The 49,610-nt window shown below is 71.2% G+C and carries 52 protein-coding genes and 2 tRNA genes (1 of these 54 only partly in view); 21 read left to right on the top strand and 33 right to left on the bottom strand.

Annotated elements, in window-relative coordinates; translation table 11 throughout:
- The coding region (locus ACWEVP_RS08440) for a PQQ-dependent sugar dehydrogenase (protein ID WP_452061930.1) at positions 1-693 on the bottom strand (693 nt) is incomplete at its 3' end.
- Between the two features lie 111 nt (positions 694-804).
- The gene (locus ACWEVP_RS08435) at positions 805-1,440 is read right to left on the bottom strand and encodes a L,D-transpeptidase (protein ID WP_452061929.1); all 636 of its coding nucleotides are present in this window, start codon (positions 1,438-1,440) and stop codon (positions 805-807) included.
- Positions 1,441-1,654: 214 nt separating this feature from the next.
- Here ACWEVP_RS08435 and ACWEVP_RS08430 point away from each other — a divergent pair, with 214 nt between their 5' ends.
- Complete coding sequence (locus ACWEVP_RS08430) at positions 1,655-2,164, top strand: hypothetical protein (protein WP_452061928.1); 510 nt, start codon at positions 1,655-1,657, stop codon at positions 2,162-2,164.
- Here the strand turns inward: ACWEVP_RS08430 and ACWEVP_RS08425 are convergent.
- Both ACWEVP_RS08425 and ACWEVP_RS08420 read right to left on the bottom strand, forming a co-directional pair.
- Positions 2,154-3,044, bottom strand: a complete 891-nt coding sequence (locus ACWEVP_RS08425; RefSeq protein WP_452061927.1) for a serine/threonine-protein kinase — start codon at positions 3,042-3,044, stop codon at positions 2,154-2,156. The genes ACWEVP_RS08430 and ACWEVP_RS08425 overlap by 11 nt on opposite strands.
- A gap of 8 nt (positions 3,045-3,052) precedes the next feature.
- Positions 3,053-4,738 (bottom strand): HsdM family class I SAM-dependent methyltransferase, encoded by a 1,686-nt coding sequence (locus ACWEVP_RS08420; protein ID WP_452061926.1) that lies wholly within the window; start codon positions 4,736-4,738, stop codon positions 3,053-3,055.
- Between the two features lie 78 nt (positions 4,739-4,816).
- Between ACWEVP_RS08420 and ACWEVP_RS08415 the strand changes: the two genes are divergently transcribed.
- The 6 genes from ACWEVP_RS08415 to ACWEVP_RS08390 all read left to right on the top strand — a co-directional run bounded on the left by ACWEVP_RS08415 (position 4,817) and on the right by ACWEVP_RS08390 (position 9,849).
- Positions 4,817-5,560 (top strand): PP2C family protein-serine/threonine phosphatase, encoded by a 744-nt coding sequence (locus ACWEVP_RS08415; protein ID WP_452061925.1) that lies wholly within the window; start codon positions 4,817-4,819, stop codon positions 5,558-5,560.
- A gap of 44 nt (positions 5,561-5,604) precedes the next feature.
- Positions 5,605-5,689: transfer RNA gene (locus ACWEVP_RS08410), tRNA-Ser, on the top strand.
- A 485-nt stretch (positions 5,690-6,174) separates the two neighbouring features.
- A complete protein-coding gene (locus ACWEVP_RS08405) occupies positions 6,175-6,435 on the top strand; it encodes a hypothetical protein (RefSeq protein ID WP_086677306.1) in 261 nt (86 codons plus the stop codon).
- A 4-nt stretch (positions 6,436-6,439) separates the two neighbouring features.
- On the top strand, positions 6,440-6,685 hold the full coding sequence (locus ACWEVP_RS08400; RefSeq protein WP_086677304.1) for a hypothetical protein: 246 nt from the start codon (positions 6,440-6,442) through the stop codon (positions 6,683-6,685).
- A gap of 33 nt (positions 6,686-6,718) precedes the next feature.
- Positions 6,719-9,448, top strand: a complete 2,730-nt coding sequence (locus tag ACWEVP_RS08395; protein WP_452061924.1) for an FtsK/SpoIIIE domain-containing protein — start codon at positions 6,719-6,721, stop codon at positions 9,446-9,448.
- A 23-nt stretch (positions 9,449-9,471) separates the two neighbouring features.
- Positions 9,472-9,849: a hypothetical protein gene (locus tag ACWEVP_RS08390; RefSeq protein WP_452061964.1), complete on the top strand. Its 378-nt coding sequence runs from the start codon at positions 9,472-9,474 to the stop codon at positions 9,847-9,849.
- Here ACWEVP_RS08390 and ACWEVP_RS08385 read toward each other — a convergent pair.
- From ACWEVP_RS08385 to ACWEVP_RS08365, 5 genes are all read right to left on the bottom strand, one after another.
- Positions 9,846-10,160 carry a YbaB/EbfC family nucleoid-associated protein gene (locus tag ACWEVP_RS08385; protein WP_452061923.1) on the bottom strand — a complete coding sequence of 105 codons (315 nt, stop codon included), beginning with the start codon at positions 10,158-10,160 and terminating at the stop codon, positions 9,846-9,848. The two genes, ACWEVP_RS08390 and ACWEVP_RS08385, sit on opposite strands and share 4 nt — an antisense overlap.
- Positions 10,161-10,313: 153 nt before the next feature.
- Complete coding sequence (locus ACWEVP_RS08380) at positions 10,314-10,892, bottom strand: hypothetical protein (RefSeq protein ID WP_452061922.1); 579 nt, start codon at positions 10,890-10,892, stop codon at positions 10,314-10,316.
- Positions 10,892-12,085 (bottom strand): putative T7SS-secreted protein, encoded by a 1,194-nt coding sequence (locus ACWEVP_RS08375; protein ID WP_452061921.1) that lies wholly within the window; start codon positions 12,083-12,085, stop codon positions 10,892-10,894. Before ACWEVP_RS08375 ends, ACWEVP_RS08380 begins: the two co-directional genes overlap by 1 nt.
- Positions 12,082-12,501, bottom strand: coding sequence for a hypothetical protein (locus tag ACWEVP_RS08370; RefSeq protein ID WP_452061920.1), 420 nt, complete (start codon positions 12,499-12,501; stop codon positions 12,082-12,084). Before ACWEVP_RS08370 ends, ACWEVP_RS08375 begins: the two co-directional genes overlap by 4 nt.
- 131 nt (positions 12,502-12,632) lie before the next feature.
- Positions 12,633-15,110, bottom strand: a complete 2,478-nt coding sequence (locus ACWEVP_RS08365; RefSeq protein ID WP_452061919.1) for an endonuclease/exonuclease/phosphatase family protein — start codon at positions 15,108-15,110, stop codon at positions 12,633-12,635.
- A 126-nt stretch (positions 15,111-15,236) separates the two neighbouring features.
- Here ACWEVP_RS08365 and ACWEVP_RS08360 point away from each other — a divergent pair, with 126 nt between their 5' ends.
- Complete coding sequence (locus ACWEVP_RS08360) at positions 15,237-16,175, top strand: CapA family protein (RefSeq protein WP_452061918.1); 939 nt, start codon at positions 15,237-15,239, stop codon at positions 16,173-16,175.
- A 293-nt stretch (positions 16,176-16,468) separates the two neighbouring features.
- On the opposite strand, the gene ACWEVP_RS08355 is transcribed toward ACWEVP_RS08360, so the two are convergent.
- The 3 genes from ACWEVP_RS08355 to ACWEVP_RS08345 are packed head-to-tail and all read right to left on the bottom strand — an operon-like array spanning position 16,469 to position 18,020.
- Positions 16,469-16,915: a limonene-1,2-epoxide hydrolase family protein gene (locus tag ACWEVP_RS08355; RefSeq protein ID WP_452061917.1), complete on the bottom strand. Its 447-nt coding sequence runs from the start codon at positions 16,913-16,915 to the stop codon at positions 16,469-16,471.
- Positions 16,916-16,932: 17 nt separating this feature from the next.
- Positions 16,933-17,850, bottom strand: coding sequence for a TauD/TfdA dioxygenase family protein (locus tag ACWEVP_RS08350; RefSeq protein WP_452061916.1), 918 nt, complete (start codon positions 17,848-17,850; stop codon positions 16,933-16,935).
- 47 nt (positions 17,851-17,897) lie between these two features.
- Entirely contained in the window at positions 17,898-18,020 is a 123-nt protein-coding gene (locus ACWEVP_RS08345; protein ID WP_452061915.1) for a hypothetical protein, read from the bottom strand.
- A 154-nt stretch (positions 18,021-18,174) separates the two neighbouring features.
- On the opposite strand from ACWEVP_RS08345, the gene ACWEVP_RS08340 reads away from it, so the two are divergent.
- Both ACWEVP_RS08340 and ACWEVP_RS08335 read left to right on the top strand, forming a co-directional pair.
- Entirely contained in the window at positions 18,175-18,486 is a 312-nt protein-coding gene (locus tag ACWEVP_RS08340) for a hypothetical protein (RefSeq protein ID WP_452061914.1), read from the top strand.
- Complete coding sequence (locus ACWEVP_RS08335) at positions 18,483-19,055, top strand: hypothetical protein (protein ID WP_452061913.1); 573 nt, start codon at positions 18,483-18,485, stop codon at positions 19,053-19,055. Before ACWEVP_RS08340 ends, ACWEVP_RS08335 begins: the two co-directional genes overlap by 4 nt.
- Here the strand turns inward: ACWEVP_RS08335 and ACWEVP_RS08330 are convergent.
- The 5 genes from ACWEVP_RS08330 to ACWEVP_RS08310 form a co-directional block, all read right to left on the bottom strand.
- Complete coding sequence (locus ACWEVP_RS08330) at positions 19,048-19,815, bottom strand: SDR family oxidoreductase (RefSeq protein WP_452061912.1); 768 nt, start codon at positions 19,813-19,815, stop codon at positions 19,048-19,050. The two genes, ACWEVP_RS08335 and ACWEVP_RS08330, sit on opposite strands and share 8 nt — an antisense overlap.
- A 130-nt stretch (positions 19,816-19,945) precedes the next feature.
- Positions 19,946-20,032: transfer RNA gene (locus ACWEVP_RS08325), tRNA-Ser, on the bottom strand.
- Between the two features lie 33 nt (positions 20,033-20,065).
- A complete protein-coding gene (locus tag ACWEVP_RS08320; RefSeq protein ID WP_452061911.1) occupies positions 20,066-20,281 on the bottom strand; it encodes a CsbD family protein in 216 nt (71 codons plus the stop codon).
- A 20-nt stretch (positions 20,282-20,301) separates the two neighbouring features.
- Positions 20,302-20,730 (bottom strand): nucleoside deaminase, encoded by a 429-nt coding sequence (locus tag ACWEVP_RS08315; RefSeq protein ID WP_452061910.1) that lies wholly within the window; start codon positions 20,728-20,730, stop codon positions 20,302-20,304.
- A 23-nt stretch (positions 20,731-20,753) separates the two neighbouring features.
- The gene (locus tag ACWEVP_RS08310; protein WP_452061909.1) at positions 20,754-21,236 is read right to left on the bottom strand and encodes a tRNA adenosine deaminase-associated protein; all 483 of its coding nucleotides are present in this window, start codon (positions 21,234-21,236) and stop codon (positions 20,754-20,756) included.
- 77 nt (positions 21,237-21,313) lie between these two features.
- On the opposite strand from ACWEVP_RS08310, the gene ACWEVP_RS08305 reads away from it, so the two are divergent.
- On the top strand, positions 21,314-22,543 hold the full coding sequence (locus tag ACWEVP_RS08305) for a M20 metallopeptidase family protein (protein ID WP_452061908.1): 1,230 nt from the start codon (positions 21,314-21,316) through the stop codon (positions 22,541-22,543).
- On the opposite strand, the gene ACWEVP_RS08300 is transcribed toward ACWEVP_RS08305, so the two are convergent.
- Positions 22,540-24,486 carry a phosphocholine-specific phospholipase C gene (locus tag ACWEVP_RS08300; RefSeq protein WP_452061907.1) on the bottom strand — a complete coding sequence of 649 codons (1,947 nt, stop codon included), beginning with the start codon at positions 24,484-24,486 and terminating at the stop codon, positions 22,540-22,542. The genes ACWEVP_RS08305 and ACWEVP_RS08300 overlap by 4 nt on opposite strands.
- Positions 24,487-24,560: 74 nt before the next feature.
- Here ACWEVP_RS08300 and ACWEVP_RS08295 point away from each other — a divergent pair, with 74 nt between their 5' ends.
- From ACWEVP_RS08295 to thrS, 3 genes are all read left to right on the top strand, one after another.
- On the top strand, positions 24,561-24,938 hold the full coding sequence (locus ACWEVP_RS08295) for a VOC family protein (RefSeq protein WP_452061906.1): 378 nt from the start codon (positions 24,561-24,563) through the stop codon (positions 24,936-24,938).
- Between the two features lie 25 nt (positions 24,939-24,963).
- Entirely contained in the window at positions 24,964-25,428 is a 465-nt protein-coding gene (locus ACWEVP_RS08290; protein WP_452061905.1) for a heme-degrading domain-containing protein, read from the top strand.
- Positions 25,429-25,702: 274 nt separating this feature from the next.
- Positions 25,703-26,968, top strand: a complete 1,266-nt coding sequence (gene thrS / locus ACWEVP_RS08285) for a threonine--tRNA ligase (RefSeq protein ID WP_452061904.1) — start codon at positions 25,703-25,705, stop codon at positions 26,966-26,968.
- Here thrS and ACWEVP_RS08280 read toward each other — a convergent pair.
- The 5 genes from ACWEVP_RS08280 to ACWEVP_RS08260 form a co-directional block, all read right to left on the bottom strand.
- On the bottom strand, positions 26,898-27,740 hold the full coding sequence (locus ACWEVP_RS08280; RefSeq protein ID WP_452061903.1) for a MerR family transcriptional regulator: 843 nt from the start codon (positions 27,738-27,740) through the stop codon (positions 26,898-26,900). The two genes, thrS and ACWEVP_RS08280, sit on opposite strands and share 71 nt — an antisense overlap.
- A gap of 113 nt (positions 27,741-27,853) precedes the next feature.
- Complete coding sequence (locus ACWEVP_RS08275) at positions 27,854-28,681, bottom strand: ABC transporter permease (protein ID WP_452061902.1); 828 nt, start codon at positions 28,679-28,681, stop codon at positions 27,854-27,856.
- Entirely contained in the window at positions 28,678-29,571 is an 894-nt protein-coding gene (locus tag ACWEVP_RS08270) for an ABC transporter permease (RefSeq protein ID WP_452061901.1), read from the bottom strand. Before ACWEVP_RS08270 ends, ACWEVP_RS08275 begins: the two co-directional genes overlap by 4 nt.
- Positions 29,568-30,611, bottom strand: coding sequence for an ABC transporter ATP-binding protein (locus ACWEVP_RS08265; RefSeq protein ID WP_452061900.1), 1,044 nt, complete (start codon positions 30,609-30,611; stop codon positions 29,568-29,570). Before ACWEVP_RS08265 ends, ACWEVP_RS08270 begins: the two co-directional genes overlap by 4 nt.
- The gene (locus tag ACWEVP_RS08260) at positions 30,608-31,834 is read right to left on the bottom strand and encodes an extracellular solute-binding protein (protein WP_452061899.1); all 1,227 of its coding nucleotides are present in this window, start codon (positions 31,832-31,834) and stop codon (positions 30,608-30,610) included. Before ACWEVP_RS08260 ends, ACWEVP_RS08265 begins: the two co-directional genes overlap by 4 nt.
- A gap of 62 nt (positions 31,835-31,896) precedes the next feature.
- Between ACWEVP_RS08260 and ACWEVP_RS08255 the strand changes: the two genes are divergently transcribed.
- Complete coding sequence (locus tag ACWEVP_RS08255) at positions 31,897-32,592, top strand: GntR family transcriptional regulator (protein ID WP_452061963.1); 696 nt, start codon at positions 31,897-31,899, stop codon at positions 32,590-32,592.
- On the top strand, positions 32,589-33,494 hold the full coding sequence (locus tag ACWEVP_RS08250) for a dihydrodipicolinate synthase family protein (protein WP_452061898.1): 906 nt from the start codon (positions 32,589-32,591) through the stop codon (positions 33,492-33,494). Before ACWEVP_RS08255 ends, ACWEVP_RS08250 begins: the two co-directional genes overlap by 4 nt.
- Here the strand turns inward: ACWEVP_RS08250 and ACWEVP_RS08245 are convergent.
- On the bottom strand, positions 33,491-33,637 hold the full coding sequence (locus ACWEVP_RS08245) for a hypothetical protein (RefSeq protein WP_452061897.1): 147 nt from the start codon (positions 33,635-33,637) through the stop codon (positions 33,491-33,493). The two genes, ACWEVP_RS08250 and ACWEVP_RS08245, sit on opposite strands and share 4 nt — an antisense overlap.
- 306 nt (positions 33,638-33,943) lie before the next feature.
- On the opposite strand from ACWEVP_RS08245, the gene lysA reads away from it, so the two are divergent.
- Positions 33,944-35,287 (top strand): diaminopimelate decarboxylase, encoded by a 1,344-nt coding sequence (lysA, locus tag ACWEVP_RS08240; protein ID WP_452061896.1) that lies wholly within the window; start codon positions 33,944-33,946, stop codon positions 35,285-35,287.
- Here the strand turns inward: lysA and ACWEVP_RS08235 are convergent.
- On the bottom strand, positions 35,265-35,885 hold the full coding sequence (locus ACWEVP_RS08235; protein WP_452061895.1) for a TetR/AcrR family transcriptional regulator C-terminal domain-containing protein: 621 nt from the start codon (positions 35,883-35,885) through the stop codon (positions 35,265-35,267). The two genes, lysA and ACWEVP_RS08235, sit on opposite strands and share 23 nt — an antisense overlap.
- A gap of 62 nt (positions 35,886-35,947) precedes the next feature.
- On the opposite strand from ACWEVP_RS08235, the gene ACWEVP_RS08230 reads away from it, so the two are divergent.
- Positions 35,948-37,309 (top strand): FAD-dependent monooxygenase, encoded by a 1,362-nt coding sequence (locus ACWEVP_RS08230; RefSeq protein WP_452061894.1) that lies wholly within the window; start codon positions 35,948-35,950, stop codon positions 37,307-37,309.
- Here ACWEVP_RS08230 and ACWEVP_RS08225 read toward each other — a convergent pair.
- A complete protein-coding gene (locus ACWEVP_RS08225; protein ID WP_452061893.1) occupies positions 37,306-38,832 on the bottom strand; it encodes an APC family permease in 1,527 nt (508 codons plus the stop codon). The two genes, ACWEVP_RS08230 and ACWEVP_RS08225, sit on opposite strands and share 4 nt — an antisense overlap.
- A gap of 265 nt (positions 38,833-39,097) precedes the next feature.
- On the opposite strand from ACWEVP_RS08225, the gene ACWEVP_RS08220 reads away from it, so the two are divergent.
- A complete protein-coding gene (locus tag ACWEVP_RS08220; RefSeq protein ID WP_086677247.1) occupies positions 39,098-39,574 on the top strand; it encodes an Lrp/AsnC family transcriptional regulator in 477 nt (158 codons plus the stop codon).
- Positions 39,575-39,627: 53 nt separating this feature from the next.
- On the opposite strand, the gene helR is transcribed toward ACWEVP_RS08220, so the two are convergent.
- Together helR and ACWEVP_RS08210 are read right to left on the bottom strand one after the other, a co-directional pair.
- The gene (helR, locus tag ACWEVP_RS08215) at positions 39,628-41,832 is read right to left on the bottom strand and encodes an RNA polymerase recycling motor ATPase HelR (RefSeq protein WP_452061892.1); all 2,205 of its coding nucleotides are present in this window, start codon (positions 41,830-41,832) and stop codon (positions 39,628-39,630) included.
- 100 nt (positions 41,833-41,932) lie between these two features.
- Positions 41,933-43,750, bottom strand: a complete 1,818-nt coding sequence (locus ACWEVP_RS08210) for a LamG-like jellyroll fold domain-containing protein (protein WP_452061891.1) — start codon at positions 43,748-43,750, stop codon at positions 41,933-41,935.
- A gap of 79 nt (positions 43,751-43,829) precedes the next feature.
- On the opposite strand from ACWEVP_RS08210, the gene ACWEVP_RS08205 reads away from it, so the two are divergent.
- Entirely contained in the window at positions 43,830-44,213 is a 384-nt protein-coding gene (locus tag ACWEVP_RS08205) for a VOC family protein (protein WP_452061890.1), read from the top strand.
- Here the strand turns inward: ACWEVP_RS08205 and ACWEVP_RS08200 are convergent.
- Entirely contained in the window at positions 44,189-44,677 is a 489-nt protein-coding gene (locus tag ACWEVP_RS08200) for a DUF6328 family protein (protein WP_452061889.1), read from the bottom strand. The genes ACWEVP_RS08205 and ACWEVP_RS08200 overlap by 25 nt on opposite strands.
- Positions 44,678-44,706: 29 nt before the next feature.
- Positions 44,707-45,666 carry a helix-turn-helix transcriptional regulator gene (locus ACWEVP_RS08195; protein WP_452061888.1) on the bottom strand — a complete coding sequence of 320 codons (960 nt, stop codon included), beginning with the start codon at positions 45,664-45,666 and terminating at the stop codon, positions 44,707-44,709.
- Positions 45,667-45,722: 56 nt separating this feature from the next.
- Between ACWEVP_RS08195 and ACWEVP_RS08190 the strand changes: the two genes are divergently transcribed.
- A complete protein-coding gene (locus ACWEVP_RS08190) occupies positions 45,723-46,325 on the top strand; it encodes a GNAT family N-acetyltransferase (RefSeq protein WP_452061887.1) in 603 nt (200 codons plus the stop codon).
- Positions 46,326-46,347: 22 nt separating this feature from the next.
- Here ACWEVP_RS08190 and ACWEVP_RS08185 read toward each other — a convergent pair whose 3' ends face one another.
- The 3 genes from ACWEVP_RS08185 to ACWEVP_RS08175 all read right to left on the bottom strand — a co-directional run.
- Complete coding sequence (locus ACWEVP_RS08185) at positions 46,348-46,740, bottom strand: TIGR03667 family PPOX class F420-dependent oxidoreductase (protein ID WP_452061886.1); 393 nt, start codon at positions 46,738-46,740, stop codon at positions 46,348-46,350.
- A gap of 66 nt (positions 46,741-46,806) precedes the next feature.
- Entirely contained in the window at positions 46,807-48,618 is a 1,812-nt protein-coding gene (locus ACWEVP_RS08180) for a DUF2339 domain-containing protein (protein WP_452061885.1), read from the bottom strand.
- 45 nt (positions 48,619-48,663) lie between these two features.
- Positions 48,664-49,610: the 3' portion of a Gfo/Idh/MocA family protein gene (locus tag ACWEVP_RS08175; RefSeq protein ID WP_452061884.1), read on the bottom strand. Its footprint extends 16 nt past the window's final position; 947 of the gene's 963 nt are visible here — the last part of the coding sequence; its start codon lies beyond the right edge, outside the window — the gene reads right to left on this strand; its stop codon occupies positions 48,664-48,666.

The following is a 49,610-nucleotide window of genomic DNA, read 5'->3' as shown; positions in this document are numbered from 1 at the left end:
GGTCGAGCCGGGGTTGGCCGCGTCGTAGTACGGGTTGGCCGGTACGCCCTTGCCGTCGGCGGCCAGGTGGAAGATCTTGCCGTACGGCTGGTTGACGTCCTGGGCCCGCAGCGAGCCGGGGTCGGCCTGCCTGAAGTCGCCGTTGTCGCCGATGGACAGCCAGATCGTGCCGTCGGCGGCGGCCACCACGCCGTCGATGCCGTGGACGTTGAAGATGCCCGGCACTTCGAACAACGTCTGCTCGCCGGTCAGCCCGGCCGGCGCGCCCGCCGCGTCCACGGTGACGGTGAACTTGGCCAGCCGCATGACGAAACCGCTGGTCTGGTTGATCGACCGGGTGAGGTAGATGGTGCGGGACGTCGCGAAGTCCGGCGCCACGGCCAGCCCCACGAGGCCGAGGTCCTCATCGGTCCGCACCGGCAGCGTCGCGATCGTCCGGCCGGCCGTCCCGTCGGCCGGCAGCCAGCGGACCGCGCCGCCCTTGCCGATGACGAACGTCGAGTTGTCCGGCAGGTACGCGAAGTCCGTGAGTGGCTGTGCCCCCAGCCCGGCGTTCGTGTCCCGCAGGACGAACCCCGGCGGGAGCGTGGTCGCTGCTGCCGCCACCCCCGTGGTCACGACGGGCAGCAGCGCCCCTGTCAGCACCGTCGCCACGAAGGCGTGACGTAGTGCTCTGAGCTTTCCCAAGGCCATTTGGCCCCCCTTCCCAAGCGATCACTTATCGCCTGAACAGGGGGGCCAGTTGCACTCGGCCGAGTGATTTTATCTGTTCGTGACCTACTGTCCGTATTCGAACAAACTCGGTTACGGGACAACCTGGACGACGTCACCGATGTGCAAAGTGTTGAAGAACTTCAGGGACGCGCTCGCCGACAGGTGGATGCAGCCGTGCGAGTAGACCGAGAGGCTGCCGGTGTGGAAGGCGTCGCCCGGGTAGAAGAACACCGAGTTCGGCATCGGCGCGTTGTCGAACTCCTTCGACAGGTGCACCTTCTCCTTCGACAGCACGTGGAACGTGCCGGTCGGGGTCGCGTAGCCCTTGCGGCCCGGCAGCATCGGCACCGGCCCGTAGACGACCTTGCCGCCCTGCAGGATCCACGCCTTGTGCGCCGAGATGTCGACGCAGGCCGCGGTGCCCGGCGCGGCCGCCGCGGCGGCGCACGGGACGCCGGGGTCGCTCGCCGGAGCGGCCGGCTTGGGCTTGGGCTTCGGCTTGCTGGTGGTCGGCGCCGGCTTGGTGGTCGACGGCGCCGGCGTCGGGGTGGCGCTGGTCGTCGTGGGGGCCGCGGTGGTGCTCGACGTGGTCGGAGTCCCGCCCCCGGTCCCGGCCGCGGCGACGGCCCCGCCGCCCGCGTTCGGGGTCGCCGCCCCGCCCCCGGAGCAGGCGGCCAGCACGAACGCGGTGGCCAGTGCGGCCGCTCCCGCCAAAAGCCTCTTCACGATCCGTAACCCCCAGCTGTTCGATCCTCGCTTGTGGACACCGGTAAAGACGGCGTTCACCCGGTCGAGGTTCGTCCGCGAAGGTCACGATTCGGTCAGCCGCGCCTCAACCCCTGGGTTGAGCCCGGGATCAACCCCGGCCCGGTCCCCGCGCCGACGAAACCGGGCCGCCGTTCGCCGACGCTGGAGGGACCTCGGAACCAAGGAGCCCGAAATGCCCAGCGCCGCGAACGTCCTGCTCTACGTGGCCATCGCCGCCTACGTGTTCTACCGCGTCGTCTACAAGCAGGTCCGCGGCACGCTGCTCGACCGGCGGACGCTCACGGTCATGCCGCTGGTCCTGGTCGCCGTCGGGGCGTACCTCGCCGCGAAAGCGCTGCCCGGCGCGTCGGCCGCCGAACTGGGCCTGCTGGCCGCGGACCTCGTCGTCCTCGCCGGGCTCGGGGTCCTGCGCAGCACCACCACCACGCTCACCGAGCGCGACGGCACGACCTTCCAGAAGGGGTCGGCCGTCACCATCGGGTTGTGGGTGCTGACGATCGCCGTGCGCGTCGGCCTGGTCGCGCTCGGCACGGCGCTCGGCGTCGCCGGCCCGCTGACCTCGGCGTCGGTCGCGCTCACCCTCGGCGTCAGCATCGCGGTGCAGAACGCCACGACGTACCGCCGCATCCAGCGGCGTGGCCTGCCGCTCGCCGACCGGCGGCAGGCGGCGCTCAGCCGCTGACGCGCCCCAGCATCCGCGCGTACATCCGGCCCGGGCTGGGCACCGACGGCGGCACCAGGAAGCCGGGCAGCGGCGGCAGCGCGCCGACGAACGCGCCCAGCCGCTCGTACAGCACGGCCGCACCGGGCGGCCGGGCTTCGGGGTCCTTCGCCAGCATCTCGGCGAGCAACGCGTTGAGCGGCTTCGGCACCCCCGGCACCGGCGGCGGCAGCTCCTTGACCTGCCGCTCGAACACGGCGTAGGCGGTGGGCCCGTCGAAGAGCCGCCGCCCGGTGAGCATCTCGTGCAGCACGCAGCCCAGCGCGTAGAGGTCGCTGCGCGGTTCGGCGCCGCCGCGCTGGATCTGCTCGGGCGCCATGTACGACGGCGTACCCAGCAGCTGCCCGGCCCGGGTGAACTGCGCGGCGTCCGCCTCTCGCAGCACCGCGAGCCCGAAGTCCATCACCTTGACCCCGCCGTCCGGGCCCAGCATCAGGTTGGACGGCTTGAGGTCCCGGTGGCACACCGCGAGCGCGTGGGCGGCGGCCAGCACCGCGCACGCCTGCGCCGCGATCGCCGCGGCCCACGGCACCGGCAGCGGCCCGTGCTCGGCGAGCAGGTCGGCCACCGTCACGCCGTCGACGAACTGCATGACCTGGAACAACCGGTCGTCGTGGGTGCCGTAGTCGTACAGCGTCGGCACGCCGGGGTGGTCGAGCGTCGCCAGGATCCGCGCCTCGCGGGCGAAACGGGCTTCGAGCTCTTCGTCGCGGCCCGGCAGCCTGAGCAGCTTGATCGCCACGCGCCGGCCCAGCCTGCGGTCGTGCCCGCCGTGCACCGCGCCCATCCCGCCGCGGCCGAGCGGCAGCTCGTCGAGCTCGTAGCGGTCGGCGATCAGCATCCGTTCCCCTATCGGCCCGGGCGGAGCCGTCCTTCGACAAGTCCTGCGAAGCCTAGCCGCACCAGCTCGCGGCCCGTTTCCGCCGTCTGACGCAGGACGGTGTCGAACTCGGCCAGGCGCCGGAAGACCTCGCCGTACTCGCGCTGGACCTCGATCGCCACCCGCGGGATCCGCACGCGCCTGCCGTCGATCCGCGTCGAGGCCGACGCGGCGGGCAGGTCGGCCGCGCGCAGGCAGCCGGCCAGGAAGTCCGCGTCCAGCCGGTCCGGGTCGACGCGGTACACGGTCAGCCCGGCACCGACCGGCGCGGGCGGTCCACTGTGGACGTACGCGATCCCGGTCACGGACGCGACGACGTTCCCCTCTTCGGCGATCGGGTGCTCGCCGTCGGTGCGCGCGGCGTGCTTGACCTCGACCACCCCCGCCTTGACCAGCTCGCCGATGGTCGTGAACGCCGGTTCGCCGTCGACGGCTTCGAGCGCCGGCAGCCGCGGTGTCAGCTCGGCGAACCGGCCTTGCACGACCTGGAAAGCCCGGCCGAGGTCTTCGTCGCGGCCGCGCCGCCGGGCCGGGGTGAGGTCGACGTCGTCGTCGAGCAGGTCGATGATCCGGACGCCGGATTCGGGGTGTGCACGGAACTCCCGCCACATCTCGTCTACTGTGGACAGTTCGTCGCCCGCCTCGGCGAGAAGCACGGTGGACGGCGGGCGCTCGCCGGGCACCGGCCGCCGCAGGAGCCAGAGGTCGGAGCCGGTCAGGGTGATCACCGCGCGGACCGCGCCCGCGCGCAACAGGTTGCCGCGGATGCGTTTGCCGCTGCGCCGGCCGGCCGCCGCACCCGGCATCAGGATCGCGACCGTGCCGCCGGGTTCGACGTGCGCGAGGCAGTGCTGCACCCAGGCGAGCTCCGGTTCGCCGCGCGGTGGCAGGCCGTACTCCCAGCGCGCGTCGCCGACCAGTTCGTCGTGCCCCCAGGCCCGTTCGTTGAACGGCGGATCGCACAGGACGGCTTCGGCGGTCCGGCCGGCGAAGGCGTCTTCACGCAGGGCGTCGACCGCGCGGACGTCGGCTTCGATGCCGCGCAACCGCAGCCGCAGCGTCGCGATCGAAGCCGTCGCCGGATCACTGTCCTGGGCCAGCACGGTTTTCGCGCCGCTCGCCAGCGCGAGCGCGCCGAAGCCGCAGGCGGGGTCGAGGATCGTGGCCACCGGGCCAGCGAGCCGGGCCATCAGCTCGGCGACCGGCTCCGGCGTCGCCGACAGCCGCCGCGAATGCGCCTCGAAGTACCGGTGGCACAACAACTCGAAGGATTCGAGCGGGCCTGCCTGGTGCGTCATCTCGCCGAGCAGGGTGATCAGCTCGGGGTCGTCGAGCCCGCTGCCGAAGGTGTCGAAGATCCCGGCCTGGACGCCGAAGAAGACGCCGGCGCGGCTCACCCGCTCGGCGAGGTCGAGGTCGTCGCCCAGCGCGCGCAGGCGCTGCCACGCGCGTTCGCCCGCGGACAGCTCGAACTTCTTGCCGCGGGCGCGGAACCAGCCGGCGACGGCGGACAGGCCGAACAACGGGCTGGACGCCGTGCCACCGACCGGCGGCGGGAAGTCCGGGTAGCGACGGCGCCAGTTGCTCACCGCGGCCCGGCCGACCCCGGCGAGCCGCGCGATGTCGGCCGCGCTGACCGTGGCGTCGTCGTCCATGGCGGGCACTCTATCGGAGAGTACTCCAATCAGCCGAGTTGCTTGTGAACTCAGTCAACCAATGCTTTCATGAGTGGCATGACACACGATCGGTACGTCCTCCGGTACGCCGCGGGGTCGGACGTCGGCAGGCGCCGCACGGTCAACGAGGACTCGCTGTACGCGAGTTCCCGCCTGCTCGCCGTCGCCGACGGCATCGGCGGTCAGCCGCACGGCGAGGTCGCCAGCGCGACCGCGGTCGACGTGCTGCGCGAGCTCGACGTCGACCTCCGGAGAATGGACCTCGCGGGCGTCGACCTGGCGGCGACGCTGACCGGCGTGGTCAAGTCGATCGGCGAGCGGCTGGCCGAAGTCGCGTCGAACGAGCCGACGACCGAAGGCATGGGCACGACGCTGACGGTGCTGATGTTCGACGGCGCCGAGTTCGCGGCGGCCCACATCGGCGACTCCCGCGGCTACCTGTTGCGGGGCGGCGACCTGCGCCGGCTGACCCGCGACCACACGTTGGTGCAGGCGCTGGTCGAGGACGGCCGGGTCGCGGCCGAGGACGCGGCGACCCACCCGCGCCGGTCGCTGCTGATGAAGGCGCTGCAGACGACCGGCTCCGGCGACCCCGACATCTGGACGTTCAAGGCGAAGCCGGGCGACCGGTACCTGCTGTGTTCGGACGGCCTGAGCGGCCCGGTCACCGAAGCGACCCTGCGCGACGTGCTCGACTCCGGCGGCGAGCCGGCGGACGTGATCCCCGAGCTGATCCGCCTCGCCAACGAAGGCGGCGGCCCGGACAACATCACCTGCGTGGTGGCCGACGTCACGAGCTGACCCACCCGCACACTCCGGGACGGCCATCCGGTATCGTCTCCCGCGGAGGATTGGCCGAGCGGCCTAAGGCGCACGCTTGGAAAGCGTGTTGGGTTCACGCCCTCGCAGGTTCGAATCCTGTATCCTCCGCACGTTGATCGAACGAGACGCCGGGCCCCGTGCCCGGCGTTTCGTCGTTCGCGGCCCGGAGGCGGTGGCGCGACCCGCCCGGACTCGGCCGATTGTCCCAATGTGAAAGCTTCTCGAACCGCCGCGCGGAAATTTCGGGGTACACACACGGAGTTACGTATGGGGCTGGACGCAGGCCGCTGCTCCAGTCGCGCTAGTCTTTCCGCGAACCCAGCCCACCGCTTCCAGAAAGGCCAGCAGTGGCACGAAAACCGCTCTGACCTGCACTAGCGCTGGCCAACGACGTTTCGCGCGCGGTCTTGGTGCCGGGCCACCCCCAGCACACACCGTGATCGGTCTGGCCCCGGACGTTCCCACGTCCGGGGCCTTGCTGATTTCGCGGTCGCGATCACTCCGCACAATCAGATGATCACGCTCAGTCGTTGGATCTGTTTCAATAGAAGTCCCCCTCTCAACCACCCCGATTCCGAGGAGTATGAGGCCCGATGGCCGGAGTCGAAGAGATCCGCGCTGGCATCGCACTCGCCAACGAAAAGGCGTCCGCGAGCATCGCCGCCCTGCAACAGGCAGCGCAGTCTCTCGAAGAAGCGCAGCAGTCGCTGTCGCAGGCGACCCAAGGCAGCAGCCAGCACGAAGTGAGCCAGGCCCACGGTCTGCTCGCGGAAGCCCTGCAGGGCATCAACGGTCTGCAGAGCACAGTCCAAGCGAGCATTTCCTCCGCGGACTCCTACTCGGCGCGTCTCTAGCGGGATGACGCTAGCCGAACTCCACCAGCTGCTCACCGCTGTCGTCACCGGGCTCGCCGACGCGCGAGCCCACTCCGAGCGCGCCACCAGCCTGCTCGGAGAAGCTCGACAGGCTCTCGTGGACGCCCAGGCCAAGGCCGATCCCTGGCTCCCTTCGCAGTACGCACAGGCCGGCGAGGGGCTGGACCAGCTCCTCGGCCGCCTGGCCTCCGCGGAAGATCTGGTGAGCGGATACCGGTCGCGTTTGTAATCCTTGCAGGGGACACCGTTTTTGGGGACGCCGATGGCCAACAGGGCAGCCGAACAACGCAACCGCGTCGAAACCGCGCTCGACCGGGTACGCCACCAGATCGGACTGGTGCTGGGCGCGGCGGCCGGTGCGCGCCAAGCCGCCGAGGCCGACCTCGCCAAGCTCGAGCTGGAGCGGGCCATCGTCGAGGTCGGCATGAACCACGCCACCGCCGAGCAGCAGAACGAATGGTCCAAACACCCCGCCGCGCACGAAGTGTTCGCTGCGCTCGGCAGTGCGCGAAGCGCTTTCTACACCGACTGGAGCCAAGGTCCGTCGATGCTGCGCGAGCTGGTCGCGCAGAACGCGCCCGGCGCGGCCGGGCTGCCGGCAGGCGATTGGCTCGGGCGCGTCGGCCACAACGCCGGCCTCACCTCGCCAGGCCTGTGGCGCGTCGGCTCCGCGACGGCCGCCGGCGGTGACCCGACCCGGAACTTCGACGTCGCCGTGCCCCTGCTCGACGAGTCGCACCTGGCGATCACGTCGGCGCCGAAGACGCGGCCCGTGATCGACGGCATCGTCCAGAACCTGCTGCTCCGCGTGCTTTCGACGTTCGAACCCGGCGCGGTGCGCGTGCACCTGTGGGACATCGGGCAGCTGACCGCGATCCTGCCCGACCTCTACCCGCTGAGCCGCACGAGCGCGCTTTCGCTCTACGACCCGGGCCGGCTCGAGGACCTCCTCGACGAGCTGGCCGGGCACATCCGCCGCATCCACGCCAGCTGCATGTCCGCGGGATACACGTCGCTGCGGGAGATGCGGCAGAAGACCGGACAGCGGAGCGAACCCTTCCGCGTCGTCGTGCTGTACGGCAACGGCGAAACCCTCGAACCCGAACGCGCCCGCGACCTCAAGCGCGTCGCGAGCGGTGCGCTGGCCGCCGGGATCTGCCTGATCATGGTCGACGTGCCGACGGCGGTGAGCGCGCCCGTCGAGACGCTGAGCCTCATCGACGACCGGCACGCGATCAGCAGCATGACCGGGACCGACCTGACCGTCGCCCTCGACCCGCCGTTGCCGTCGGGGCAGGTCATCCGCGCCGTCGCCAAGATCGCCGAAGCGCTGATCGCCAAGCAGGGCGGGCCGCGCTCGTTCGACGACCTGCTGCCCGCCGAACTCGGCCACGAAAGCTCCGCGCGGGAACTGCGCGCGCCGGTCGGGTTCTTCGAAGGCGAACCGGTCGAGGTCGTCATCGGCGACGCGAGCCCGCACGCCCTGATCGGCGGACCGTCCGGTTCGGGCAAGACGAACTTCCTGTACGCGCTGCTCGGCAGTCTCGCGGCGCGGTACACCCCGGACGAGCTGGCGCTGTACCTGCTGGACTTCAAGGAAGGCGTCTCGTTCGCCGGGCTGGCGCCGGGGCGCAAGGACGCGAGCTGGCTGCCGCACGCGCGGCTCGTCGGCGTCAACGTCAACACCGACCGCGAATTCGGCCTGGCGCTGCTGCGGTTCCTGGCCGACGAGCTGCGGCGCCGGTCCGCGGCCGCGAAGGAGCACGAGGTCACCAACCTCGCCGACCTGCGCGAAGCCGACCCGGGCGGGCACTGGCCGCGGATCGTGGCGGTGATCGACGAGTTCCAGTACCTGTTCGCGGGCCGCGACCAGGTGACGGCGGCGGCGACCCAGCTGCTGGAGGACATCGCGCGACGCGGCCGGTCCCAGGGCATCCACCTGGTGCTGGCCAGTCAGGACGTCGCCGGTATCGAAGCGTTCTGGGGCAAGCCCGCGGTGTTCGAGCAGTGCACGCTGCGCATCGCGATGCCGAAGGCGCGGCGGGTGCTGGCCGAGACGAACAACGCGGCGGTGTCGGCGCCGAAGTGGCACACGGTGATCAACCACGACTCCGGCGTCGCGCACGGCAACCAGCTGGCGCACATCCCGGACGCGAGCAGCAAGAACGTGTTCGTCCGGTTGCAGCACCGGCTGTGGGAGGCGTACGCGGGCTACTTCCCGCGGCCGCGCCTGTTCGACGGCGCGCATTCGCCGGTCCTGGAACAGTTCCCGGCCTACCTCGACCTCAAGACCACCTCGAAGCCGCGGGCGCTGCTCGGGCAGTCGATCGACGTGACCGAAACGGCGTGCGGGGTGGACCTGCCGCGGGCGCCGGGCCGCAACGTGGCGGTGCTCGGGTCGGCGACGGCCGAGGCACTGTCCATCATGGACTCGGCGGCGCGGTCGCTGTCCCGCCAGTACGAACCCGGCGAAGTCGAGTTCGTGCTGAGCTGCCCGATCGAGGCGTGCGCCCCGGCGGCGCTGGAGCTGACCGAGCGGCTGCGCACGGACGGCCACGCGGCGACGCTGGTGGACGACCTGACCGGCGTGCTGGAGTCGATGACCGGCGGCATGGCGGGCGGCGCGAAGATCCTGTTGCTCTACGGGGTCGACGCGGCGCTGCCGACGTTGGAGGCGAAGGCGGTCGGCCAGCTGAAGAGCGGCCTCGACCACCTGCGGGTGGTGCTGAAGCAGGGGCCGGGCCACGGCATCCACACGATCGGCTGGTGGCGCAGCATCGCGAGGTTGAAGGACACGCTGGGCTTCGCCGGCACCGACGACATCGGCACGTGGGCGGCGCTCGACGTCCAAGGCAACGAGCTGGCACCGTTCGCGGCCGGCCAGGTGGTGCACTGGTCCCCGCGCCCGGGCCGCGCGTTGTTCTTCGACCGCACGACCCACGGCGCCCCCGAAGTGATCATCCCGTTCCAGCGCCCGGAGAACGTCCAGTGACCGAAGACGGCGCCACCGCGGCCATGCGGTACAAGGAAATCATCGCCCTGTCCCGCGGCTCGGCGGAGAACCTGCGCGGCTGGGAGCTCCAGCGCGCGGAGGCGCTGGAAGCGGAGATCGAGGAAGCCCGGACCGCGATCGACGCGGCGGCCGAACGCGAGAGGAAAGCCGCGGAGCGAGCGACGCGCTGGTGGCGGATGGCGCTGCACAACATCCAGGGCTTGCTGTGGCTGGACCCGGGCGACGAACCCCACCCGGTGACGACGGCGCGGCCGGCGTACCTGGAGCGGTACCTCGAGGAGGTCAAGCCCAGTTACCAGGAGCTGGTGCAGGCGGTGCTGTCGCTGGGCTGGCGCGCCAAGCGGGCGGCGCCGAAGCGCGGGGACCAGCCGCCGGCCTAGAGGTCGTAAACGGTGTCGTAGGGCTCGTCTTCGTCGACGGGTACCGGCTTGCGCCGGGTCGGCGTGGCAGCGCGTCCGGTGACGGCCTCCCGGATGGCGGCGGTGACGGTCCGGCTGAGCGTGTCGGCGTCGAGTTGCATGGCCTCCGGCGCGAGCCGCACCTCGCTGACGACCCCGCCGGGTCCGGCGACCACGGTGACCACCCGGGTGGTGTGCTCGCTCGCCGTGAGGAGGCGCTGGTTTTCGGCCTTGCGCTCCTCGATCTGCTTGAGCTGCCAACGCATTTCCTCGATGAGCTGCGCGTTGTTCATGGCCTCCCCTGGTGCCGGGTGAAGACGAACTCGTAGTACCGGCCGAACCGGCGGTCGATCATGGAGTAGCCCTCCGGATCGTGACGCGGCTCCGGCCGTCGAGCCGGGCAGCCAGGCAGAGCCAGGGTCCGGCCGCGTTGCTCAGCTCGGTGGTCACCGCATCGCCTCGCTGCCGCGGAGACTCCACGCGACCTTCGCCGTCGCGTCGGCGATGGCCGGCCACGCGTCTTCCGACTCCGCGACCACCGACAGGATCACCACGGACCGGCCGTCGGGCAACGGGATCTGGTACTCCGCCTTGATCTGCGTGCGGGCACCCCGTTCGGGCAGGTGGAACTCACCTCCGCTGATCGCGACGACGGCCGGGCCGATCGGGAGCCGCACCGGCTGCACCACCGCGCGCCGATGGCGGCTGCGATACTGCTCGGCCAGGGCCGTCACCACGGCGTCACGGCTGCCGGGCGCGGTTTCCGGCCACTGCACGACGCCCAGCGTCAGGGTCGCGACGTCACCCTGGCGCGGGCCCACCGCGAACTTGCCGAACACGCGGATGCCGTTGGCCTGCATGGCCGGCACCAGCGACATCAGGTAGGTACCGAACTCTTCGACCGACTTCCCGGCACCGGCCGCGACGTTTTCGGCCACGGTCCACGCGTATCCGCGGTTCATCCTGTCGTCGGCGCCGACCGGCATTCCCGCGAACCCGGGCGGCAGGTCCATCTGCAGAGGCATCAGTTCCACACCTCGTCTTCCGCCCGCGCACGCCGGCGCTCCGGCGCGTTGTCGGCCTGTGCCCCGGCCTCAGCGGCATTCCAGTAGGCCACGCCTGCCGGAAAAACGAACGAAGCGGCGGCCTGGCTCACGTCTTTGGGCACCCAGTAGTTCACGAAGTCACCGATCGGTCCTTCGAAATCCGCCCCCAGCGCTCGTGCGCCCGCGTCGAGTTCGAGCTGGGCGTCGAACGCGGCGTAGCCGATGCCCTTCATCGCGGCCTCGACACCCGGTGGAGCGAAGGTGCCGACCAGCGAAGTCGCCGCGCCGACCAGATCGAAGGTGAGGGTCTCCGGCGCGACTTCCGCACCAGCGAGCTTGGCCGTGGCGTGGCCGGCGAGCGCTCCCACACCGAATCCGGTCGCCACCGCGCCCACGACCTCCTTCGCCGGATCGGGGAAGAACTCGCTGACGAGCCCGAGGGCGTTCCCGATGTCGCCCGACACGTCCGAGATCTTGCTGATCACCTCGGCGTGGTCCTCGACGAAGTCCCAAGCCTGATCCACCCCATCGGCGAGAGTGTTCGACAAGTCGACAAGTGCCCCACCCACGGCGTCGCTCAGCTTGTCGAGGACGTCCGGCTCCTGCGGCGCCAGCTCCTGCGCCTTCCGCAGCGCCTCCGCGACCCGGCCCGCGGCCTCCGTGTGCTCCTGCTGGAGCGCCTTTGCCGCGTCTTGGACGTTCTGACAGCCGTCGATCGCGGTCTGGAGCTGTTGACCGGCGTTGTCCAGCAAGCGTTGGGCTATCCGCAGCGACTGCTGGTCCGGGAACGTCCGGTTCGCCAGCGCGAGGTCCGGGTTCGCCCGCGCCGCTTCGGCCGCCTTCGCCGCCGCCTCGGCTCGGGCCTCCAGGTCCGCCGCCCGTTTCTGCAGGTCACCGAGGTCCTGGGACCACTTTTCCAGGGCGTCGGCCGCCGAGCCCATCGACCGCGCCGCGCCCTCGAGGTACTGCGGCAGCGGGCCGATGCGGCGGGCGAACGCCTCGCTCGCCTCGCCCTGCCAGATGCCCTGCTTGCGGACGATCTGCCGCAGCGCGTCGTCGGACGACGTGAGGTCGGTGCTCACCTCGCGGTACTTGCCCGCCAGGTCCGTGATGCCGTCCAAGTCGCCCGGCGCCGGGTCGAAGCCCAGGGCCGGGAAGTCGCGGGTGCTCATCGGTCCAGTCCGTCGAGGATGCCCGTGATGCCACCCGTCGCGCCGCCGCCGACCATGCCGTCGTCGCCGAGCACGTCGCCGATCGGCTGCCCGCCCTCGACCGGACCGTCTCCCAGCACCGCCGAGCCGAACTTCGACAACCCCTCGCCGAACTCGGCCTCGATCTGCTCGTACTTGCGTTTCGCCTGCTTCAGCCGCTCGGTGATGTCCGAGGCAGCGTCGCCGAGGCGCCCGATGCCGTAGCCCCAGGCCTCCTCGAACCCGGCGCCCGCCTTGCCCAGCTCCGCCGTCCCCAGCGAGCCGAACGCTCCGCCGCCGCCCAGCTTCCTGGTGGCGTCGGCCATCCGGCCCGCCGCCGTGTCGAGGTCGCCGATGAGCTTGCCCAGCTCGTCGGCCTTCACCGCATACCCGTCCACGCCACCCTCCCCTGTGGTCCGTCCGGAAGTACGACGGCCCTCCACGTTGCGTGGTTCCATCGTCACCCATTGGAGCGGGCACGGAAAAGGCCACCATCGGGGCAACCCGATGGTGGCCTGTTCGCAAGGGCTTACGGGAAGTACTTGCCCAGCAGCTGCTCCAGGTAGTCGAGCAGGTCGTTGAGCCCGTCCTCGAGCGCGTTGCCCGCACCCGGCCGGAACCGGATCACCTGCGGGTCGTGGTCGCTGGCCTGGTCGGCGAACTCCGCGTTGATGTGGACGACGTCGTAGTCCACCCCGCGCGGCGCCTTCGACGCCAGGATGTGGTCCAGCACCTGCGACTGGCCCTCGAACACGTAGCTGTACCGCTCGGCTTCCGGCACGGACGCGATCAGGTCCTTCAGCGCGCCACCGGCGGTGAGCGTCTGGACCGCCGGCGAGAACGGGTAGTCATTCAGGTCACCCGCCACCACGATGTTCGCGTTGCGGTCCGACGCCAGGAGGGAGTCGACGAACCCGCGCAGCACCGTCGCCTGCTTCGCCCGCTGCACCTCGGAACTGCGCACCGGCGGCTGGAAGCGGCCGTGCGTCGGCTGGTCGCCGCCCTTGGAGTTGAAGTGGTTGGCGATGACGAACACCGTGCGGCCCTTGAAGACGAACTCGCCCGCCAGCGGCTTGCGGCTCGTCGTCCAGGCTTCGTTCGTCGGGTCGACGCGGCCGGGTGACGCCGTCAGGTGCGTCTTCCCGTGGTCGCGGACGACGCCGACCGCCGAAGTCGACGTGCCACCCGGACGGTCCACGAAGGACACCCGCGCCGGGTTGAACAGGAACGCCACGCGGATGTTGCCGCCCGGCTGGCCGCCGTCCTGGTCGTTGACCGGATCGATCGAACGCCACTGGTAGCGCGGGCCGCCCTTGGCGACGATGGCGTCGGTGAACTTCTGCAGCGTCTGGTCCGCCGCGACGGTTCCGTCGTCGGTCGCGCCCGTGTTGTCCTGGATCTCTTCCAGGTTCACGATGTCCGGCGTCGCGAGGTGCGTCACGATCGCCTCGCCGAGCCGGTCGTACTTCGCCTGCGGGTCGCTCGGCGCCAGGTTCTCGACGTTGTACGTCGCGACGGCCAGCTCGCCGGACCGCTGCTTGCGCGTGGTCTCGGCCTGCAGCCCGTTGTCCTTTTCGGTGCCGAGCACGCTGGCGAACAGCGTGTAGCCGCCGAAGTTGCTGTACTCGACGGGACCCGAGGTGGTGCCGGTCAGCACGTCGCCGACGTTGAGCTTCGGGAACGGCCGCTGGTCGAACGGGATCAGCGACGACACCTTCATGACGCCGCTGTTGAGCTGGTCGTAGCCCAGGTAGACGCTGCCGCCGCGCACGGACTCGTGCTGGTCCGGCTTGGACGTCACGTACAGCTCGTTGAACGAGTTCGACGGGCCGACGACCCGCGCGTCGGTGACCGAGACGATCTCGCTCTCGTGCGACTCCCAGAAGTCCAGCGCGTACTTGGTGGGCTCCAGCGTGAGCGGCTCGATGTTCCCGCCAGGCGACGGCGCGTAGGTCGTCGGCACGGTGTCGGGGTTCAGCACCGTCGGCGCGGGCAGGGCGTTGCCGTGCGAGCCGACCGTCCACTGTGCACTGCTCAGCTCGGTCAGGGACTGGTAGTTCGACGTCGCCGGCGCGTCCGGGTAGAACTCGCGGACGGTGCCCGCCGCCGTCACCGCGTCGCCGACCGCGACGGCCGGGCTGGTCGATCCCGTGTAGACGAACAGGCCCTCGCTGGTGCGCGGGTCGCTGTCCGGGTTCGGGTCGGTGAGCCAGAAGCCGCGCGAGGAGCCGAAGGTCCGGGTCGCCGTCACGACGCCGGTGACGTCGCTGACCTTCTGGTCCTTGAACGGCGAAATGCGCGTGGTGCCCTGGATTTCGTGGATCTTCGCCGGGGTCCCCGGGTCGCCGGGGGTGCCGCCGCCGGTCGTCTCGCCCTTGGTGTTCGTCGGGGTCGGGTCGCCGACGGCGAAGTCGGTGGCGTTGTCGTCGGTGTCGGCCAGCGACGCGGCGCGCGCGACGGACGTCGTGTTGGACGGCGTGGCCGTCGGGGCGCCTTCGCGCACGGTCGCCGTGCCGAAGCCGACGAGGTCCTTGATCCGGCTGTCGGCGGCGCAGTCCGCGGCGGTCTTGCAGGTCAGCGCGGTGGTGCCGGAGACGAGGGCGATCGTGCCCGCGGTCGCGGACATCGCGATCGCGCCGGTCGCGTCCGGGGTGGGCAGCGCGACCGTGCCGCCGCTGCCCTTGCCCTCGGCGACGAGGTAGCGCCCGCCGGGCGCGACGCTGCCGGCCAGCTGCGTCACCTGCCACGTGCTGGACGCGCTCGGCGAACCGGGCAGGTACTGGACGCTGAACCCGTCCACGCTCGCGGCCGCAGTACCGTGGTTGGCGAGCTCGACGAAGTCGTTGGTCAACGTGGCGCCGGAGTTGCCGCCACCGCCGTAGACCTCGGCGATGACCGCGTCGGCGCTCGGCGCGGCGAGCGCGGCCGGTGCGGCCACGCCACCGAGTACGAGGCCCGACGCGACGGCCGCGGTGAGCACGGCCTTGCCTCTGTGGGTCTTGGTCACCCTGAGTCCCCTTTGTGCTTGAACAGTCGTGGCATAGTCCCCCGGGCAAGTGAGGTGGAGGAAGACAAAGATGCAACGATTCGTAACAACTACTTTCGTCGTCACTCGTTCGGCAGAGCAGGTTTCGTGATCACGCTGGTACTCGGCGGAGACGTCAATGTTCAGGGGCGCGCGACGCCGTCGGCGGCGTTCGAACGCCTGGAACCGCTGCTCAAGGGCGCCGATGTCCGGTTCGCGAACCTCGAAGGCCCCTTGGACGCGGGGATGGCCGAAGCGCTGACGTCGGCCGGCATCGACGTCGTCTCGTGCGCCAACGACCTCACCGTGCCGGCGACCCTCCCGGTCCTCGACCAGGCCGGGATCGCGCACTGCGGCGCCGGCGCGAACCTCGACGCCGCGCACGCGCCGGCGGTGCTGGAACGGGCCGGGCAGAAGGTCGCGTTCCTCGCGTACACGTCACTTCGCCCCTACGGCGCGCCGCTGGACTTTCCGGGCGTCGCGCAAGCGTTTGCCACCACGGCTTACCAGCCCGACCCGCGCGTCGCGGAGATCCCGGGCCGCCCGCCGCTGGTGCGCACGTTCCCGGTGCCCGACCACCTCGGCCGGCTCGTCGCCGACGTCGAACGGGCCAAGGCCGCCCACGACCACGTCGTCGTCTCGATGCACTGGGGCCTGCCGGGGTCCGAGCTGGCCGAGTACCAGGTCACCTACGGGCGCACGGCGATCGACGCCGGTGCCGACCTGGTCGCCGGGCACGGGCCGCACACCATCCAGGCCGTCGAGGTGTACCGGGGCCGGCCGATCCTCTACAGCCTCGGCAACCTCGTCTTCGACTGGCCGGCGATGCGCGGGCGGCACGTCGACGGGCTGCTGGCCGGCTGCATGTTCGGCGACGAACCCCGCCTCGAGCTGATCCCGGTGCGCCGCGACGCCGACAACGAGTGCGTACCGCTCGCCGGGGACGAAGCGGGCAAGGTGCTGCAGTACGTCGCCGACCTTTCGGCACGGCGCTCGACGAGCGTCACCATCCGGGACGGCATCGCATCGGTAAGCGTTGGCACATAACTGATCGCGCGCGAGCTGTTACAGGACGCGGTGCGCCTGTCACCCATCCGGCGCATCTGCCTTAAATGCTCCCTAAGACCGGGAACAACCCGCGTGAAGCGGCGGTACGGTCTGCGTGAGCCGCCGGAAAAGTGGCACAGACCACTCCTCGACAGCTCTCGACCAGCACGAACACGTGGGGGAGGGAGAACCATCATGTGGGGGCTGATTGTTCTCAGTTGCGTGTTCGTGCTGGTCCTGGGGATAGCCGCGGTCGTGGACCTCCGGGACCACGACCGCGGCGAACACCGCGTCTAGCGCACGGCCTGCTTCGCCTTGTAGCGGCCGAGAAGCGACCGCGCGCCGGCGAGCGCGACCCGCCCGGCGCCCTTCGCGCTCGCGGCCAGGACCGTCGTCCAGTCGAAGTAGTCGCGCCACAGCACGATCCGGCCCGCTTCGACCTCGAACGTGCCGCACACCCAGAACTCCGCTTCCCACGCGCCGCGGCGCAGCACGTCGGTGCGTTCGGTGAGCACGACGTTGCCGTCCGCGGCGATGTGGTGGGTCCGCGCCTCGAACCCGGAGCCGTACTTGGCCATGAGGCGCAGCTGCTTCTCGACCGCGGCGAGTCCGCGGGCGGGCGGCAACGGCACGTTCTGGTACACGATGTCGCTCGCCGCGAACGTCAGCGCGCGGTCCACGTCGAGGTCTTCCAGGGCCTTCAGGAAACCGGTCACCACTGCCTGGGGTTCTTCGGTCATGTTCCCCAGGCTAAGGCTCAGTACGGCCGGTCGCCCGCGATGGCGACGCGCTCCGCGATCCGGACGTGCGGGTGGTAGTCGTTGACCGCGTAGTGCTGCGTCGCGCGGTTGTCCCAGAACGCCACCGAGTTCGGCCGCCAGCGGAACCGGACCTGGAACTCCGGGGTGTGGGCCTGCAGGAACAGGTACCGCAGCAGCCGGTCGCTCTCGTCGCGGTTCATCCCGGCGATGTGCGTCGTGAACGCCTGGTTGACGAACAGGGTGCGCCGGCCGGTCTCCGGGTGCGTCCGGACCACCGGGTGCTCGACCGGCGGGAACTCCTCCTGCCACCGCGCGAGCAGCTCCGGATCGGCGAACCGGTCGAAGCCCGGGAGGTAGTCGTGGACGGCGGTGAGCCCGTCGATGCGGGCTCGGACGTCTTCGGGCAGGTTGTCGTAGGCAGCGGCCATGTCGGCCCACATCGTGTCGCCGCCGACGGGCGGCACCTCGATCAGCCGCAGCACCGAGCCGAGGGCCGGGTTGGGCCGCCAGGTGACGTCGACGTGCCAGATGTTCTCGTAGCCGGGCATGGCGGCGGTGCGCTCGAAGCGCGTGACGGCGTCGTCGTCGCCCTTCGGGATGAACGGGTTGGTCTCCAGCTCACCCCAGTTCGCGGCGAACGCGCGCTGCTGGGCCGAGGTGATCTCCTGGTCGCGGAAGAAGAGCACCTTCCACTCGAGCAGGGCGCGGTTGAGCTCTTCGCGCAGCTCGGCGGTGAGCGGTTCGCGCAGGTCGACGCCGTCGACTTCGGCGCCGATCACCCGGCTGAGCGGGCGGATCCGGAAGAGTTCGTACGTTTCCCGCGGCTCGCGCAGGACGCGCGGGCCTTCGACGATGCCATCGGCGGGTGTGCGGGCTTCGCGCAGCGGAATCCGGGCAGGGACGTCTACGGACATGGTTGTGCTCCAGGGGTTTCGGGAGGGGGTCGGACGCCGGGCTCGCGTCAGGCAGGGGGCGAGCCCAGGCGGCCGCGGCGCAGCAGGAGCTCCACGGTGCCTTCCCCGACCGACCGCTTGGAGGCGCGGCCGTGCCACCGGACCAGCGTGCTTTCCGAGGTGGCGGGCATGCGTCAATGGTCGCGTTCTTCCCGGCACGCGGTCAAGACGTCCACTTGGTGGAACAGTGTTCAACGCCGCAGGTCACCGCGGTGCGGGGCGGCTCGGGGCCATGAGGCAAGATCTTCCACGATCGGGTGAGCGCCCTTGACGACGGAGGTCCCCATGCCGGAAGGCAGAGGCTCGCGGATCGAGAGTGACCGGCTGCGCGCCGCCGCCGACCTGCTGGACCAGGCGACGGCCGCGGACGACAAGGCGGCGGGGAGGTTCGCCGAGGCCCGCGTCGACTCGACGCCGTTCGGCATCTCGGCGCAGGCCCGCGAGCTGGCGGCCCGCTGGGCGGCGGCACTGGCCGCCCGCGAAGCCGACGCGCGGGTCCTCGGCGACGCGACGTCCGACTTGGCCGGCCGCCTGCGCATGACGGCGGAGAGCACCCGCAGCACCGGCTTCCGCGGCCGCCTCGCGGTGGCGCCGTGACGTCTCCGGTGTTCGAGCACCCGGCGCTGACGTCGGCGGCGGAGTCGCTGGCGCCGTTGCGTGCGGCGGCCGGCCGCATCGGCGCCCCGGACCCGGTCGCGGCCCTGCGTCGCCTGGACTGCGCACCGACGTCGGTCAGCACGTCCGCGGCGACGGTCGACGCGGGCGCGCTGCTGGTGACGTCGGCGTCGGCGGAGTTCCGCGCGGGGGTGGAGCACGCGGAAACGGGCGGCAGCGCGGAGACGTTCGGCATCTGGGCGGACACAGTGGACGGTCAGTACGCGGCAGCGGCCCGCGCGGCGGCCGAGACGGCGGCGTTGGGCGCTCGGATCGCGTCCGAACTGGACACGTTGGCGGTTTCGGCGGCGACGGAGGTGTGCGAGCTGGCCTCGGCGGCCACCGCCTCGGTGTCGGCGGTCCTGGCGGGCGACCGTTCGGCCGAGGTGGTGAGCACGGTGAGTTCGACGTGCACGGCGGTGGTCCGGACGGTCTCGGCCAAGGTGGCATCGCTGTCTTCGCTGGCGGCGGAGCTGGAACCGCTGACGGCGCCGGTGGTCGAGCTCAGCTGAACCGTTCCCGCGCCCATTCCTCGAAGGACCGCGCGGGGTGGCCGGTGACCTCGGGGACGTCGAGCGAGACGGGCTCCGGGTCGTCGACGAGCGAGGCCCAGTAAGGAAGGGCGCTCTTCGCGAATTCCTCGCCGAGGTGCGCTATCGCTTCTTGCTCGGGCTGTTCTTCCCAGCGCGTCGGCGTTCCGAGCGCTTCGCCGATGATTTCCACTTGCCGGGCTTGGGTGAGGGCCTCGGGACCGGTGACGAGGTAGATCTGCTTCCGATGATCGCCGGTGAAGGCTTCGACGGCCATGTCGGCGACGTCTTTCTCGTGCACGAGGGACCGCTTGGCTTGGCCGTACGGGGCTCGCACGGTGCCGGTTTTGGCCTGGGCGACCCAGCCGAGGGTGTTCGTGGCGAGGCCGGTGACGCGGAGAAAGGTCCAGTCATCGGTGACTTCCCGCACGGCGGTCTCGACGTCCGCCCAGAACCCACCCTCCTCCGCGGCGGCTGATGAGACGTAGACGATTTTCTTGCCCTCGAAGGGTTTCAGGGCGGTGTCGATTCCGGCGGAGGAGTAGAAGGGCCAGACGAAGTAGACGGCATCGACTCCTTCGGCGGCTCCTGCGGGGTCTTTGATGTCGCCGAGCACGATTTCGCCTGCGGGTGCTTTGGCGGGGTCGCGAACGAGGGCTCTGGTGTCGACGCCTCGCTCTCGCAGCCCGGCGACGACGTGCCGGCCGGTGTTGCCGGTGGCCCCGGTGACGAGGACCTTCATGATGTGCTCCCTCGGTGATCGGCTGGTGCCGACCACGCTCACACTTCAAGTCCCCTTCAAGTCAAGGCCGGGCCGCCTGAACACGCACGAACCCCCGGCCAGCTGGGCTGACCGGGGGTCCGGGTGAGAGCGGTGGCGGTGGGATTTGAACCCACGGACGGGATTAACCGTCACACGATTTCGAGTCGTGCTCCTTCGGCCGCTCGGACACGCCACCGCCGAGAACAATACCCGAGGGCCCGCCGCGATCTCACGAGGGGTCAGTTCGTCGCCCCGAGCGGAGCCTGACCTGCGCTTCCCGTACCGCATGGCCCGCTCGGACGCGGACGTCGTCGACCGCCGCGCGGAACTGGGCCGAGCGCTTCTGGGCCCGGCCCGATGACTCCAGACGGCGGTTGCCGGTCAGCTCGCCGGCCTTCTCGCGAGCACTGCCCATTGCCTGCTGGATCCGGTGCTTCATCGTCATACCGGAGGAGTACCCAAAAATCAGCGACGCGTAGCGAAGTACGTCTCCAGCAACCCCGCGCACTCGTCCAAGAGCACGCCGCCGTGGACCTCCGGGCGGTGGTTGAGGCGACGGTCACGCACCACGTCCCACAACGACCCCACCGCGCCCGTCTTCGGCTCCCACGCCCCGAACACCAGGCGCTCGATGCGGGCCAGCACCAGCGCGCCCGCGCACATCGTGCACGGCTCCAGCGTCACCGCCAGCGTGCAGCCCTCGAGGCGCCAGCCGTCGCCGGCCACGGCCGCCGCCGCGCGCAGCGCGAGGATCTCCGCGTGCGCCGTCGGGTCGCCCAGCTCGACGCGCGCGTTGCGCGCCGCCGCCAGTGGCTTGCCGTCCGGGCCGAACACGACCGCGCCGATCGGCACGTCCGCGCCCGGAGCCCGCGCTGCTTCCAGCGCGGCCTCCACGGCCTCGGTGTCGGACAGCCGGCTCAGAGCTCGTCCAGGAGCTTGCCGAACTCGCCGCCGAACCCGCAGCGCTGCGCGACCATCTGCAGCTGCTCGTCCGGGTACAGGTCGACCTCGCCGACGATGACCTCCAGCTCCGGCCCGGGCAGCCCGAGATCCGCCAGGATCTCCAGGTCGCCCTCGGGCCAGACGGAGTCGTCCTCCTCGTCCGGTGGGTCGACGCGCAGGACGTCGAGGACGTCGGCCGCGATGTCGTAGTCCAGCGCCGCCGCCGCGTCCGAGAGCAGCAGCGACGGCCCTCGCGGGCTCGGCCGGACGATGACGAAGAACTCGTCGTCGACCGCCAGGAGCCCGAAGGACGCGCCGGTGGAACGTAGTTTGCCCAGTTCAGTGATCGCCGCGTCGAGCTCGGTCAACGCCCCCGGGTCGAGCGCGCTGCACCGCCACCGACCGTCTTCCCGGACCACGGCTACCGCGAAGCCCGTGACCGGTTCATCCACCGCCATGCGCACACCGTATTCCGCCGCTCGACCGAACGCACGCACGGTGCGCCCGAAGCGCCGCATGGGGCACTATCGGGACCATGACCGGCCCCACTGACCTGCCCACCCTGCCCGGCACGCCGTTCGCCGGCCTCCTCGACGACGCGCGGGCGCTGCAGGACCGCACGGTCGCGCTTCGGCGCCTCGTGCACCGCCACCCCGAGCAGGGGCTCCACCTGCCGCGCACCCAGGCGGCGATCAGGGAGGCCCTCGACGGCCTGCCGCTGGAGATCACCGAAGGCAAGGCCACGACGTCGCTGACGGCCGTTCTGCGCGGCGGGAAGCCCGGCCCCGCGGTGCTCCTGCGCGGCGACATGGATGCGCTGCCGCTGACCGAGGAGACCGGCCTCGACTTCGCCTCCGAAGACGAGGAGTCGATGCACGCGTGCGGGCACGACACGCACGTCGCGATGCTCGCGTCGGCGGCCCGGCTGCTCGCCGGGCGCAAGGACAAGCTGGCCGGCTCGGTCGTGTTCATGTTCCAGCCGGGCGAGGAAGGCCACCACGGCGCCCGCTTCATGATCCACGAGGGCGTGCTCGACGCCGCCGGAACACGGGTCGAGCGCGCGTTCGGCGTGCACATCCTCGCCAACCTCCGCAGCGGGCTGCTGTCGGTCCGGCCGGGCCCGCAGATGGCGTCGGCGGACTCGTTCACCGTGCACGTGACCGGCAAGGGCGGTCACGGCTCGGCGCCGCAGCACACGGTCGACCCGGTGCCGGCGGCCGCGGCGATGGTCGGCGCGCTGCACACGATGATCACGCGCCGGGTCAGCGTGTTCGACCCCGCGGTGCTGTCGGTGACGCGGATCCAGGCCGGCACGACGACGAACATCATCCCCGAGACCGCCGAGCTGCAGGGCACCATCCGCACACTGTCGGAGCAGACGCGCGCGCTGGTCCGCGACGAGGTCTACCGGGTGTGCGAGCAGGTCGGCGCGGCCTACGGCTGCCGCGTCGTCGCCGACGTCGAGCCGGGCTACCCGGTGACGGTCAACGACGACCGCGTCGCCGCCGAGGTCCTGACGCTCGGCGAAGCCGTGCTCGGGCCGGAGAACGTCGAACTGATGACGGACCCGCTGATGGGCGCCGAGGACTTTTCCTATGTCCTGCAACGCGTCCAGGGCGCGTACGCGTTCCTCGGCGCGTGCCCGCCCGGCGTCGACCCGGCCGAAGCGGCGGCGAACCACTCCAACCGCGTGCTCTTCGACGAGGACGCGATGCCGAGCGGCGTCGCGATGCTCGCCGCGTTCGCGCTCGACGCCCTGCGCTAAGGCCCGGTCCTCGACGGCCTCCCGTCCTCGAGGTGGCCGGCGAAGCGGCGACGCCACCCCGGCGCCTCCAGGGTCAGGTCGTACCAGCCGTTCTTCGCCGGCACGGGGTAGTCGTGCGAGGTTTTCGGCGCGATCGTGACGTCGTTCAGCGTGACGGGCGCCGGGCCGCTGTTGGTCACCGTGACGCGCAGCGCGGGCGCCGGCGTGAAGGTCACGGAGGCGTCGAGGCCCGCTGCGCCGGAGGCCTCGACGACGAAGCCGTTCGGGCCGTGGATCGCGACGTCGTACGTCTCGGCGTAGGGGACTTCGCCGGTCATCTCGCTCTTCGGGCCGACGTCGAAACGCTGTGACGTGCCGCCCGCGTGGTAGGCGTACGCGGCCAGCTGCAGCGCCTGCGTCCCGTGGTTGGCCAGGTGCAGCTTCAGCGCGCCCGGCCCGGCCGTGACCCAGGCGACCGGTTGGTACGGCAGCGGGCGAGCCTTCGCCGTGCCGGGGTCTTGCACCAGCGCCCCCGGGCCCAGCCCGGGCTTGGGCAGCCGCGGCTGCGTCCGGTCGGCTTCGGCGCGCAACGCGTCCGCGTCCGGCAGCAAAGGGATCGTCGTGTCGTGCGTGCGGAAGTCGAAACAGCTGGTCAGGTCGCCGCAGATCGCGCGGCGCCACGCCGAGATGTTCGGCTCGCGCACCCCCGTCCAGGTCTCGAGGAAGCGCAGCACGGACGTGTGGTCGAAGACCTGCGAGTTCACCCAGCCGCCGCGGCTCCACGGCGAGACGACGGTCATCGGCACGCGCGGTCCCAGCCCGATCGGCAGCGGCGCGCCGGACGCCCCGCCCTTCTCCGGCCGGTTGCCCGGCAGGTATTCGCCCGGGGTCCCGGGCGGTGGCGTCGGCGGGACGACGTGGTCGAAGAAGCCGTCGTTCTCGTCGTAGTTGATGAAGACGACCGTCGACTCCCACAGCGAAGGGTTGTCCCACAACGCTTTCAGCATCCGCTGGATGTAGGCGGCGCCGTCGACCGGCCGGGCGGCGGGGTGCTCGCAGTAGCCGTACGGCGCCACGACCCACGACACTGCGGGCAGCGTGCCGGCGTCGCAGTCGGCGAGGAACTCGGCCAGCACGTGGTCGAGCTCCTTGCCCTTCCCGGAGTCGGGCAGCAGCTTCGTGCGCAGGTTCGCGCGCTCGGCCAGCCGCCGCTTCGCCGGGTCCATCGAGTACAGCGCGTCGTGGAAGTTCTGGAACAGCCACAGCGGGTTGTCGCCGTAGTCGCCGACGAAGTGCTCGGGGACGCCGCGTTCCTCGTCGTTGGCGTAGATCCGCCACGTGATCCCGGCGGACTCGAGCCGTTCGGGGTAGGTCGTCCAGCGGAACGACGGCTCGTAGTCCGGGAAGTTGTGCGTGACCGGGCCGCCCGCGACGCCCTCGGGGTCGATCGTGCCGGTCCAGTGGAACAGCCGGTTCGGCTGCGTCGGGCCCTGGATCGAGCAGAAGTAGTGGTCGCACAAAGTGAACGCGCTGGCCAGCGCGCGCTGGAACGGGATGTCTTCGCGCGTGAAGTACCCCATCGTCATGGGGCTCTTCGCGGCGACCCAGGAGTCGTACGCGCCGCCGTTCCACGCCCGGTGCGTGCTGTTCCAGTCGTGCGGCAGCTCGCCGAGGTCCTGGCCGTCCACAACGGACGTGTCGACCCGGAACGGCAGCACTGGCGCGCCCTTGCCGCGCTGGCGGAAGACGTCCCGCAGCGCCGCGCGGTCGCCGAAGCCGCGTACGCCGGCCATGGTGCCGTAGTAGTGGTCGAAGGACCGGTTCTCCTGCATGAGCACCACGACGTGGCGGACGTCCTCGATCGTCCCCTTGCGCGGTGGAGCGGCGCACGCGGCCGTCAGCGAGCCGGCGACGGTGGCCGCGGCCGCGCCGCCGAGCACTGTGCGCCGCCGGATGCGGCCCATGCCTGCCTCCTCGCACGAGGTTTTCCCACGTCAGCGGACCAGGTAGCTTTCACCGCCGGGAGAGAGGTGAAGCCATGCTCGGCTCAGCGGAACTGGTCGCCTTCGCACCGTCGACCGACCTGGAACGTTCACGTGCCTTCTACACGGACGTCGTCGGGCTCGAGTTCATCGAGCAGACCCCCTTCGCGTGTGTCTTCCGCGGTGGCGCGACCATGCTGCGCGTCACCGCCGTGGCCGAGTTCACGCCCCAGCCGTTCACGGTGCTCGGCTGGGCGGTCGCCGACATCCGGGTCGCGGTGACCGGCCTGCGCGACCGGGGCGTGGAGTTCCTCACGTTCGACACGCTGCCACAGGACACCGACAAAATCTGGACCACGCCCGGTGGGCGGATCGCGTGGTTCCGCGACCCGGACAGCAACGTGCTGTCCCTGACCGAGTTCACTGGCGATTAAACAACAGTGTTGATTTAATGGGTGAATGACCGAAGCCGACCGCCTCGCCCAGCTCGCTGACCAGGAAGAACGTCTCCAGTTCACGAAGTTCGACAACGAGACGGCGCTGACCCTCGGCGCCCAGCTGCTGGCCGCGGCCCGCGAGCGCGGGCTGCCGGTGACGATCTCGGTCCGCCGCGGCGGCCAGCGCCTCTTCCACGCGGCCCTGCCCGGGACGTCCGCGGACAACGACGCGTGGATCGACCGCAAGAGCCGGGTGGTCGACCGCTACGGCCACAGCTCGTTCTACGTGGGGACGCAGTTCCGCGCGACGGGCGGCTCGTTCGAGGCGGACTCACGCCTCGACCCGGACGAGTACGCGGCCCACGGCGGGGTGTTCCCGGTGTTGGTCCGCGGAGTCGGGCCGGTCGGGACGGTGGGCGTGTCCGGCCTCCCGCAGGCCGAGGACCACGCGTTCGTCGTCGAGCAGCTGGAGCTGTTCCTGGCTTAGCCGGCGCGCAGGTTGCCGATCACGGACTCGGCGGTTTTGAGGACGCCGCCCTTGCCTCCATACCCCGCATCGATGACGGAACGTGCCCAGGTTGGACCTTGCTGTGACCGTCCTACAAACAACCGCGCTCCGAAACGAAGCTGGTCGAGATCACATCCCCTGCTAACGTCGGAGACATGCAGCGCGCAGCGAACACGACGACGCCGGAAAGTGTCCCGGCGCGCTGATTCACGCTCACCACAAGCCCGGGGCGGTCGCCCCGGGCTTTCGTCTTGTGGTCCTCCGCCTCGCTGTCCCCGAGGAGTCCACAATGCACGACCACCGCAAGCTCGGCCGCGAACTCGGCCTGTTCGGCACCGACCCACTCATCGGCTCGGGCCTGCCCTACTGGCTACCCGACGGCGCCGTCGTCCGGCACAGCCTCGAGCAGTACGTCCACGACCTCGAACGGCACGCCGGCTACCGGCACGTCCACTCGCCGGTGCTCGGCAAACGGGAGCTGTACGAGATCTCCGGGCACTGGGCGCACTACCGCGACGACATGTACCCGCCCCTGGACGTCGGCGGCGAGCAGCTCGTGCTGCGGCCGAGCCTCTGCCCGCACCACGCGCTGATCTACCGGTCGCGCGGCCACAGCTACCGCGAACTGCCGCTGCGGATCGCCGAGCTCGGCGGGATGTACCGCAGTGAGCTCTCCGGCGTCCTCGGCGGGCTGAACCGGGTGCGCGCGATCCAGCTCAACGATGCCCACATCTTCTGCACCCTCGACCAGGTCGAAGCCGAGGCCGCCGCCGCGCTGGCACTGATTCGGCAGGCCTACGACGCGCTGGGCATCCACCCCGTGCGCTACCGCCTTTCCCTGCCCGGCCCGGGCGGGAAATACGTGCCGGGGAACTGGGACCGCGCCGCGGCGATCCTCCGTTCGGTCCTCGGCAACCTCCCGTATGACGCCGTCGAGGGAGAAGCGGCGTTCTACGGCCCGAAGATCGACGTCCAGGTGGCAGACAGCGCGGGCCGTGAGTCCACCCTGTCCACCGTCCAGGTCGACTTCCACCAGCCGGAACAGTTCGGCCTCGAGTACGTCGGCCCGGACGCCGCGAAACACCGGCCGGTCATGGTGCACCGCAGCATCATCGGCAGCGTCGAACGCGCGGTGGCCCAGCTCGTCGAGGTCCACGGCGGCGCGTTCCCGGCCTGGCTGGCGCCGGTGCAGCTGCGGTTGCTGCCGCTGTCCGACGCGGAGGTGCCCTACGCGCGGTCGCTTTCGGACAGTTGCCCGGACCTGCGGGTCGAGATCGCGTCCGAGGGCAGCCTCGGCGCGCGGATCCGGGACGGCCGGCTCGTGCCGTTCCAGGCCGTGATCGGACCGCAGGAGGTCGCCGCCGGACAGCTTTCCGTCCGGTTGCGCGACGGAAGCCGGGTGGACGCCCACCCCGCAGAGGACGCGCTGGCCTCGATCCTGGAGGCAGTCAGGCCGCCATCGCCTCGGCCAGCCAGTCGAAGGCCGGTGCCAGGCTTTCCGGTGCCGCCCAGCCGTTGATCACCCCCAATAGCTCCATATAGCGCTCGCGGCGCGGATCATTGGCGACGCCGAGCCATTCCCGCAGCTCGCCGGGATCGCGCCCCAATCCGTCGACGATCGCCTTCGCCGCCGGAGACTTCGGCACGATCCCGGCCACGACGGCCGGGGTGACGGCGTCCCGCACCTCGGCCGCCAGGTCACGACGCAACCCGACGACGTGGCGGTCCGCGAACCGGCGCAGGTTCGCGCGGAACTCCGTGTCCCGCATCAGCACAGCCAGCTCGAGCCACGCCTCGGCCTGCTCGGGGCTGGGGTCCTCGGGCAGGTCCGGGGTCAGGGTCCGGGCGATCCCCGCCAGCTCGGGACGATCACCCAACGCGTCGGCGAGGAAGTCGCCGATCAAGCACTGCCGCTCCGCTTCGGACAGAATGGTCCGCTGGTGCTCGAGACTCCCTTCCTTCGAATACGAGTCGCGGTCCGCCACCGCGTTCAGCACTTCCCTTCGCCGGCGCAGCACGCCGATCTGCACCTCCACCGCCGCGGCGTGCTCCGCCGCCACCTCCGCGACGGTGGTCTCGCCGTCGATCACCCGCCGGATCGTGGCGAGGTCGACACCGAGGTCACGCAGGACCCGGATGACGTCGAGCCGGGCGAGCGCGGCGTCGTCGTAACGGCGCTGGCCCGCGGTGTTGCGCCCGGACGGCGGCACGAGGCCGCGATCCGAGTAGAACCGGACAGCCTTGACCGTCAGCCCGGTCCGGTGGGCGAGTTCGCCGATCGAATACCGCATGCCGCAAGCCTGGCAGCTCCCCTCGGGGGAGGCGCAAGACCTGCGAGTTCGCTCGATCGTGTCGATCAGGTGTTCGACATTTCGCGGTAGAGTCGAACGCATGAGCGAACGAGCTAGGTCTCCTCCCGGATCCGGGTCACCAGCTGGGTCGGGTTCACGAACCGCAGCGCAACGAGAAGGAGCACAAGCATGGAGGCGGTGTAGATGGTCGCCATGGCGTCGACCGACTGGTTGGCCCGGATGCCAGCGGCGAACACGGAGTTGTAGAGCGCCACGACGAGGGTCGTCGAATCCGGGCCCGCGGTGAGGAACGTCAGCTCGAACATCCCGACCGTCCGGACCAGCACGAGGATCGAGGCGGCCAGGATCCCCGGCAGCAGCAGCGGGCCCAGGATCCGGGTGAACACCGAGACCGTGCGCGCGCCGGACATGCGCGCGGCGGCTTCGATCTTCGGGTCGATCTGCTCGATGAACGGCGTCATGGTCAGCACGACGAACGGCACCGAGGGCACCAGGTTGGCCAGGATGACGCCGGTGATCGTGCCGGCCAGGTGGAACTTGTAGAGCACGGTGGCCAGCGGGATGCCGTAGGTGATGGGAGGGATCAGGATCGGCAGCACGAACAGCAGCATCACCAGGCGCTTGCCAGGAAACGAGCGGCGGGCCAGCGCGTAGGCGGCCGGGACGCCGACCGCCACCGACACGGCGATCACCACCAGGGCGACGATCACCGTGGTGAGGAGGACGTCGGACAGGCCGAACTCACGCCAGGCGTCGGCGTACCAGTGGGTGGTGAAGCCGTCCGGGAGCCAGGTGCCGAACCACTGCTCGCCGAAGGAGTCGACGACCACCGAGAGCACGACGCCGGCGAGGTTGACGAAGAAGAACGCGACGACGGTCCAGACGACCCAACGTCCGGGACGCGCGACCCAGCCGGTCATCCCTTGCCTCCGGTCGCTCCGCGGTACAGCGTGCCGCGCCACGCCATGACCAGGCCGATCACGATCAGCATGACCACTGCCATGAGCATCGCGACGGCCGAGCCCATCGAGTAGTCGTACTCCTCGAACGCGGCGTGGTAGGCCGCGATCGAGATGACGCGGGTCTCGTTCGCGGGGTCGCCGACGAGCTGCGCGGAGGGGAACACGGAGAACGCCATCACGAACGAAAGGCAGAAGGTGATCGCCAGGCCGGGAGCCAGCAGCGGCAGCGTGATCCGGCGGAAGCGCTGGACCCAGTTCGCGCCCAGCGTCGCCGCCGCCTTCTCCAGGGAGGGGTCGATGCCCGAGAGGTAGGACAACGTCAGCAGAAAGGAGAACGGGAAGCCGGTGATCACCAGGGAGAGCAGCACGCCGGTGTAGTTGTGGATCAGCGGGAGCGGCTGGTCGGTGACGCCGAGGACGGTGAGCACCTTGTTCAGCCAGCCTGCCGGGCCGCCGTACATGATCAGGCCCTGCGCGGTGAGCACCGTGCCGAGCGTGATCGGCACGACAAGGATCGTCGTCAGGAGGCGCTTGCCGCGGACGCGGCCGCGCATCACGTACGCGATCGGGATGCTGGCGAGCACGTTGATGAACGTCGCGGGCAGCGCGATGCCGAGCGTCGTCCAGATGGTGTCGCGCAGATAGGGGTCGCCGAAGAAGCGCGCGTAGTTGGCGAACACGCCGCCCCGGCGCGGGGCGAACGACAACTGGAGGCCGTACAGGAAGGGGTACAGGAACAGGCAGGCCGTAACCAGCAGGCCAGGCACCAGGAGGAGCAGGGTGCGGTCGATGCCGCGCTCGGCCAGGCGGTGGCGCAGTGCCGGGCGGGCGCTCGCGACGGCCGTCATGGCTCGAACACCAGGACGCGCTCGGCCGGGACGCCGATCCGCGTGGTGTCGCCGGGGGCGAGGCGCTTGTCGGTCCGGAAGTAGACCGGCACACCACTCTCGAGCCGGGCCGAGACCGACAGCTCGCGGCCGTGGTACTCGACGATCTCGACCGTGACGTCGAGGGCGTTCTCCGTGCCGTCGCCGACCACGAAGTCCTCCGGGCGGATCGCGACCTTGGCCGGGCCTTGCGCCGGCGAGCCGCGGCCGGTCAGGCGGACTCCCGCGCCCTCCACGGTGACCGAGGAGCCTGCCGTTCCGGTGATCGTCACGTCCAGGAGGTTGCGATACCCCATGAAGGAGGCGACATAGCTGTTCACCGGCTGGGCGTAGACCTCCTCCGGCGTGCCGATCTGCTGCACCGCTCCTTCGCGCAGCACCACCAGGCGGTCGGCCAGTGACAGGGCCTCCTCCTGGTCGTGGGTGACGTAGACCGTGGTGAGGCCGAGCGTCTGGTGGAGACGGCGGATCTCCATCCGCATCTCGAGTCGGAGCTTGGCGTCCAGGTTGGACAGTGGCTCGTCCATCAGGACGACCGCGGGTTCGAGCACCACGGCGCGGGCGATGGCGACGCGCTGTTGCTGTCCGCCGGACAGCTGGGCGGGGAACTTCGCCGCGTGGTCGGTGAGCTGGACCAGGCGCAGAGCTTCGTCCACGCGCCGGCGGGCGTCGGCGCGGCCGACCTTGCGCATCTTGAGGCCGAAGCCGACGTTGGCGCGGACCGACATGTGCGGGAACAGCGCGTAGTTCTGGAAGACCATCCCGAACCCGCGTTGCTCCGGAGGCTGCCCGTCGATGCGGGTGTCGTCGAGCCAGACGCTGCCGCCGGTCAGGGGCAGCAGGCCGGCCAAGCAGTTCAGCGCGGTCGACTTGCCGCAGCCGGACGGGCCGAGCAGGGCCACGAACTCGCCGCGCGCGATGGCGAGGTCGAGGCCGCTCAGGGCGTTCGCGGTGCCGAAGCTGCGCGAGACGCCGTCCAGCCGCAGCTGCCCGAACGTCACTTCTTGCCGACCTTCGAGCCGCCGACCAGCTGGTTCCACTTGTCGAACGCCTTGACCTGCTGCTCGGCCGGCAGCGAGGTCTCCTTGGGGTACTGGGCGATCCACTGCTCGTACTCCGGGCGCCCGAACTGCTTGATCGTGTCCTGGCTCTTCTGCGGCGCCATTTGCAGGGTGACGTCCTTGACCGCCGGGCCGGGGTAGAAGTAGCCGTCGTCGTAGGCGATCGCCTGCTGGTCCGGCTTCAGCATCCACGCGATCAGCTGGAGGATCGCCGACTCCTGGTCGGGCGAGAGGCCCTTCGGGATCAGGGCGTACTGGGCGTCGGTGACCCAGTGCATCGGTTGCATGATCGCGGTCTTGACCGTGTTGGGCACCGTGCCGAGCTTGCGCGGGTTGATGTCCCAGCCGGTCGTCGACATGATCATGTCCACCGAGCCGGACGCGAGGTTCTTCATGGTCTCGGTGGTGCCGGACGGGTAGTACTTCACGTACTTGCCCAGCTCTTGCAGGAACGCCCAGGTCTTGTCCCAGCCCTTGTCCGGGTCCTTCGGGTCCTTGTCGCCGAGCAGGTACGGCAGGCCCATCAGGAACGTGCGGCCCGGGCCGGAGTTGGCCGGCTGTGCGTACTGGAACTTCTCCGGGTGCGCCTTGGCCCAGTCGAGCAGCTCCTGCGGCGACGCGGGCGCGGCCGGAACCGCGGCCGGGTTGAACTCCAGCAGCGGACCGGACGGGTAGTAGACGACCTCGACGCCGTAGCCGTTGGCCAGCTCCTGCATCTTCGCCGCGGGCTCGAGGTAGTTCTGCATGAGGTTCGGGAACCGGCCGGCGAAGTCCGGGAGCACCTTGGCCAGCGTGCCGTTCGCGATGCCGGCGGACAGGCCGTCCGTTCCGCTGAGGACGAGGTGGGTCTGGGCGACACCGCCGTCCTGCTCGGCCTTGAGCTTGCCCGCCATGCTCGGCGCGGGCGCCGTCGAGTACGTGACCTTCGCGAGCACTTCCGGGTGCGCGGCCTTGAAGTTCTCGATCATCTGCTTGGTGAGCTGGAGGTTGCCCGCGACGTCGAGGATGTTCAGGTCGACGGGCTTGCTCGGCTTGTCCGGCACGGCCGAGGGATCCGCCGCCTGGCCGCCGTTCCCGCCGGGCGCGCCGCAGGCCGCCAGGCCGGCGGCGAGGCTCGCCGCCAGCAGCACTCGTCGGAATCGGAAGCCGGTGCGACGCTGCATGGCTGCTCCCTGGGTCCGTGATAATGTTGTATGTCGCATCGTATATCAGATCGGACATGCCAGTGGCGAGCACTTCTTCGGCCAGGAGACCGCCGCCGCCCGTCTCGCGCACGGATTTCGTGCGGGACGCGATCAAGGAAGCGATCTTGAGCGGGGAGTTCGGACCAGGCGAAACGCTCGTCGAGGCCGAGGTGGGCGCGTTGCTCGGGGTGTCGAAGACGCCGGTGCGCGAAGCACTGCGGATCCTGGCCGGTTCCGGTTTGGTCACGATGAGCACGTACAAGGGGGCCGCGGTCCGGGTCATGGACGCCGAAAGCGCTCACGCGGTGTACGACCTGCGGGCGCTTCTCGAGCCCGAAGCAGTCCGTCGCGCTGTCGAGCGCGGCGCGGACTTCGGCGACGCGCGGCAGGTGCTGGCCGGCGTCGAGACCGGCGCGGACGCGGCCGACCGCGCGAAGGCCAGCCTGGCCAACCGGTTGTTCCACCGCGCGCTCTACGCCGGGTGCGGTAACCCGCTGCTGGTCGACGTCCTCGACGGCCTGCGCGACCAGGCCGCGCTGATCACCGTCACCGGTTGGGGCATCAGCCCGACGTGGCAGGGCGAGGCGGCCGAGCACCGGGCGATCCTGGCCGCCGCCGAGAGCGGGAACGCCCGGCAGGCCGAACACCTGCTGCGCAGGCACATCACGGATTTCCTCGACCGGGTCGCGGGCGGCCTGCCGGGTGAGCACAGCACCGAGACGAAGGGGACCCGATGACGTTCGAGCAGCAGAGGCGGCGGCTTTCCGGGGTGGTGGCCATCCCGGTCACGCCGTTCGACGCCGAGGGCGCCGTCGACGGGCAGACGTACGCGAAACTCGTCGACCGGCTGGTCACCGGCGGCGTCGAGGTCGTGACGCCGAACGGGAACACCGGTGAGTTCTACGCGCTGGACGCGGCGGAAGCCCGGCTGTGCCTGGAAGTCACCGTCGAAGCCGTGGCCGGCCGGGCGAGCGTGCTCGCCGGGATCGGCCACGACGTCACCTCGGCGACGCGGGCCGCCGCGCACGCGCGGGACGCCGGCGCCGACATGATCATGATCCACCAGCCCGTGCACCCGTACATCTCGGGCGACGGCTGGGTCGACTACCACGCCGCGATCGCCGCCGCGGTGCCCGAACTCGGTGTCGTGCTCTACGTGCGCAACCCGGCGATCGCGGGCGAACAGCTGCGGGCTCTGGGCGAGGCGGCCCCGAACGTCATCGGCGTGAAGTACGCGGTACCGGACCCGGTGCGGTTCGGCTCGGTCGCCCGGGACGCCGGCTTCGAGCGGTTCGTGTGGATCGCCGGCCTGGCGGAGCTCTCGGCTCCCGGCTACTTCGCCGTCGGCGCGACCGGGTTCACGTCGGGCCTGGTGAACGTCGATCCGGCGGTCTCGCTGGAGATGTTCCGCGCACTGTCCACAGGGGACTACCCGGCCGCGATGGCGGTCTGGGAGCGGATCCGGCCGTTCGAGGAGCTGCGCGCCGCCGACGGGAACGCGAACAACGTCAGCGTGGTGAAGGACGCGCTCGGCCAGCTCGGCCTGTGCCGCCCCGACGTCCGGCCGCCGAGCCGGCTGCTGACGGCGGCCGAACGGGAGCGGCTATTCGGTCTGCTGTCCTCGTGGGGGCTGTCCTAGAGCGTCTCGCGCAGCCCGAACGCCCGGAACTCGCCGTCGTGGCGGAGGTACGTCACTTCGCGCTCTTCGCTGCTCGAAGGCACACGCCGCGAAGGCAGCTGTTCCTTCGACTCCACCCGCGCCCGCTGAAGCGAGCTACTCACCGAAGCGGGTGTTGTCTCCAGCGTTGCCGTGGCGAGAGGAACTGGACGGCCGCGAGGAACGCCAGCTCGACCGTCTCCCGGGAGGTCTCTTCCATCGTGTCGGTAACCATGCCCGGTGTGACGCCGTCCGGCGCGGAGATTCAGCTCTTCGCAGGTCAACTGGGGTGTGGCCGAAGTTACTCACGCGTTAACAGCGCGTCAGCGGCCGGCGGAAACCCGTCAGGACGGCATTCACGAGAGACCACCGGAAGCGTGAAGAGCGGTGTCCTGGCCAAGTCCGATCCGCCGCGATGCCCGGAGGCACCCGTGACGCTCAGCGAGCTTCTTCCCAGCCTCGGCTGCGAAGCCGCCGACCACCTCGAGCCAGGAGTCTGGCCGCGAAGCACCCGACTCGGCGAAGACGGTGAGCTCCTCTTCGCCGGCGCGAAGGTCAGCCACCTCGCCGCCCGCTTCGGGACGCCGTCCTACCTCCTCGACGAGCAGCAGGTCCGCGACACCGCCCGCGAGTACCGCGAAGCGCTGCCGGACGTCGAAGTCGCGTACGCGAGCAAGGCGCTCTGTACGCGGTCCGTGCTGCGTTGGGTCGCCGAAGAGGGGTTGTCGCTCGACACCTGCTCCGCGGGCGAGATCGCCGTCGCGCGCGCTGTCGGCTTCCCCGCCGAGCGCATGTTGCTGCACGGCAACGCGAAGACGCCCGAAGACCTCAAGGCCGCTCTCGAGTACGGCGTCCGGCGGATCGTCGTCGACTCGCTCGACGAGATCGAGCAGCTCGGCTCGCTCGCGCACGGCGCGCAGCAGGTGATGATCCGCGTGACGCCCGGGGTCGCGGCCGGGGCGCACGCTTCGATCAGCACCGGCACCGAAGGCCAGAAGTTCGGCTTCTCCCTGCTCGACGGCGTTCCCGACAACGTCGACGCCGCAACCGCGGCCATAACGGCGCAACCCGGATTGCGGCTCGTTGGCCTGCACTGCCACATCGGCTCCCAGGTGACCAGAGTCGACCGGTACGAGGCCGCCGCGCGGCGGATGGCCGCGGTGCTCGTCCGGATCCGTGACACCCACGGCGTCACGCTGCGGGAGCTCGACCTCGGCGGCGGGCACGCCGTGCCGTACTTCGGCGGCGAGCCCGCGTTCGACCTCGGCGGCTACTCGCGGCGGCTGCGCGTGGCCCTCGCCTACGAGTGCGCGGCACACGGCTTCCCGGTGCCCCGGCTGACCATCGAGCCGGGCCGGGCGATCGTCGGGCCGGCCGGGATCACGGTGTACCGCGTGTGCGCGGTCAAGCGCGGCAGCCGCACGTTCGTCGCGGTCGACGGCGGCATGAGCGACAACGCCCGCCCGTCGCTCTACGGCGCCCGGTACACGACGCGGCTGGTCGGGCGCCGCTCCAGCGAAAAGCGCGTCCCGATGACCGTCGTCGGGCGGCACTGCGAATCCGGCGACGTCCTCGCCGACGGCATCAGCCTGCCCGGCGACCTGCACGCCGGCGACCTCCTGGCCGTCCCGTGCACCGGCGCGTACCACCACTCGCTGGCGTCGAACTACAACCAGGTCGGCCGGCCGCCGCTGGTCGGCGTCAAGGACGGCGTCGCGACGCTGCTCGTGCGCCGCGAGACCGAGGAGGACCTCAGCCGCCGCGACCTCGGTTAGCCGCCGCCAGCCCGGCGAGCAGCACGCCGAGCGCGTACCCGAAGTCGTCCTCGACCGTCGCCCCGGCGCGCTCGCGCAGACCCCGTGCCATCAGCGGGAACGGGAACGCACCGGATTCGATCAGCGCCGCCTCCTCGTCGGGGGACGGCCGCGTCTGGTCCTCGACGGCCCGGCCGAGCACGAAGTGCACCAGCACCCCGGCCGCGCGGGTAGCCTCCCCGAGCGGGAAGCCCGCGTCGTGCAGCACGCCGACCGCGCGCTCGACCAGCTCGCCGAGCGCGCGGGCCACGATCAGGTCCGCGCCCAGCGCGACGCGGGCGCCGTCGCGGTGCGCGAGCAACGCCGTGTGCAGCGCGAATCCCGCGCGTTCGAGCCAGTCGAGCCACGGCCCCGGCGTCGGCAGCCCGGCGACGACCGGCGCGACGATCGCGTCCGTCATGTGGTCGAGCAGCGCGCGCTTGCTGCGGAAGTGCCAGTACAACGCGGGCGCCTTGACGCCCAGCTCGGTGGCCAGCCGCCGGACGGTCAGCTTGTCCAGCCCCTCGGCTTCGAGCAGGCGAAGCGCGACGCGCACCGCGCCGTCGACGTCCAGCGACATGCTCCTCCTTGACGATTTAACTTGTTAAGGCCAGCCTAGTCCTTAACAAGTTAAGGGGGATCATGGACGCCGATGTGATCGTCGTGGGCGCGGGCCCGGTGGGCCTGTTCCTCGCGGCCGAACTCAAGCTGGCCGGTGCCGAACCGCTGGTCCTGGAGCGATTGACCGAGCCGTCCGAAGAGCCGAAAGCCCGCGGTTTGGGCGCGCTGGCGACCGAAGCGCTCTGGCGACGCGGCCTCGGCGACCAACTCGCCGAGGCCGACGTCGAAGGCACGAAGGACCTCGCGCGCGACCACGGCACCACCCGCGGCCACTTCGCGAGCATCTTCAAGATCGAACCCCGGGAAGACCGCCCGCGGACCAACATCTGGCAGCCGGAGCTGGAACGCGTGCTCGCGAAGCACGCCGAAGGCGTCCGGGTGCTGCGCGGGCACGAGGTCACCGCACTGGAGTCCGATGTGGATGGTGTCACCGTGACGGCCGGGAGGACCTGGCGCGCGCGGTACGTCGTCGGCTGCGACGGCGGCCGCAGCGCGGTCCGGAAACTGGCCGGCTTCGCCTTCCCCGGCACGCCCGCGCTGCTGCGCACAGTCGCCGGGCAGGCGCGGTTCGCCGGGGCCGTCCCGCCGACCGGGCGGTACGCCGGGGGCGCTTTCCTGCACGGCGGCAGCATGGTCGGGATCACCGAACCCGCCTCGAGCCCGGAGCCGTTCACCGCGGGCGAGTTCGCCGAGAGCATCCGGCGGATCACCGGCGCGGACGTCGTCGTCGAGGAGTTCCGCGAGCAACGGCGGTTCGGCGACCAAGCCCGGCAGGTCGACGACTACCGCCGCGGGCGCGTCCTCCTCGCCGGCGACGCGGCACACGTGCACTCGCCCAGCGGCGGCCAGGGCCTCAACCTCGGCCTGCTCGACGCACTCAACCTGGGCTGGAAGCTCGGTGCCGTCCTCCGCGGCGACAAGCCCGAAGCGTTCCTCGACACGTACACGCGCGAAAGGCACCCGGCGGGCGAAGCGGTGCTACGCAACACGCGAGCGCAGTCGGCATTGCTGGCGCCCGGCCCGCACGTCGACGCCCTGCGCGAGATCGTCGCCGAAGTCATGGACCTGCCCGAAGCGAACAAGTACTTCGCGGACCTCCTGTCCGGGGTCACCACCCGCTACGACTTCCCTTACCCCGCCGGGAAGCCGGCCGGCGAACACTGCCCGGACGTCGAAATCGTCGATGCGCACGGCCGCACGTCCCGCCTGCACGAGCACACCCGCACCGGCCGCGGTCTCCTGCTCACGACCGAGCCGGTGACCGAACCGCGCGTCGACGTGGTCCGGGTGACCAACACCGGCCCGCTGCTCCTGCGTCCCGACGGCGTCATCGCGTGGGCGGGCGAGGGTTCCCTGGAAACCGCGCTGGACACCTGGTTCTAGACCGGCTCGATGACGTCGCCGCCGCGCCGCACCACCCCGCGCGGCAGGCGGCGGCCGGCGAAGAAGTCACGGCACGCGCGGTGCACCGCGAACATCAGCGGCACGCCGAGCACGATCGACACCACACCGATCACCGCGACCCCGCCGATGCCGAACACCGTCGTCTCGCCCGCGTCCGGCTTCGCGTACTCCACCAGCGCGAACACCAGCACGGCCAGGAAGAACACCCCACCCGCGAACGGCAGCAAGCCGCGCAGCACGAAGTTGCGCACGCTCGCGAAAAGCGTCCGGCGGAACACCCAGACGCAGGCCAGCGCCGTCATCGTGTACTCGATCGCGATGGTCAGCCCGACCGCGTCGACGGAGTCCGCCAGCACGTTGTCGCTGATCAGCGCGAGAAGCACGTACACCGCCAACGACACGAGCCCGAACGTCCAGGTGGCCACCGACGGCGTCCGGAACCTCGGGTGCACCCGGCCGAAAACGCGAGGCAGCGCGCCATGACTGGCCATCGACAACGTCGTGCGCGCCGCGGGCATGATCGTCGCCTGGCTGGTGGCCGCACCGCTGGTGAGCACCGAGACGATCAGCAGCACGCCCAGCACCTCGCCGGTGGCGCCGTCACCGAACACGGCGCCGCCGAGGCCGGCGAGGACGTCGTCCGAGTTGGCCTCGTTCCCCAGGCCGATCCCCTCGGTGCCGACACCGGCGAAGGCGAGCGCGGCGACCGTGACGAGCAGGTAGTTCAGCACCAGCAGCACGGTCGAGAGCACGGCGGCCCGGCCCGGCGCGCGGCGCGGGTCGGCGGACTCCTCGTTGACCGACAGCGAGCTTTCCCAGCCCCAGTAGATGAACACGGCCAGCAGCACCGCCGACACCGCCGTGCCCGCGCCGACCCCGCCCGGCCACAGCCAGTCCAGGCGTGGCACCGACGCCTGCGGCCCGGCCGTGCCGTCGAAGACGCGGACGAGCGCGACGACCGAGAAGAGCACCAGGACGGCGAGTTCGACGCCGAGCAGGATCCACTGCAGCCGCGCGGACACCTCGATGCCGCGGTAGCACAGCCAGCACAGCACCAGCAGCCACGCGGCGCCGATCGCCGTCGTGACCCACCGGTTGTCCGCCGCGCCCGAAGCGCCGAACAGCAGCAGCGTGTACCGGCCGGTCAGCGCGGACTGGCTGCTCATCACCAGCAGCTGGGCGACCGTGACGACCCAGCCGGTGAACCACCCCGCGTGCGCGCCGAACGCGCGGGCCGCCCACGTGAAGTTGGTGCCGCAGTCGGGTTCCGCGGTGTTGAGCTCGCGGAACGCGAACGCCACGAACAGCACCGGGACGAACGACAGCAGCACGAACGCGGCCGCCTTGAAGCCGGCGCCGGCCAGCACGATCAGGCCGAGCGTGGCCGCGATCGAGTACGCCGGCGCCGTCGACGACATCCCGATGACCATCGACGACACCATGCCCAGCGCGCCACCGCGCAGTCCCTTTTCCGGGACGGCGGGAGCGAGTGCCACGGTCATTTCGTCGGTCCTCCTGGGGTTGCGGGAGACGGCAAAGCCGCCAGACGGTACCCGCCGCGGCCCCGTGAGGGGGCCCGGCTGTGCGCGGGCGCACAAAACCGCCTCGGAATGACTCGTGAGTTTCGCCCTCAGCCACCGAATCCTCGGCAAATCCCGATCCTCGCGCCGGATCACGTGAAGCTGGCGCGGGGGTCTCGCTTTCTGGTCAGGTCTCGATACGCTGCGCACTTGACAAATCACATGCCGAAACACAGGGAGGGACGGCATGGGTGACGATTCACGTGCGCGCGGACTGGACAACACGGACAGATCGCTCATCGCCCTGCTGCAGCAGGACGGCCGCGCGTCGTTCACCGCGCTCGCGAAGGCGGTGGGGCTTTCGGAGGGAGCCGTCCGCCAGCGCGTGCAGCGGCTGCTGCGCGACGACCTCATGCAGATCGTGGCGGTGACCGACCCGGTCAACGTCGATCTGACGCGTCAGGCGATGGTCGGGATCAGCGTCGACGGCGCTGATCCGCGCGAGGTGGCGGACAAGCTGTCCGAGCTCGCGCACGTGCACTACGTCGTGCTGTGCGCCGGGCGCTACGACCTGCTGGCCGAGCTCGTCTGCCGGGACGACGACCACATGCTCGAAGTGCTCGGCGAGGAGATCCGCAAGATCGACGGCGTCTCCGGGACCGAGCTGTTCGTCTACCTCAAGCTGGCCAAGCAGAACTACGCCTGGGGCCGGCTCACGGCGTAGCCGCTCGTGAGTGTGAAACAGGGTTAGAACCCTGTTTCACACTCACGAGGCCGCTACAGGAACCGGCGGTGCCCGGCGCGCACGGGCGCGCCCGCTTCGGCGAGCCCGGCCAGCACCGGCGGGAGCGGATCCCGGTGCAGCACACCGAGGCGCTGCGTGGCGCGGGTGAGCGCGACGTACAGCTCGGCCGCGCCCCGCGCGCCTCCGGCCAGGATCCGCTCGGGCTCGACGACGAGGACGGCGTCGAACTCCAGGCCCTTGGCCGCCGACGGCGCGACCGTGCCGGGTACGCCCGGCGGGCCGATGACGACGCTGGTGCCTTCGCGTCCGGCTTCGGCGCGTTCGAAATCGTCGATGGCGGCTTGCAGTTCGCCGTCGGCGATCCGCCGCGACCACGGCCGGATCCCGCACGCGCGCACCGATTCCGGCGGCCGCGTGTCCGGCGCGAACTCCGCGAGGAGCGCACCGGCGACGGTCATGATCTCGGCCGGGGTCCGGTAGTTGACGGTCAGCTCCCGGTACACCCACCGGTCGGCGACGTACGGGGCCAGCACCGGTCCCCACGCCGTCGCCCCGGCCGGGCTGCGCCGCTGCGCCAGGTCGCCGACGATCGTGAACGACCGGCTCGGGCACCGCCGCATCAGCACCCGCCAGTCCATTTCGGACAGTTCCTGTGCCTCGTCGACGACGACGTGACCGTACGTCCAGTCGCGGTCGGCGGCCGCGCGTTCGGCGAGGTCACGCGTGTCGCGCTCGACGAACCGGCCGGCCAGGTCTTCGGCGTAGAGCAGGTCGGTGGCGACCAGGCCGAGGTCTTCGTCCAGTTCCTCGCGGTCGAGCTTGATCAGGTCCATGACGCCTTCGGCGTACTCGGCGTCCTCCCGCGCCCGCCGGCGGGCCGCGGCGCGTTCGGCGGAGTCGTCGTGGCCGAGCAGGTCGACCAGCTCGTCGAGCAACGGCACGTCGGAAACCGTCCACGCGGCGCCGTCCGCGCGCAACAGCGCGGGGTCCGCCCCCGCGGCCTCGAGCCGGCGCGGCGACATGTACAGCGGCGCCAGCAGCGTCTCCGGCGTCAGCTCCGGCCACAGCGCGGAAAGCGCGGCGTCGAGGCCAACGTGGGTGGCCAGCTCGTCGAGGACGTCGGCGCGCAGTTCGGTCCACGCGCCGCGGTCCTCGCTGGTCAGCCAGCCCTCGCCGATGCGCGCGGCGGCCCGCTCGGCGAGTGCCGCCACGACGTGCTCGCGGAAGACCGCGCGGGCCTCGTTGTGCGGCAGCCCCGACCGGCGCGCCTCCAGCCGGGCCTCGCCCGCGATGCCCGCGTCGAGCTCGACGGTGACGTCGGCCAGCTCGACCGGGACCGGTTCGTCGGGCACCTTCTGCCGGTCGGCGACCGCCGCCTCCAGCACGTCGAGGATCTCGAGCGAGCCCTTGAGCCGCGCGGCTTCCGGCGTGTCCTCGGCGGTCACGCGCAGTCCGGGGACGAGGTCGCCGGTGGTGCGGAAGACGACGTCCGACTCGCCGAGCGACGGCAGCACCCGGCCGATGTGGTCCAGGAACAGCGGGCTCGGCCCGACCACCAGCACGCCGCTGCGCGACATCCGCTCGCGCCGCGTGTACAGCAGGTAGGCGACGCGGTGCAGTGCGACGGCGGTCTTGCCGGTGCCCGGCCCGCCCTCCACGACGAGCACGCCCGGGTGGTCGAGCCGGATGATCTCGTCCTGCTCGGCCTGGATCGTGGCGACGATGTCCCGCATGCCCTCGCCGCGCGGCGCGTTGACGGCCGCCAGCAACGCCGCGTCCCCGCGTTCGTGGTCACCGGGCCGGCCGAGCACCTCGTCGGTGAAATCGACGACGTTCCGCCCCACGGTGTGGAACTGGCGGCGGCGCCGCGTGTTTTCCGGCGTCGCCGCGGTGGCGACGTAGAACGGGCGCGCCGCCGGCGCCCGCCAATCCAGCAGAAGCGGTTCGTAGTCGTTTTCGCCGTCGAAGAGCCCGAGCCGGCCGATGTAGCTGGTTTCGCCCGAAAGGGCGTCCAGCCTGCCGAAGCAGAGCCCGTTGTCGGCGACGTTCAGCCGGACCGCTTCGCGCGCCCGGACGCGCACGTCCGCGTCCCGCTCCACCAGCGTGGTGCCCGGTTCCCCCAACGCGGAGCGGTAGCGGGCGCGCGCTTCGTCACGTTCACGGTCGAGGCGCGCGTACAGCCCTTCGACGTACGCGCGCTCCGCCCGCAATTCCTCGTCGTACCCCTGATTTGACAAATTCCCCTCACAGCGGTTAGACTTGCGGAACATTCGATGGGCCTTCTTGTGAATTCGGAAGGCACGTCGATTTTTTATTGTCCACCCGCTGTCAAGGCCCTCAGCCCAGCATGAATTCACGCGGGTTCAGCGGCCGGTCGGCCACCCGCACATCGCCCAGCAAACCGGCGAAGCTCCGGTCCACCTTGCCCTCGTACGACGACGCGCCGACCAGCCACGACCCGCCCGGGTTCGCGAGCCCGATCGCCGGCGTGGCCGGGTTCCGGACCACCGGACAGCCGTCGACGTACACGACCGTGCGCCGCCCGTCGTTGACCACCGCGACGTGCCACCACTTCTCGACCGGCAGCTCGTGGCCCCAGTTCGTCGAGATCCGGTCCTGGTTGAGCGGGAACACCGCCCACTGCAGCTCGCCACCGTCCGAAAGGGACAGTGTGGCCGCCGATTCCTTCGGGTCGTCGCCGGTCTTGCCCGCGGCGGCGCCGCTGCCCTCGCGGGCGAACAGGCCGCACCAGCCGTGGTGGCCGTCCTTGAAGTTCGCCGGCAGCCGGAAGAACGCCTCGACGGTGTAGCCGCGTTCGAACTTCAGCTTGTTCATCGGCGCCGCGTCGACCGTGCGCAGGTACGCGCCCCGGCTCGGGTCGCGGCCGCCGTCGAACCGCAGGCTCGCCCGCGACGGCTGCCGCGGCGAGAACTCGCTCGAGAACTTCAGCGCGTCCGGGCCGCTGCCAGGCGCGGTGACGCGGGTGAGGTCGTTGCCGCGCCCGGTCTGGTCGCGCACGACGACGTCGGCGGGCACCGGCTTGCCGTCCTGGCCGCCTTCGAAGCGCCAGTAGGCGACCGTGCCCGGCACCAGCTGCTGCTTCGCCGGACGTCCCGGCGGCACCGGCACCGGCGCGAAGCCCTTGAAGCGCTCGGCGAAGTCGATCTCCAGGCTGAAGTAGTCGGCGGTGCCGCTGCGTTCGACCTCGACCTGTTGCATCTCGCTGAGGTGGTCCTGCGCGGCGAGCCACGGCGAGAACGTCCGGACGTCGATGACGCCGCGCGCCAGGTCGAACTGGTAGAGCCGGACCATCGCGCTGCCGCCGTAGTAGCGGTCCTGGTAGTTGGCGATGTGGACGTGGACGTCGTGCCCGGCGGCGTTCTTGCGGACCGTGCGCCCGGTCGGCCAGTAGTGGCCGTTCAGCGTCAGGAAGATCTGGTCGTTGCCGTCGACAAGTTCCTTCCAGACCAGCTCGCCGAAGGTGGAGAACTGCGCCTGGGCGTCGTCGTCGGCCCAGACGAGCTCGTGGATGGTGAGGATCGCGGGCAACGCCGGGTGCTGCGCGAGGACCTGCTTCGCCCAGTTCAGCCCGCCGGCCGAGGGCCGCCAGTCCAGCGCCAGCAGCAGCCAGTCGCGGCCCCCGCCGCGGAAGACGTGGAAGGTGTTGTAGCCGTCCTTCGAGGCGCCGCGGAACGTCGGCGAGTTGCGCTGGCGCTGCGGGCCGAACGCGTCCAGGTACGGCGACGGGCCGCGCTGGTCGTCCTTCGAACCGTCGATGTCGTGGTTGCCCGCGAGCGTGCTGTACGGGAACCGGCGGCGGTCGAGGGCCTGGAACGACCTGCTGATGCGGGCGAACTCGTCCACCCGGCCGTTCTGCGTGAGATCTCCGAGGTGAGCGAGGAAGACAACGTTGTCGTCGGCCTCGTCGAGGACGTACCGCAGCGAAGCGTCCAGCGGGGCCGCGTCACCGCGGTCCTCGTCGAACAGGTACTGCGTGTCCGGCATGACCACGAGCGTGAAACGCGGATCTTCGGCGTCGGGGCGGTGCTCGCCCTGAGCTTGGGCGGCCGGCGCGCCGAGGACGCCCGGCAGGGTCGCCGCCGCGGCGACGGCCGGAGCGCCGAGGAGGAAGGTCCGGCGAGAAGTGTCAGTCACGGGCGGGAAGCTACGGGCGCCGCCCGACCGTCCCGGCAACTGCTGCCGAACACGGGATGAACAGCGGTACTGTGCGCGCATGCGGGTCTTCCGGCTGATCCAGCCCGTCGACGACATCGAGGTCGCGGTCGCCTTCTACGCCGCCGTCTTCGGCGATCCCGGCGAGCGGATCGCGGTCAACCGGCACTACTTCACCTGCGGTGGCGTGGTGCTCGCCTGCGTCGAGGCGCCGGTCGAACACCGCGAACCGCGGCCGCGCAAGGATCCGCGGATCGTCTACCTGGCGGTCGACGACGTCGAGGAGACGTTCGGGCGGGTGCGCGCCGCCGGGCCGCGCTGGCTCGACGACGCCATCGAGACGCAGTTCTGGGGTGAACGGTCCTTCTACGCCGACGACCCCTTCGGCAACCCGCTCTGCTTCGTGCAGGAGGACACGCTCTACTTGGGCGGTCCGGTCGGCTGATCGCCGTTCTCCGGGTTCAGCCGCAGCGGCATGACGAACCAGAGGATCCCGAAGATCAGCACGCAGAGCACGCCCATCACGATCATCGCGATCTCGCCGTAGACCACCTTGGCGATCAGCGCGACCGTCGACGTGATCGCCAGGGCCAGGCAGACCAGGCCGACCAGCACCAGGCGGTTGCCGACGGTCAGGATCCGCTCCCGGCTCCCGGTGCGGAACAGCAGGCGGTGCCACGCCGCGGGCGCGGTCAGCAGCGCCGTCGCGGCCACCGCGAGCGCCACCGCGGACAGGTGCAACGACTTTTCGAACCCGCTGGCGTCGTGGAAGCGGTCGGTGAACACGACCGAAAGCAGGAAGCCGAAGAGGATCTGCACGCCGGCCTGCGCGACGCGCAGCTCCTGCAGCAGCTCGCCGATGTTGCGCTGCAGCTTCTCGTTGCGGGTCTCGCCGGTGTGTTCCGCCACGGGAAGACGATACGCGGGTTTTGCGCGGTTCACCGTTCGCCGGCGGCGGCCAGCAGGCGCTGCCCGAGAGCGCGGACGGCCTCCCGGACCTCCGGGCACCGCACGATCCGGAACGGCGCCGGGATCCGGGCGAGCTGCTCGGCGTACCACGCGGGGTTGCTGGTACTGCCGGTCAGCCTGGTCGTCCCGTCGTCGACGCGCTCGAGCCTGCCGACGGCGCGCGGCAGGCACCGGCCCACGCGGTCGAGCGGCGCGTCGATCACGACTTCGACGTCGTACTCCCAGCCGACCGCCAGGTGGTCCTCGACCGCCGTGACGGGGTCGAGGTCCCGAGGCGGCTCGAACGTGTCGTCGCCGATCGCGACGCCGCGCACGCGGTCGATCCGGTACGCCCGCAGCACGCCCTTCGGGTGGGTGCGGCACAGCAGGTACCACCGGCCGTGGCGGACGACGACCGCCCAGGGGTCGACCTCACCGTCCCACTCCTTGCCCGCCTCGGAGCGGTAGCCGAGCCGGACGCGCCGGTGGTCGGCGCACGCGTGAACGAGGGCCGCCGTGGTGCCGGGGTCAGGCCGCGCGGTAGCGGCGTCCGGGGCGGGCGCGGCGGTCCGCCGGACGGCTTCGGCCTGCGCGGCGACCGGCTCCGGGAGGGCCTGCACGATCTTGCCGAGCGCGCCGCCGACCAGGGTGGCGGCGTCCCGGGCGTCGTGGTGCCCGTCGAGCACGGCCATGACCAGGCCGAGCGCCTCGGCCGGGCTGAAGGTCAACGGCGGCAGCCGCAGCCCCCGCCCGACCCGGTAGCCGCCGTACGGCCCGCGGGTGGCGACGACCGGGATCCCGGCCTCGCGCAGGATGCCGACGTAGCGCCGGGCGGCACGTTCGGACACGCCGAGCTTGCCGGCGAGCCGCTCGGCGGTGATGCCCGGACCGGCCTGCAGGAGCTCCAGCGTGCGCAGCGCCCGTGCCGTCGGGCTCGTGTCGTCCGCCATGGCGATTCTCGATTCCGGCAGTGGATCGTCCGGAACCGATCGTAGGCTGCGCGACCATGACCGACACCTGCGCGACGGCCGACGTCAAGGTCATCCCGGCCAACGAAGCGTCCTGGGAGGACCTCGTCGCGATCTTCGGCACCGCCGACTACCCCGCCCGCTGCCAGTGCCAGCGGTTCAAGGTCGCCGGCTGGATCTGGCGCGACTCCACGCAGGAGCAGCGGACCGCCATGCTGCGCGGCCAAGCGGGCTGCGGTGACCGGGACGCCCCCACGAGCGGGCTCGTCGCGTACGTCGACGGCGAGCCGGCCGGCTGGGTCGCCGTCGAGCCGCGGACCGCCTACCCCAAGCTGCGCGGCTCGCGCGTGCCGTGGAGCGGCCGCGCCGAAGACAAGGACGACGACGGCGTCTGGGCCGTGACGTGCTTCGCCGTCCGCAAGGGCTACCGCGGCCGTGGCCTCACCTACCCCCTGGCCGAGGCGACGATCGGGTTCGCCCGCGAACGCGGTGCGCGCGCTCGAGGCGTACCCGATGATCACCCAGCCGGGCAAGGAGATCACGTGGGGCGAACTGCACGTCGGCGCTCGTCAGGTGTTCGCCGACGCCGGGTTCACCGAAGTCAGCCACCCCACGCCGCGACGCGTGGTCATGCGTATTGAGTTGTCTACTGTGGACTGATACTCACCACCCCCAGGTGCGGTCGGGCACCACGCGGATGCGGACGGAGTACTCGGCGTCGAAGGCCTCGGGCGTCTCGAACCCGATGGCGGCGTACGCCGGGCCGTACTTGTCGAGGTAGCCGGGCGCCTCCGACGCCTTCCCCTCTTCGACGCGCGCCTTGCCGTTCACGACGAGGATCGCGCCGCCGCTTTCGTTGCCGTTGAGGTGAAAGCTCACCTCGGGGTTGGCCTCGATGTGCCGCAGCTTCGCGGTGTCCGGCTTGCTGAACACCACGATGTCGTCGCCGTCCAGCACGAACCACACCGGTCGCGGCGCGGGCCGCCCCTTCGGCGTGACGGTGGTCAGCCAGCCGATCCGCTCCGCGGACCGGTCGGCGAGCTTAGGTTGGGTCATCGGTCGATCCCCCTGGTCGTCGGGCTGTGACCCAGGTAACCACAGGGGTACGACAATTCTTCCGCGTCAGCGCGAAGCGACCCGCCGCGCGTACCGCGTCCCGGCCGCGAGCAGCACCAGTCCCGCACCGAGGAACGCGCCGACGCGCGCGAGGCCGTCCAGCGTCGCCAGGTCGAACAGCACCAGCTTCAGCACGGCGGCGCCGACCAGGACCAGCCCGATCACGCGCAGCGCGACGACGTCGATGCCGCGCAGGAGCAGCACCAGCGCCGCGATCGTCCAGGACACCGTGATCAGCGCGTGGCCGAGCAGGAAACCGGTGCGGCCGGGAACCGCCAGCAGCGACCCGCACAGCACGACCCCGGCGGCGCCGTACAGCGCGGAAACCCCGGCGACGAGCCAGATCGGCAGGTCGTCGGCCGGCCCGCGGAAGACCTCGAGGCGCAGGGCCGCCCACGGCAGCGCGACCGAAACCGCGAGCAGCAGCGCGGCGACCGCGAGCGCGCCGGCGACGTCACCGGCCGGCCGGATCCGGTGCACCATCAGCAGAACCGGGGTGACGTCGAAGCAGACGCCGATCACGCCGCCGATCGTGGCGAAGCCGAGCGCGGCGCCCAACGCGACCTTGTTGCGCCCGCCCAGCGCGGCCACCACCAGCAGCAGCGCCTCGCCGAGCAGCACGCCGGCGCGGGCCGGGCCGTCGAACTGCGTGACGGTCGCCTGCAGGATCGCCAGCAGCCCGCCGAGCCCGGCCAGCTGCCCGGCGATACCCGGCCACCAGCGGCGCGCCGCCCACACGCCGAGGAGGACGACCCCGGCACCGGCCGCGACGGGCACCGCCTGGGCCTTCGGCAGCAGCACGGCCGCGACCAGCGCCGGCAGGATCGCCGTCGCCAGCAGGGAAAGCGCGGCGGGGTCGTTTTCGCGGCGGCGCAGGACGATGAGCGCGAGCGTGACGCCGACGAGCCCCGCGCCGAGCGCCGCGCCGGTGTTCGCCCAGCTGCTGTGCACGACCGCGGTGCTGACGACGGAGGCGAACAGCGGCGGCACGCCGGCGGCGAGCGTCAGCGAGGACCAGTCGCGGCGCAGCTGCGCCGGCACCGTCGCGAGCTGGACCATCAGCAGGAACGCGACGAGTTCGGGCGTGAAGCCGCGGGTGATCATCGGCGCGCAGACCGCACAGCCGAGAACGACGACGGAAGCCAGCAGCGGCGACTCCCACCGCACGGCCACGAGCAGCCCGCCGACGGCGACCGCCAGGCCCACGGCGAGCCCGGCGAGGACCGGCAGGAAGTCGTAGAGCGTCGTCGCGGCGACGGCGTCGAGGTAGAGCGTCGCGATGCCGGTCCAGGCGAGGGCGAAGGCCCCGGTGCGGCCGGCGGGCTTGCGGTGCAGCCAGACGCCGGCCCCGGTCAGCGCGAGCCCGAACGCGGCCCCGACGAGCACGCGCGGCAGCGGCCCGAGCCAGCCCCGCTGGACGGCCAGCACGAGCAGCAGGACGACGCCGAGCAGCGTGACGCCACCGCCGACCCAGGCCAGGACGCGGCTGCCGGCGCCTTCCTTGCCGAGCTTTTCCCCCAGCGTCGGGCGCGGCGGAGGCGGCAGGTAGGGCGACGGCGGCGGGACGTACTGCGGCCGGGGCGGCTGCCAAGGGTTCTGCGGCCACGGCGGCGGCATCTGCGGCGGCTGCGGCCAGGGCTGGGGTTGCGGCTGGGGCTGCGGCGGCACGGCCTGCCGCGGCCGCTCAGCCTGCGGTTCGGCGGCTTTCGGCTGCTCGGCACGCACGGAACGGAGTTCGGAGCCCACCACGGCGAGACGACGCCCCAAGTCGTCGATCTCGCCGGCGAGCCGGAGGAGCACATCTGCTTCGGTGGTCATACCGGACAGAGTCGCCCACAACGGCCCACCAGCGGATCCGTAGCACTACTCAACCGCGGTGAGTACCCGGTCCATGGTCGTCATGATCGAGACGGTCTCGGCGAGCGGCATGAGCGGGCTTTCGGTCTCGCCGGCCGCCAGCCGCCGCGCGACCTCGTCGGCCTGGTGCCGCAGGCCACGGCCTTCGTCGACGTACTCGTGGCGGATCCGGTCGCCGTCGCGCGGGACGAGCGTGAAGGACGCGGGTGCGTAGAACGGCCCGTCGACCTCGATGCGCGCGTCCGTGCCGACGATGACCGCGGTGGTCGGCGAAACCGCGCTCAACGTGCAGTTCAGCACCGCCTGCGCCCCGTTCGGGTAGCCGAACAGCATCGACATCTGCGCGTCGACGCCGGTGAAGGCGGGCGTCGCCATGGCGGCGACGCGGTCGGGCGTGCCGAGGACCATCGAGGCGAACGAGACGGGGTAGATCCCCAGGTCGAGCAGGGCGCCACCGCCGAGTTCGGGCGCGAAGAGCCGGAAGGCGGGGTCTTCGGCGAACCACTGCCCGTGGTCGGCGGCGACGGTGACGACGTCGCCGAGGCTCGGCAGCAGCTCCCGGATGCGCCGGACGTGCGGCAGGAAGCGCGTCCACATGGCTTCCATGAGGAAGAGGTTCCGCTCCTTCGCCAGCGCGACGAGGTCCCGCGCCTCTTCGGCGTTCATGGTGAACGGCTTTTCGACGAGCACGGGCTTGCCGGCTTCGAGCGCGAGCCGGGCGTTGCCGTGGTGCATGGGGTGCGGCGTGGCGACGTAGACGACGTCGACGTCCGGGTCGTTCGCGAGGGCTTCGTAGCTGCCGTGCCGGGTGGCGATGCCGCGTTGGCCGGCGAACCGGTCGGCGCTTTCGGCCGTTCGCGACCCGACGGCCGTGACGACGCCGGAGCCGGTCAGCTTCAGGTCTTCCGCGAAGGCCCCGGCGATGCCGCCGGTGCCCATGATTCCCCAGCGCA

The sequence above is a fragment of the Amycolatopsis sp. NPDC003865 genome (genome assembly GCF_053605345.1).
This window is presented reverse-complemented; position numbering and strand designations above follow the sequence as displayed.

What these genes read in the sequence shown, in the direction of transcription:
- ACWEVP_RS08430 (WP_452061928.1), top strand. Translation starts at nt 1,655, where the DNA reads ATGCCCAGCGCCGCGAACGTCCTGCTCTACGTGGCCATCGCCGCCTAC.
- ACWEVP_RS08425 (WP_452061927.1), bottom strand. Translation starts at nt 3,044, where the DNA reads ATGCTGATCGCCGACCGCTACGAGCTCGACGAGCTGCCGCTCGGCCGC.
- ACWEVP_RS08420 (WP_452061926.1), bottom strand. Translation starts at nt 4,738, where the DNA reads ATGGACGACGACGCCACGGTCAGCGCGGCCGACATCGCGCGGCTCGCC.
- ACWEVP_RS08415 (WP_452061925.1), top strand. Translation starts at nt 4,817, where the DNA reads ATGACACACGATCGGTACGTCCTCCGGTACGCCGCGGGGTCGGACGTC.
- ACWEVP_RS08405 (WP_086677306.1), top strand. Translation starts at nt 6,175, where the DNA reads ATGGCCGGAGTCGAAGAGATCCGCGCTGGCATCGCACTCGCCAACGAA.
- ACWEVP_RS08400 (WP_086677304.1), top strand. Translation starts at nt 6,440, where the DNA reads ATGACGCTAGCCGAACTCCACCAGCTGCTCACCGCTGTCGTCACCGGG.
- ACWEVP_RS08395 (WP_452061924.1), top strand. Translation starts at nt 6,719, where the DNA reads ATGGCCAACAGGGCAGCCGAACAACGCAACCGCGTCGAAACCGCGCTC.
- ACWEVP_RS08390 (WP_452061964.1), top strand. Translation starts at nt 9,472, where the DNA reads ATGCGGTACAAGGAAATCATCGCCCTGTCCCGCGGCTCGGCGGAGAAC.
- ACWEVP_RS08385 (WP_452061923.1), bottom strand. Translation starts at nt 10,160, where the DNA reads ATGAACAACGCGCAGCTCATCGAGGAAATGCGTTGGCAGCTCAAGCAG.
- ACWEVP_RS08380 (WP_452061922.1), bottom strand. Translation starts at nt 10,892, where the DNA reads ATGCCTCTGCAGATGGACCTGCCGCCCGGGTTCGCGGGAATGCCGGTC.
- ACWEVP_RS08375 (WP_452061921.1), bottom strand. Translation starts at nt 12,085, where the DNA reads ATGAGCACCCGCGACTTCCCGGCCCTGGGCTTCGACCCGGCGCCGGGC.
- ACWEVP_RS08355 (WP_452061917.1), bottom strand. Translation starts at nt 16,915, where the DNA reads ATGACCGAAGAACCCCAGGCAGTGGTGACCGGTTTCCTGAAGGCCCTG.
- ACWEVP_RS08350 (WP_452061916.1), bottom strand. Translation starts at nt 17,850, where the DNA reads ATGTCCGTAGACGTCCCTGCCCGGATTCCGCTGCGCGAAGCCCGCACA.
- ACWEVP_RS08345 (WP_452061915.1), bottom strand. Translation starts at nt 18,020, where the DNA reads ATGCCCGCCACCTCGGAAAGCACGCTGGTCCGGTGGCACGGCCGCGCC.
- ACWEVP_RS08340 (WP_452061914.1), top strand. Translation starts at nt 18,175, where the DNA reads ATGCCGGAAGGCAGAGGCTCGCGGATCGAGAGTGACCGGCTGCGCGCC.
- ACWEVP_RS08330 (WP_452061912.1), bottom strand. Translation starts at nt 19,815, where the DNA reads ATGAAGGTCCTCGTCACCGGGGCCACCGGCAACACCGGCCGGCACGTC.
- ACWEVP_RS08320 (WP_452061911.1), bottom strand. Translation starts at nt 20,281, where the DNA reads ATGACGATGAAGCACCGGATCCAGCAGGCAATGGGCAGTGCTCGCGAG.
- ACWEVP_RS08310 (WP_452061909.1), bottom strand. Translation starts at nt 21,236, where the DNA reads ATGGCGGTGGATGAACCGGTCACGGGCTTCGCGGTAGCCGTGGTCCGG.
- ACWEVP_RS08305 (WP_452061908.1), top strand. Translation starts at nt 21,314, where the DNA reads ATGACCGGCCCCACTGACCTGCCCACCCTGCCCGGCACGCCGTTCGCC.
- ACWEVP_RS08300 (WP_452061907.1), bottom strand. Translation starts at nt 24,486, where the DNA reads ATGGGCCGCATCCGGCGGCGCACAGTGCTCGGCGGCGCGGCCGCGGCC.
- ACWEVP_RS08295 (WP_452061906.1), top strand. Translation starts at nt 24,561, where the DNA reads ATGCTCGGCTCAGCGGAACTGGTCGCCTTCGCACCGTCGACCGACCTG.
- ACWEVP_RS08290 (WP_452061905.1), top strand. Translation starts at nt 24,964, where the DNA reads ATGACCGAAGCCGACCGCCTCGCCCAGCTCGCTGACCAGGAAGAACGT.
- ACWEVP_RS08280 (WP_452061903.1), bottom strand. Translation starts at nt 27,740, where the DNA reads ATGCGGTATTCGATCGGCGAACTCGCCCACCGGACCGGGCTGACGGTC.
- ACWEVP_RS08275 (WP_452061902.1), bottom strand. Translation starts at nt 28,681, where the DNA reads ATGACCGGCTGGGTCGCGCGTCCCGGACGTTGGGTCGTCTGGACCGTC.
- ACWEVP_RS08270 (WP_452061901.1), bottom strand. Translation starts at nt 29,571, where the DNA reads ATGACGGCCGTCGCGAGCGCCCGCCCGGCACTGCGCCACCGCCTGGCC.
- ACWEVP_RS08260 (WP_452061899.1), bottom strand. Translation starts at nt 31,834, where the DNA reads ATGCAGCGTCGCACCGGCTTCCGATTCCGACGAGTGCTGCTGGCGGCG.
- ACWEVP_RS08250 (WP_452061898.1), top strand. Translation starts at nt 32,589, where the DNA reads ATGACGTTCGAGCAGCAGAGGCGGCGGCTTTCCGGGGTGGTGGCCATC.
- ACWEVP_RS08235 (WP_452061895.1), bottom strand. Translation starts at nt 35,885, where the DNA reads ATGTCGCTGGACGTCGACGGCGCGGTGCGCGTCGCGCTTCGCCTGCTC.
- ACWEVP_RS08230 (WP_452061894.1), top strand. Translation starts at nt 35,948, where the DNA reads ATGGACGCCGATGTGATCGTCGTGGGCGCGGGCCCGGTGGGCCTGTTC.
- ACWEVP_RS08225 (WP_452061893.1), bottom strand. Translation starts at nt 38,832, where the DNA reads ATGACCGTGGCACTCGCTCCCGCCGTCCCGGAAAAGGGACTGCGCGGT.
- ACWEVP_RS08220 (WP_086677247.1), top strand. Translation starts at nt 39,098, where the DNA reads ATGGGTGACGATTCACGTGCGCGCGGACTGGACAACACGGACAGATCG.
- ACWEVP_RS08205 (WP_452061890.1), top strand. Translation starts at nt 43,830, where the DNA reads ATGCGGGTCTTCCGGCTGATCCAGCCCGTCGACGACATCGAGGTCGCG.
- ACWEVP_RS08195 (WP_452061888.1), bottom strand. Translation starts at nt 45,666, where the DNA reads ATGGCGGACGACACGAGCCCGACGGCACGGGCGCTGCGCACGCTGGAG.
- ACWEVP_RS08190 (WP_452061887.1), top strand. Translation starts at nt 45,723, where the DNA reads ATGACCGACACCTGCGCGACGGCCGACGTCAAGGTCATCCCGGCCAAC.
- ACWEVP_RS08185 (WP_452061886.1), bottom strand. Translation starts at nt 46,740, where the DNA reads ATGACCCAACCTAAGCTCGCCGACCGGTCCGCGGAGCGGATCGGCTGG.
- ACWEVP_RS08180 (WP_452061885.1), bottom strand. Translation starts at nt 48,618, where the DNA reads ATGACCACCGAAGCAGATGTGCTCCTCCGGCTCGCCGGCGAGATCGAC.